General features: G+C 68.9%; 51 protein-coding genes, 1 tRNA gene and 3 pseudogenes (1 of these 55 only partly in view). 25 read left to right on the top strand and 30 right to left on the bottom strand.

Features of this window, described 5'->3' with window-relative positions:
- From ACYVKZ_RS01430 to ACYVKZ_RS01410, 5 genes and pseudogenes are all read right to left on the bottom strand, one after another.
- Positions 1-279, bottom strand: the 5' portion of a protein-coding gene (locus ACYVKZ_RS01430; RefSeq protein ID WP_460990249.1) for a TadE/TadG family type IV pilus assembly protein. 114 nt of this gene lie to the left of the window's left edge; only the first 279 of its 393 coding nucleotides appear in the window; it begins with the start codon at positions 277-279; its stop codon lies beyond the left edge, outside the window.
- 2 nt (positions 280-281) lie between these two features.
- Positions 282-512, bottom strand: a complete 231-nt coding sequence (locus ACYVKZ_RS01425) for a hypothetical protein (RefSeq protein WP_460990596.1) — start codon at positions 510-512, stop codon at positions 282-284.
- Positions 513-564: 52 nt separating this feature from the next.
- On the bottom strand, positions 565-894 hold the full coding sequence (locus ACYVKZ_RS01420) for a type II secretion system F family protein (RefSeq protein WP_460990572.1): 330 nt from the start codon (positions 892-894) through the stop codon (positions 565-567).
- A gap of 609 nt (positions 895-1,503) precedes the next feature.
- A complete protein-coding gene (locus tag ACYVKZ_RS01415) occupies positions 1,504-2,358 on the bottom strand; it encodes a type II secretion system F family protein (RefSeq protein ID WP_460990248.1) in 855 nt (284 codons plus the stop codon).
- Positions 2,358-2,759: pseudogene (locus tag ACYVKZ_RS01410) on the bottom strand (CpaF family protein); the annotation flags it as partial. The gene ACYVKZ_RS01415 and the pseudogene ACYVKZ_RS01410, both read right to left, overlap by 1 nt.
- Between ACYVKZ_RS01410 and ACYVKZ_RS01405 the strand changes: the two are divergent.
- Positions 2,759-4,384 (top strand): recombinase family protein, encoded by a 1,626-nt coding sequence (locus ACYVKZ_RS01405; RefSeq protein WP_460990247.1) that lies wholly within the window; start codon positions 2,759-2,761, stop codon positions 4,382-4,384. The pseudogene ACYVKZ_RS01410 and the gene ACYVKZ_RS01405 sit on opposite strands and share 1 nt — an antisense overlap.
- Before the next feature lie 373 nt (positions 4,385-4,757).
- Here ACYVKZ_RS01405 and lipA read toward each other — a convergent pair whose 3' ends face one another.
- From lipA to glpD, 5 genes are read right to left on the bottom strand one after another with little or no spacing between them, the layout of a single operon-like run.
- A complete protein-coding gene (gene lipA, locus ACYVKZ_RS01400) occupies positions 4,758-5,768 on the bottom strand; it encodes a lipoyl synthase (protein ID WP_460990246.1) in 1,011 nt (336 codons plus the stop codon).
- Positions 5,765-7,525: a glycerol-3-phosphate dehydrogenase/oxidase gene (locus tag ACYVKZ_RS01395; protein ID WP_460990245.1), complete on the bottom strand. Its 1,761-nt coding sequence runs from the start codon at positions 7,523-7,525 to the stop codon at positions 5,765-5,767. Before ACYVKZ_RS01395 ends, lipA begins: the two co-directional genes overlap by 4 nt.
- A gap of 40 nt (positions 7,526-7,565) precedes the next feature.
- A complete protein-coding gene (locus ACYVKZ_RS01390; RefSeq protein WP_460990244.1) occupies positions 7,566-8,324 on the bottom strand; it encodes a lipoyl protein ligase domain-containing protein in 759 nt (252 codons plus the stop codon).
- Positions 8,321-9,832 carry an FGGY family carbohydrate kinase gene (locus ACYVKZ_RS01385; RefSeq protein WP_460990243.1) on the bottom strand — a complete coding sequence of 504 codons (1,512 nt, stop codon included), beginning with the start codon at positions 9,830-9,832 and terminating at the stop codon, positions 8,321-8,323. The genes ACYVKZ_RS01390 and ACYVKZ_RS01385 overlap by 4 nt, the downstream gene beginning before the upstream one ends.
- Complete coding sequence (gene glpD / locus ACYVKZ_RS01380; RefSeq protein WP_460990242.1) at positions 9,829-11,469, bottom strand: glycerol-3-phosphate dehydrogenase; 1,641 nt, start codon at positions 11,467-11,469, stop codon at positions 9,829-9,831. Before glpD ends, ACYVKZ_RS01385 begins: the two co-directional genes overlap by 4 nt.
- A 162-nt stretch (positions 11,470-11,631) precedes the next feature.
- On the opposite strand from glpD, the gene ACYVKZ_RS01375 reads away from it, so the two are divergent.
- The 8 genes from ACYVKZ_RS01375 (at position 11,632) to pepD (ending at position 21,607) form a co-directional block, all read left to right on the top strand.
- Positions 11,632-12,636, top strand: a complete 1,005-nt coding sequence (locus ACYVKZ_RS01375; protein ID WP_460990241.1) for a sugar-binding transcriptional regulator — start codon at positions 11,632-11,634, stop codon at positions 12,634-12,636.
- A gap of 142 nt (positions 12,637-12,778) precedes the next feature.
- Positions 12,779-13,726: a beta-keto acid cleavage family enzyme gene (locus tag ACYVKZ_RS01370; protein WP_460990240.1), complete on the top strand. Its 948-nt coding sequence runs from the start codon at positions 12,779-12,781 to the stop codon at positions 13,724-13,726.
- Positions 13,727-13,795: 69 nt separating this feature from the next.
- A complete protein-coding gene (locus ACYVKZ_RS01365; RefSeq protein ID WP_307008459.1) occupies positions 13,796-15,040 on the top strand; it encodes an epoxide hydrolase family protein in 1,245 nt (414 codons plus the stop codon).
- A 212-nt stretch (positions 15,041-15,252) separates the two neighbouring features.
- Positions 15,253-16,380, top strand: a complete 1,128-nt coding sequence (locus ACYVKZ_RS01360) for a sugar ABC transporter substrate-binding protein (protein ID WP_307008457.1) — start codon at positions 15,253-15,255, stop codon at positions 16,378-16,380.
- Between the two features lie 75 nt (positions 16,381-16,455).
- Positions 16,456-17,487: an ABC transporter permease gene (locus tag ACYVKZ_RS01355; RefSeq protein ID WP_307008455.1), complete on the top strand. Its 1,032-nt coding sequence runs from the start codon at positions 16,456-16,458 to the stop codon at positions 17,485-17,487.
- Positions 17,484-19,037, top strand: a complete 1,554-nt coding sequence (locus tag ACYVKZ_RS01350; RefSeq protein WP_460990239.1) for a sugar ABC transporter ATP-binding protein — start codon at positions 17,484-17,486, stop codon at positions 19,035-19,037. The genes ACYVKZ_RS01355 and ACYVKZ_RS01350 overlap by 4 nt, the downstream gene beginning before the upstream one ends.
- Positions 19,038-19,041: 4 nt before the next feature.
- Complete coding sequence (locus tag ACYVKZ_RS01345) at positions 19,042-20,058, top strand: ABC transporter permease (RefSeq protein WP_307008451.1); 1,017 nt, start codon at positions 19,042-19,044, stop codon at positions 20,056-20,058.
- An 85-nt stretch (positions 20,059-20,143) separates the two neighbouring features.
- Positions 20,144-21,607 (top strand): beta-Ala-His dipeptidase, encoded by a 1,464-nt coding sequence (gene pepD, locus ACYVKZ_RS01340; protein ID WP_307008449.1) that lies wholly within the window; start codon positions 20,144-20,146, stop codon positions 21,605-21,607.
- Positions 21,608-22,159: 552 nt separating this feature from the next.
- Here the strand turns inward: pepD and ACYVKZ_RS01335 are convergent.
- From ACYVKZ_RS01335 to ACYVKZ_RS01285, 11 genes are all read right to left on the bottom strand, one after another.
- The gene (locus ACYVKZ_RS01335; protein WP_460990238.1) at positions 22,160-22,828 is read right to left on the bottom strand and encodes a 2-oxo acid dehydrogenase subunit E2; all 669 of its coding nucleotides are present in this window, start codon (positions 22,826-22,828) and stop codon (positions 22,160-22,162) included.
- Entirely contained in the window at positions 22,825-23,691 is an 867-nt protein-coding gene (locus ACYVKZ_RS01330; protein WP_460990237.1) for a class II fructose-bisphosphate aldolase, read from the bottom strand. The genes ACYVKZ_RS01335 and ACYVKZ_RS01330 overlap by 4 nt, the downstream gene beginning before the upstream one ends.
- Positions 23,692-23,720: 29 nt before the next feature.
- Positions 23,721-23,963 (bottom strand): lipoyl domain-containing protein, encoded by a 243-nt coding sequence (locus ACYVKZ_RS01325; RefSeq protein WP_460990236.1) that lies wholly within the window; start codon positions 23,961-23,963, stop codon positions 23,721-23,723.
- Positions 23,964-23,999: 36 nt separating this feature from the next.
- Positions 24,000-25,046, bottom strand: coding sequence for an alpha-ketoacid dehydrogenase subunit beta (locus ACYVKZ_RS01320; RefSeq protein ID WP_307008443.1), 1,047 nt, complete (start codon positions 25,044-25,046; stop codon positions 24,000-24,002).
- Positions 25,043-26,029, bottom strand: a complete 987-nt coding sequence (locus ACYVKZ_RS01315; RefSeq protein ID WP_460990235.1) for a thiamine pyrophosphate-dependent dehydrogenase E1 component subunit alpha — start codon at positions 26,027-26,029, stop codon at positions 25,043-25,045. The genes ACYVKZ_RS01320 and ACYVKZ_RS01315 overlap by 4 nt, the downstream gene beginning before the upstream one ends.
- A gap of 91 nt (positions 26,030-26,120) precedes the next feature.
- The gene (locus ACYVKZ_RS01310) at positions 26,121-26,972 is read right to left on the bottom strand and encodes an HAD-IIA family hydrolase (protein WP_460990234.1); all 852 of its coding nucleotides are present in this window, start codon (positions 26,970-26,972) and stop codon (positions 26,121-26,123) included.
- A complete protein-coding gene (locus ACYVKZ_RS01305) occupies positions 26,969-28,483 on the bottom strand; it encodes a xylulokinase (RefSeq protein ID WP_460990233.1) in 1,515 nt (504 codons plus the stop codon). The genes ACYVKZ_RS01310 and ACYVKZ_RS01305 overlap by 4 nt, the downstream gene beginning before the upstream one ends.
- Positions 28,484-28,487: 4 nt before the next feature.
- Positions 28,488-29,966 carry an iron-containing alcohol dehydrogenase gene (locus ACYVKZ_RS01300; RefSeq protein WP_460990232.1) on the bottom strand — a complete coding sequence of 493 codons (1,479 nt, stop codon included), beginning with the start codon at positions 29,964-29,966 and terminating at the stop codon, positions 28,488-28,490.
- Positions 29,967-29,996: 30 nt separating this feature from the next.
- Entirely contained in the window at positions 29,997-31,064 is a 1,068-nt protein-coding gene (locus ACYVKZ_RS01295) for an ABC transporter permease (protein WP_460990231.1), read from the bottom strand.
- A gap of 11 nt (positions 31,065-31,075) precedes the next feature.
- The gene (locus ACYVKZ_RS01290) at positions 31,076-32,584 is read right to left on the bottom strand and encodes a sugar ABC transporter ATP-binding protein (protein WP_460990230.1); all 1,509 of its coding nucleotides are present in this window, start codon (positions 32,582-32,584) and stop codon (positions 31,076-31,078) included.
- A 30-nt stretch (positions 32,585-32,614) separates the two neighbouring features.
- Positions 32,615-33,493, bottom strand: a complete 879-nt coding sequence (locus ACYVKZ_RS01285) for a substrate-binding domain-containing protein (RefSeq protein ID WP_460990229.1) — start codon at positions 33,491-33,493, stop codon at positions 32,615-32,617.
- 1,119 nt (positions 33,494-34,612) lie between these two features.
- Here ACYVKZ_RS01285 and ACYVKZ_RS01280 point away from each other — a divergent pair.
- Positions 34,613-34,756, top strand: coding sequence for a hypothetical protein (locus ACYVKZ_RS01280; RefSeq protein ID WP_460990228.1), 144 nt, complete (start codon positions 34,613-34,615; stop codon positions 34,754-34,756).
- Positions 34,757-34,800: 44 nt separating this feature from the next.
- Here the strand turns inward: ACYVKZ_RS01280 and ACYVKZ_RS01275 are convergent, their stop codons facing one another.
- From ACYVKZ_RS01275 to ACYVKZ_RS01265, 3 genes are all read right to left on the bottom strand, one after another.
- On the bottom strand, positions 34,801-35,544 hold the full coding sequence (locus ACYVKZ_RS01275) for a hypothetical protein (RefSeq protein ID WP_460990227.1): 744 nt from the start codon (positions 35,542-35,544) through the stop codon (positions 34,801-34,803).
- Between the two features lie 239 nt (positions 35,545-35,783).
- Positions 35,784-35,945 carry a helix-turn-helix domain-containing protein gene (locus ACYVKZ_RS01270; protein WP_460990226.1) on the bottom strand — a complete coding sequence of 54 codons (162 nt, stop codon included), beginning with the start codon at positions 35,943-35,945 and terminating at the stop codon, positions 35,784-35,786.
- A 366-nt stretch (positions 35,946-36,311) separates the two neighbouring features.
- Positions 36,312-36,377 (bottom strand) — tRNA-OTHER (locus ACYVKZ_RS01265).
- 333 nt (positions 36,378-36,710) lie between these two features.
- Here ACYVKZ_RS01265 and ACYVKZ_RS01260 point away from each other — a divergent pair.
- The 4 genes from ACYVKZ_RS01260 to ACYVKZ_RS01245 all read left to right on the top strand — a co-directional run bounded on the left by ACYVKZ_RS01260 (position 36,711) and on the right by ACYVKZ_RS01245 (position 38,902).
- Positions 36,711-36,917 (top strand): hypothetical protein, encoded by a 207-nt coding sequence (locus ACYVKZ_RS01260; RefSeq protein WP_460990225.1) that lies wholly within the window; start codon positions 36,711-36,713, stop codon positions 36,915-36,917.
- A gap of 202 nt (positions 36,918-37,119) precedes the next feature.
- Positions 37,120-37,416: a hypothetical protein gene (locus tag ACYVKZ_RS01255; RefSeq protein WP_460990224.1), complete on the top strand. Its 297-nt coding sequence runs from the start codon at positions 37,120-37,122 to the stop codon at positions 37,414-37,416.
- Entirely contained in the window at positions 37,413-37,610 is a 198-nt protein-coding gene (locus ACYVKZ_RS01250; RefSeq protein WP_460990223.1) for a hypothetical protein, read from the top strand. The genes ACYVKZ_RS01255 and ACYVKZ_RS01250 overlap by 4 nt, the downstream gene beginning before the upstream one ends.
- A gap of 587 nt (positions 37,611-38,197) precedes the next feature.
- A complete protein-coding gene (locus tag ACYVKZ_RS01245; protein WP_460990222.1) occupies positions 38,198-38,902 on the top strand; it encodes an 8-oxoguanine DNA glycosylase OGG fold protein in 705 nt (234 codons plus the stop codon).
- A gap of 241 nt (positions 38,903-39,143) precedes the next feature.
- Here ACYVKZ_RS01245 and ACYVKZ_RS01240 read toward each other — a convergent pair whose 3' ends face one another.
- Complete coding sequence (locus tag ACYVKZ_RS01240; protein ID WP_460990221.1) at positions 39,144-40,280, bottom strand: hypothetical protein; 1,137 nt, start codon at positions 40,278-40,280, stop codon at positions 39,144-39,146.
- A gap of 659 nt (positions 40,281-40,939) precedes the next feature.
- Positions 40,940-41,581, bottom strand: a complete 642-nt coding sequence (locus ACYVKZ_RS01235; RefSeq protein ID WP_460990220.1) for a hypothetical protein — start codon at positions 41,579-41,581, stop codon at positions 40,940-40,942.
- Positions 41,582-42,309: 728 nt separating this feature from the next.
- On the opposite strand from ACYVKZ_RS01235, the gene ACYVKZ_RS01230 reads away from it, so the two are divergent.
- The 8 genes from ACYVKZ_RS01230 to ACYVKZ_RS01195 all read left to right on the top strand — a co-directional run bounded on the left by ACYVKZ_RS01230 (position 42,310) and on the right by ACYVKZ_RS01195 (position 50,623).
- The gene (locus ACYVKZ_RS01230) at positions 42,310-42,780 is read left to right on the top strand and encodes a hypothetical protein (protein WP_460990219.1); all 471 of its coding nucleotides are present in this window, start codon (positions 42,310-42,312) and stop codon (positions 42,778-42,780) included.
- 355 nt (positions 42,781-43,135) lie between these two features.
- Positions 43,136-44,596, top strand: coding sequence for a hypothetical protein (locus ACYVKZ_RS01225; protein WP_460990218.1), 1,461 nt, complete (start codon positions 43,136-43,138; stop codon positions 44,594-44,596).
- A gap of 345 nt (positions 44,597-44,941) precedes the next feature.
- Positions 44,942-45,487 carry a class F sortase gene (locus tag ACYVKZ_RS01220; protein WP_460990217.1) on the top strand — a complete coding sequence of 182 codons (546 nt, stop codon included), beginning with the start codon at positions 44,942-44,944 and terminating at the stop codon, positions 45,485-45,487.
- 88 nt (positions 45,488-45,575) lie between these two features.
- Positions 45,576-46,328, top strand: a complete 753-nt coding sequence (locus tag ACYVKZ_RS01215; RefSeq protein WP_460990216.1) for an alpha/beta fold hydrolase — start codon at positions 45,576-45,578, stop codon at positions 46,326-46,328.
- 27 nt (positions 46,329-46,355) lie between these two features.
- Entirely contained in the window at positions 46,356-46,817 is a 462-nt protein-coding gene (locus ACYVKZ_RS01210; RefSeq protein ID WP_460990215.1) for a hypothetical protein, read from the top strand.
- Between the two features lie 108 nt (positions 46,818-46,925).
- A complete protein-coding gene (locus ACYVKZ_RS01205) occupies positions 46,926-47,252 on the top strand; it encodes a hypothetical protein (protein WP_460990214.1) in 327 nt (108 codons plus the stop codon).
- Between the two features lie 1,302 nt (positions 47,253-48,554).
- Positions 48,555-50,189 carry a hypothetical protein gene (locus tag ACYVKZ_RS01200; RefSeq protein WP_460990213.1) on the top strand — a complete coding sequence of 545 codons (1,635 nt, stop codon included), beginning with the start codon at positions 48,555-48,557 and terminating at the stop codon, positions 50,187-50,189.
- Entirely contained in the window at positions 50,087-50,623 is a 537-nt protein-coding gene (locus ACYVKZ_RS01195; RefSeq protein ID WP_460990212.1) for a hypothetical protein, read from the top strand. Before ACYVKZ_RS01200 ends, ACYVKZ_RS01195 begins: the two co-directional genes overlap by 103 nt.
- 102 nt (positions 50,624-50,725) lie before the next feature.
- Here the strand turns inward: ACYVKZ_RS01195 and ACYVKZ_RS01190 are convergent, their stop codons facing one another.
- The 3 genes and pseudogenes from ACYVKZ_RS01190 to ACYVKZ_RS01180 all read right to left on the bottom strand — a co-directional run.
- Positions 50,726-51,415 carry a hypothetical protein gene (locus tag ACYVKZ_RS01190; RefSeq protein ID WP_460990211.1) on the bottom strand — a complete coding sequence of 230 codons (690 nt, stop codon included), beginning with the start codon at positions 51,413-51,415 and terminating at the stop codon, positions 50,726-50,728.
- Positions 51,412-51,951: pseudogene (locus ACYVKZ_RS01185) on the bottom strand (SOS response-associated peptidase). Before ACYVKZ_RS01185 ends, ACYVKZ_RS01190 begins: the two are co-directional and overlap by 4 nt.
- 110 nt (positions 51,952-52,061) lie before the next feature.
- A pseudogene (locus ACYVKZ_RS01180) lies at positions 52,062-52,145 on the bottom strand (hypothetical protein); the annotation flags it as partial.
- A 340-nt stretch (positions 52,146-52,485) separates the two neighbouring features.
- Between ACYVKZ_RS01180 and ACYVKZ_RS01175 the strand changes: the two are divergent.
- Together ACYVKZ_RS01175 and ACYVKZ_RS01170 are read left to right on the top strand one after the other, a co-directional pair.
- The gene (locus tag ACYVKZ_RS01175; RefSeq protein ID WP_460990210.1) at positions 52,486-53,391 is read left to right on the top strand and encodes a TlpA family protein disulfide reductase; all 906 of its coding nucleotides are present in this window, start codon (positions 52,486-52,488) and stop codon (positions 53,389-53,391) included.
- A 69-nt stretch (positions 53,392-53,460) separates the two neighbouring features.
- Positions 53,461-54,165, top strand: coding sequence for a metal-dependent hydrolase (locus ACYVKZ_RS01170; RefSeq protein ID WP_460990209.1), 705 nt, complete (start codon positions 53,461-53,463; stop codon positions 54,163-54,165).
- An 18-nt stretch (positions 54,166-54,183) separates the two neighbouring features.
- Here ACYVKZ_RS01170 and ACYVKZ_RS01165 read toward each other — a convergent pair whose 3' ends face one another.
- On the bottom strand, positions 54,184-54,333 hold the full coding sequence (locus tag ACYVKZ_RS01165) for a hypothetical protein (RefSeq protein WP_460990208.1): 150 nt from the start codon (positions 54,331-54,333) through the stop codon (positions 54,184-54,186).
- A gap of 344 nt (positions 54,334-54,677) precedes the next feature.
- Here ACYVKZ_RS01165 and ACYVKZ_RS01160 point away from each other — a divergent pair, with 344 nt between their 5' ends.
- Complete coding sequence (locus tag ACYVKZ_RS01160) at positions 54,678-55,433, top strand: hypothetical protein (RefSeq protein WP_460990207.1); 756 nt, start codon at positions 54,678-54,680, stop codon at positions 55,431-55,433.
- The last annotated feature ends 521 nt before the right edge of the window (positions 55,434-55,954 follow it).

Raw genomic sequence — 55,954 nt, 5'->3', positions numbered from 1 at the left:
GGACTGTCCGACCGTGATGCGCGCCGCGTACTGGGCCCCGACCGCCCCGGTGATGAGGTCGGCGGTGCGCTGCCGGGCGTCCGCGGGCGTCCGGTCGGCGAGCGTCCCGTACCGGGCGCCGGAGGCTGCGGCGTCGATGAGCACATTCCGCACGTGGAGGACGAGGGCAAGCTGGACGACGGCGAGCGCCAGCGCCGTCAGCAGTCCTCCGACCATGACGAAGTCCGCCACGGCGGAACCGCGCTCGTCCCTCGCGCCGTCGTGCAGACGCGGGCCCATCGCTACTTGCTGACCCGGCTGATGGCTTGGTTGAACAGGCCCTCGAGGGCAGGTCCTGCCACGGCGAGGAGCCCCATGACGAGGACGGCCGACATGAGCGTGATCATGACCCAGCCGGGCACGTCGCCCCGCTCTCTGGGGCCCTGGGTCAGACGCTGCGTCAGCGTGGCGGCGAGCATCGAGAGCGCGATGCCGGCGCGCGTCAGGGTGGTCCTGCGGATGGTCGGTTTCATGTCGGTTCCCTCTCCCCCGATCGGGTGCTGCGTGAGTGTGATGAGTCGATGGTCAGAAGCCCAGGGTGATGGCGGCGACGCCGGGATAGACCGCGAAGACGACGGTCAGGGGAAGGACGCCGAAGACAAGGGGAACCATCATGCCGATCTCCTTCTTTCCGGCGGCTTCCATGAGCTCTCGTTTGGCCACATCGCGGACGTCCTGTGCCTGGGCCCGGAGGACGTCGGCGAGCGGCGTGCCACGTTCGATGGCGATCGCCAGGCCGTCGACGAAGCGCGAGATCGGCGCGAGGCCGAGGCGATCGCCCATGGCCTGCAGTGCCTCCACGAGCGGAGTCCCGGAGCGGGTGTCCGCCAGGACTGCCCTGAACTCGCGGGCCAGCTCCCCACGGGAGACCCGCGCTGTGCGGTCCAGTGCCCCGGCCGCCGTCTCCCCCCGCGCCGACGGCCAGGGCCATCATGTCGGCGACCGAGGGGAACTCCGCGAGGATGCGCTGCTTTCGTCTGCTGATGGCCAGGCCGAGCACGTAATCGCGCGCCATGAATCCGGCTCCCGTGGCCACAAGGACCATCAGGACCGCGAAGAGTGCATTGAGTCTCCCGGAGAACGCCGCCGCGACCGAACCGAGCGTTGCGAGCGCGAAGGCGGCTCCCGCCCAGAGGAGCTGCTCGGCCCTGAAGTCCACCGCATTCTTCCCTGAACCGGCCTGCGCGAGGCGTCGGGCCAGCGCGGCGTTCCCGAGGTTCAGCCGGCCGAGCGATCCCGCGGCATCGCGCAGGAGCGGGCGGAGGATCTGTTCGAGCGGTCCGAACGGAGTGATGTTCGCTTCGGCATCCTGCAGAAGGCGCGAACGCCGGTCTGCGGACCGCAGCTGGGGAGCGACCCGCTCAGTGAAGGTGGTCCGCCGCATCACGGGCAGCCGCACGAACGCCAGCCAGAGTCCTACCCCGCCGGTGGCGCCGGCGAGCACGGCCAGCGCCATAGTGCCGCTCATCGGAGCACCCGCTCTTCTTCGGGGAGCGCCGCGATGCGGAGCATGAGCCGGTAGCAGAACGCGGAGACCCCGAGTCCGACCAGGAGCACTGCGAGGCCGGTGGGCCGGGCGTAGGCGGCCATGGCCTCCGGCCTCGTGGACATCAGCAGGAGCACGATCCACGGCGCGGCCACGGCGAGGCGGGCGGCATTGACGGTCCAGGACTGGCGTGCCTCGAGCTCGCTGCGGGTCCGCGCGCTCTCCCTGAGGAACTCGGACAGGGTGCCCAGCAGCCGGCCCAGGTCAGAGCCGCCGACCTCGCGCGTGAGGCGAAGGGCCTCGACGATCCGGTCGGCGACCGGGTCCCCGAGCCGGTCCTTGAGCCGGTCGAGCGCGAGCCCGAAGCTTCCGCCGGAGCGGTAGTCCGCGGCGAAGTCGAGGAAGACGCCGCGCAGCGGTTCGGGACCCTTGTAGCCGAGCTGCATGAGCGATTCGGGGAGCGAGAGGCCAGCCCGGATTGCGGAGCGGAGGTGGTCCACGACGTCGGGCCAGAGCTCGCGCAGGACTGCGGAGCGGCGCTTCGCCTGCCAGCGGACGAGGGCCGCTGGCAGCCCCGCCGCGAAGAGCCCGAAGCACAGCGCAACGGGGGCGGCAGCGGTCACCACGAAGAACGCCAGTGCCACGAAACAGCCGAGTCCCGCGCTCGAGAAGACGAGTCCGGCGGGCGAGACCCGCTGGAGCCCCGCCTGCGCGATGAGCCGCCGGAGCCTGCCGGGCACCCGAGCCCCGGACGGCCGCACCGGCAGCGGCCAGAAGGACCACCAGACGAGGAAAAGGCCGATGCCGCCCGCGAGCCCCACCGCCGCCGCCATCAGGCGGCCTCCAGGAGCTGGAGCACGTCGATGCCCGCGCGCTCGAATTTCTCGGTGGGCGGCATTCCCGTGGGCCGGGGCCGCAGCGCGCCCTCCGCGTCGAGTGCGAAGACCGAGGAAGTCTCGATGATGCCGTCCTCGACGCGTTGCCCGACCGCGAGGATCTCGGTGACCTGGCGCCGCCCACTGGCGTGGCGGCTGCAGTGCACCACGAGGTCGATGCAGGCAGCGACGGTCGGCACGACGAACGACGAGGAGATGTTCGCCCCGGCAAGGAGCGGCAGGGTGCACAGCTTCGTGACCGCGGCGCTCGCCGAATTCGCGTGGACGGTGCACATCCCCGGCAGGCCCGAGTTGAGCTGTGCACCCTGCAGCCGTGCGGCCACAGGACGCATAGGACGTGCGTGAACGAACCAGTGACCCCTCCGCCAGCCAACCTCGCTGCGATCCGCGAACACGCAGCGCGTATCGCCGCTCAGGCACCTTCGCTGCAGCCTGCCACTGCCGCTCAGCTGGCCGACATCCTTGCACGGCACCTGACCTTAGAGGACGCAGCGTGAGACGACGAGGTTCCCAATCGGACGAACGGTCAGGATCAAGAACCGCTGCGATCTACGTCCGCATCTCCGACGACAAGGCAGGAGAATCGCTCGGAATCCAACGGCAAGAAGAAGACTGCCAGAAGCTGGCAGCTCAACTCGGCTATACAGAGATTCGCGTGTTCTCTGACAACGACGTCAGCGCCTTCAGCGGCAGGCGTCGTCCTGCCTACGAAGACATGCTCAGCCAGCTGGCGGATGGCCAGATCTGCGCGGTCATCTCATGGCACGGGGACCGACTGCATCGTTCTCCCCTGGAACTCGAAGCGTATATCGACGTGGTCGAGCGAAACAACATCGAAACGCACCTCGTAACTGGAGGACGTGTAGATCTGAGCACGCCAACTGGCCGGATGATCGCTCGCACAGTGGGCAACATGGCGCGCTACGAGTCCGAACACAAGGCGGAGCGGATTGAGCGAGCACACCGACAAGCTGCGGAGCAAGGCAGATGGCGAGGCGGCACCCGGCCCTTCGGCTACGCGGCAGACGCCATAACTTTGGACCCCGTCGAATGCGAACTCGTGCGGGACGCCTACCGCGCAGTGCTCGACGGGACTTCCCTTGGTGAAATCTGCCGACTCTGGAACGGCGCGGGCATCCGAACAACGACCGGACGGGCGTGGGGAATCCAGTCCCTCAAGCAGCTCCTTCTCCGCGAAAGGAACATTGGCCAGTCGCTCTACCGAGGAATCGCTGTCGCAACCGGGGTCTGGGACAGGCTCGTCGACGAAGCGACGTTCCGGCAAGTCCGCCTCATCCTTACCGACCCTTCCAGACGGCGGAGCCAAGACAACCGCAGCCGTTGGCTGCTCGCCGGGGTCGCGCAGTGCGGAGTGTGCGAGCTCGACGGTTTGGCGGTGACCGTCCGATCTGCCACGGCAACTAGCAGGGGTCGATCCTGGACCATCTACAGGTGTCGTGGCGGCCAGCACCTTGGCCGTCGGGCCGACGCAGTAGACGCTTTGGTCGAGGAGGCAGTCCTCGCGTACCTGGAACGTCCCGACACGGCCCGTACGCTTCTCGGTCACCTGCCTTCGGGCAGCTCAGAGCGAGGGGACAGTAGCCGTGAAGAGGACCTTCTGCGCCGCCTGGCCGACGCAAAGTCTCTGTGGATCGAAGGACTTATCGGGGCGGATGACCTCCGTGCCGTCAAAGCTGAGGTAGAGCGGAAACGCCAAGAACTGTCGGCTGCACTCGTCCCGCCCCGCGCACGCCCAGTTGTCGCGAAACTGAAAGAATCCCTCGACATTCGTGCGGCTTGGGGGGCACTCACAGTGGGCGAACGAAAGCAGCTCGTAGGCCTACTCATGGCGGTCACGATTCTGCCGGTGCCGACGAGCCGGCAGCGCCGATTCCATGAGGACCTCATCCGGATAGATTGGAGGGACCGTGGTGGCTCGTTCCCTGAAATCCAGGGATCGTAGATGCGTGCAGGTTTCGAACCAGCGACCCTCTGTTTACAGAAGGGAGGTCCCGCCGATCCCCGGACCGTCCCGAAACTGCCGCTTCACCTGCGGAAACGCTCCAATAGGTGGTGCCGACGCTACCCGCGAGTTCCCGCCGTGTCACGTCAAAGTGGGTGGTTTATGGGTGACCGACCTCGACCCTGATGGGCAGCGGGCCGCCGGTGTGCGACCCGAGATCGCGGGTTCTTCCAATACTCATGGGGATCCTGCACGGAGGGCTGGACACTCCCGGTCGCGCCGTCAGCCTGGCCGAGCACGCGGACGCGGTGCCGGAGAGCAGAGCTGGATGGTGCCGGCCGGCTGCAGCGCGGGCTGCCGCGTGCTTCGGCGATCAGCCCTGGCGGGCTGCGAGGAGGGTCGCCGCCTCCTGCCGGGTGGTGCCGGAGGACTCGATGTGGGCCAGGGCGGGTGGGATCTCGCGGCCCTTCTTGCGCATGGCGGTGGCCCAGAGGCGGCCGGCGCGGTAGGAGGACCGGACGAGGGGTCCGCTCATGACGCCGAGGAAGCCGATCTCCTCGGCCTCCTGGGACAGCTCGACGAACTCCTCGGGCTTGACCCAGCGCTCCACGGGGTGGTGGCGCTCGGAGGGGCGCAGGTACTGGGTGATGGTGATCAGGTCGCAGCCGGCCTGGTGCAGGTCGGCCAGGGCCTGGGAGATCTCCTCGCGGGTCTCGCCCATGCCCAGGATCAGGTTGGACTTGGTCACCATGCCATGGTCGCGGCCCTGGGTGAGCACGTCCAGGGAGCGCTCGTAGCGGAACGCGGGCCGGATGGCCTTGAACAGGCGCGGGACGGTCTCGACGTTGTGCGCGAACACCTCCGGGGCGGCCTCGCAGATCGCGCTGATGTGCTCGGGCTTGCCGGAGAAGTCGGGGGTGAGGATCTCCACGCCGGTGCCGGGGTTGAGCTCGTGGATCTTGCGGATGGTCTCGGCGTAGAGCCAGGTGCCCTCGTCCTCGAGGTCGTCGCGGGCCACGCCGGTCACGGTGGCGTAGCGCAGGCCCATGGACTGGACCGAGCGGGCGACCTTGGTCGGCTCGAAGCGGTCCAGCGGGGAGGGCCTGCCGGTGTCGATCTGGCAGAAGTCGCAGCGGCGGGTGCATTCGGAGCCGCCGATGAGGAAGGTTGCCTCCTTGTCCTCCCAGCACTCGAAGATGTTCGGGCAGCCGGCCTCCTCGCAGACGGTGTGGAGGCCCTCCTTCTTCACCTGGTTCTTCAGCTGGACGAACTCCGGGCCCATCTGGACCTTGGCCTTGATCCAGTCCGGCTTGCGCTCGACCGGCACGGCCGCGTTGCGCTGCTCGATCCGCAGCATCCGCCGGCCCTCGGGGGCGATCGTCATGCCAGGGCTCCTGACGTTGAGGGGTCCACGCGGTGGCGGTCGGCCAGCGTGGCGACAGCCTGCTCGACCTCCCGCCGGGTGTGCTGCGCATCCCAGCCGAGGAAGACGGCGCAGTGGCCGGCCACCTCGTCGATGAGCTCGGCCGTCACCAGTCCCCGGAAGGCCAGGGAGGTGCGGCGGATGAGGATGTCGATGGCGTGCCCCACCTGCTCGTGCAGCGCCATCCACTCCAGCTCGCGGACGCTCAACTCCTTGGTGCTCTGGAGCAGACTGTCCTCCCCCGCGCGGAGGAATTCAATGACTTCCGAAGCACGCGTTCCATAACGGGCGAGGAGGACCTCGGCGCGGGCCGCGTCGATCTCCCCGCCTGTGTGGGCCTTGAGCCAGCGCTCGGTCGCCTCCGGCGTGGACGGGAAGTCGTGTCCGCCGCCGATCGGCAGCTCGCCGGTGCTGACCTTGCGGGGGCTCCCGAGGAGGCCGAGGACCTCGTCCGCGAGGTGCTCGGAGAGCGCCCGGAAGGTGGTCCACTTGCCGCCCACGAGGCTGAGCATGGTCTGGCCCGAGCCGCCCGGCAGGGCGGCCCGCTCGATCCGGTAGTCGCGCGAGACGAAGCCGGGGGCGGTGTCGTCGTGCCGCGGGAGCGGGCGGACTCCGGAGAACGTGTAGACGATGCTGTCCTTGCCCACCTCGATGGTGGGGAAGACGTGGTGGATGAGGTCGAAGAAGTAGGCGATCTCCTCGTCCGTGCACGTGGGCGTGAGGTCGTCGCCCGCATCGATGTCCGTGGTGCCCACGAGGACGCGGTCGCCCATCGGGTAGATGAGGACGATGCGCCCGTCGCTGTGCTCGAAGAAGATCTCGCGGCCCGCGCAGGCCCTGAGCAGCTCGGGGTGGTCGAGGACGATGTGCGAGCCCTTCGTCCCGCCCATGAACCGGGTGGGTGCGCCGAAGGAACCGTTGGTCTCGTCGACCCAGGCGCCGGTGGTGTTGACCACGACGTCGGCGCTGAAGTCGAACTCCTCCCCGGTGAGCTTGTCGCGGAGCCGCACCGCCGCACCGTCCTGCGCTGCGTTGCCCGCGGAGACGCCCACGGCGGAGACGTAGTTGGTGGCGCGCGCCTGCGGACCGGCGGCAAGCCCGTCACGCAGCACGTCGAGGGTCAGCCGCTCGGGGTTGTGGACGGAGGCGTCGAAGTAGGTGGCGGTGTACTTCAGGTCGGGGCGCAGCAGCGGGAGCTCGGCGAGGGCCTTGCGGCGTCCCAGGAAGCGGTGGCGCGGGACCGTGCCGCCGTTGCGGGAGAAGGCGTCGTAGAGGCTCAGCCCGAGCTTGATCAGGACGGCGCCGCGCTCCTGCGGCTTCCCGGAGCGGTGGGTGAGGAACCGCAGCGGGGCGTTGAGGATGCCGGAGAAGGTGGAGAAGATCGGAATCGTGGTCTGCAGCGGCTTGACGTAGTGCGGGGCGATCCGCAGGAGACGGTTGCGCTCCACCACAGACTCGTTGACGAGCCGGAACTCGCCGTTCTCCAGGTAGCGGATCCCGCCGTGGATCATGTGCGACGAGGCGCCGGAGGCCCCGTCGCAGTAGTCGCCGCGCTCGACCAGGGCCACGTCGACGCCCTGGAGGGCGAGATCGCGGAAGGTGCCGACGCCGTTGATCCCGCCGCCGACGATCAGGACCTTCGCGTGGGGCCTCGCCTTGAGCGACGCGACCCCCGTGCGGGGGGCGGAAGTCGGGTCGTCGTGCGGCAGATCGGCCACAGTATCCTCCTAATGCTTGGTTCTGCCGAAGGCAGCAATATCAGCTGCACAGCCGTGCAGGGGTGGATGTGAAGGCCACTGAGGCGAGCGTGGCGGTGGCCGGGAGGAGCAGTGCGCGCAGCTCTGAGGCAATGACCCGACGCACGTCCGCTGCGCTTACCCCTGGAACCGAGTCGGCAACTGACCCGACGGTTTCCGGTCGGAAATCGAGGCTGAGTGAGCGGTAGGCGTCGGCGAGAGCTTCGCGGACCGGTTCGGCGGGTTCGACCATGACGACGGCGCTGAGGAGGTATCCGTCCTTGGTCAGCCGCTGGCCTGTCCCGACCAGCTTGGCCCTGCCGGAGTCATTGACGCTGTATTCGCCGCTGCAGTACTCGCCGGGAACGGGGCCGATGCGGGCATCGACCCCCAAGGTCCTGAAGGCGCGGGACAGTGCATCGCCAAAGAGCAGGAAGCGTTCTCGTATATGGAGTCGAGATGAAGGGTGGCGTCCCCACAGGTGGATGACGAGGTCACCTATTCCGTAGATGGCCAGATGGCCCCCGACCGGTCGGATGATCGGTTCGAAGCCGCGCTGCGCCAGACGTTCCCGAGCCTCTGGGTATCCTGGCCGCCGTGAATCGAGACGGCTGAACGCTGCAGTGGCGTAGGGAACGGAGATGTTGATCTCCGCTCGGCCACCGTGGCCGAGGGAAGCAAGGCGGCGTGCGACCAGCTCCATGTCGTCGCGTCCAGAACGCCTTCCCTGCTCTTGAACCAGGAACAGGGGACCCGGGCCGAAGGGAGCAGGTGCGCTCATGCTGACCCCTCTGCCATGCTCTGCCGGGTGACGGTGCGGACGGCGTCCTGCCATCCCGCATACAGGGCCTCGCGGCGGTCCTCGGACATCTGTGGCTCGAACACCCGGTCCAGCCGCCATCCGGTCGCGAGGTCGTCCTGCCCCCAGAGGCCGACCCCCATGCCGGCCAGGTGGGCGATGCCGAGGGCCGTCCTCTCGAGCTCCGCCGGCCGGCGCACCGGGATGCCGAGGATGTCTGACTGGAACTGGCAGAGCAGGTCGCTGCGGGCCGCGCCGCCGTCGACCTTGAGCTCGGGAACGGCCAGGCCCGAGGCGCACAGGACGTCGACGTTGTCGCGGGTCTGGTACGCCATGGCCTCCACCCCGGCGCGGACCACGTGCTCGGCACCGCTCTCGAGAGTCAGCCCGACGATGCTGGCCCGGCTGTCCCGCGACCAGTGGGGCGCGCACAGCCCGGCGAAGGCGGGCACCACGTAGACGCCGCCCGTGTCCGGCACGCGCGAGGCGACCTCCTCGATCTGCTCCTCGGGCTTGAGCACCCCGAGGCGCTCGCGCATCCACTGGAGCGTCTGGCCGCAGTGGAACACGACGCCCTCGAGCTCGTACGCCGTGGTGCCGGCTACTGTCCAGCCGACGCTGGCCGTCAGCCCGTCCACGACGACCGGCGTGGAGCCGGTGTTGGCCGTGAGCACGCCCGCCGTGCCGTAGGTGTTCTTGACCGAGCCGGACTCGAAGCAGGCTTGCCCGAACATCCCCGCCTGCTGGTCGGCCATGATGGCCATGATGGGGACCGAGGCGGTCCCCGGCAGCCCCACGTCCTGCGGCCGCATCTCGCCGAAGTGCGAGTCTGAGGCGAGGGCCGGGGGCAGCAGGCGCAGCGGGATGCCGCACGCTTCGGCGAGCTTCTCGTCCCAGTCGAGCGCATCGAGCGAGAAGAGTGCCGTCCTGGACGCCTCGCTGTGGTCCGTGAAGTGCGATCTGCCGCCGGTGAGCTGCCAGAGGAGCCACGTGTCCACGGTGCCGGCCGCGAGCTCCCCCCGCTCCGCGCGGACGCAGGCACCCGGGACGTTATCCAGGATCCAGGCGAGCTTCGCCGCGCTGAAGAAGGAGTCGTTGAAGAGGCCCGTCCTGCTCCTGAACTCGGCGTCCAGGCCATCCAGGCGCCAGCCGTCGATGATGGCGTCGGTCTGCTTCGACATCCACATCAGCGCCGGGTGGACGGGTTCGCCGGTGCGCCTGTCCCAGACCAGGCACGTCTCGCGGTGGGTGGTGATACCCACCGCCGCGAGATCGTCCGTGGTCGCGCCGACCTTGGCCATCGCCGCCTGCATGCTCCGGCGCTGGGTCTCCCAGAGGGCCATCGGATCGAGCTCCACCCACCGGGGCCGCGGGAACGTCGGGACCACGGGATTGCGTGCCTCGGCGACGATCTCGCCCTCGAGGCTGACCAGGACTGCTCTGGCGCTCGTAGAGCCCTCGTCCAGCGCGAGGACGTACCGCGCAGTCACCGGACCGGTCCCCCCAGGGCGCTGTCCGCCTGCGCGTCGGCGCGGCCGGGAACGGCGAGGCGGGACAGCCAGTCGAAGTACGCGGCGACCTCGCTGGCCTTCCTTTCCTCATCCCAGCCGAGGTGCGAGCCCAGGATGGCCGCGGCCTCCTGGACAGCCGGGACCCCGTGGTCGGGTTCGAAGGCGAGGAGCATGCGCCGGGCCAGCACGTCGGTGAGCGTCTTGGCGAACTCGTGCCGCACGGCGAAGACCAGCTCGGCGGCGATGGCTCCCGTTCCCGGGTCCAGCACGGCGAGGAGGCTGCTGTCGCCCTCGGCCTCGCGGACGACGTCGAGTGCTCGGCTTCCATAGAGGGCCACGAGCCGGTCTGCGGTCACCGCTGGCAGGCCACCGGCCAGAAGGTGCCCTCGGGCCTCCTCCAGGTTCCCCGCGGCCCCGGGCAGCGGGAGGTTTGCCGTGACGCAGGCAGGGCTCTTGCGGCCCAACCGCTTGAACACGTCGTCGACTGCGTCCTGAGCGAGCTGGCGATACGTTGTCAGCTTCCCTCCGACCACGGTCACCAGGCCGGGGAGGTCGGGGGCGTGGTCGTGGAGGATGTGGCTGCGCGGCACCCGCCACTCGGGCACCCCGGGGGCGTACGGCAGCGGCCGGACCCCGGAGTACGTGAACAGCACGTCGTCCGGCGTCAGGTGCGCCTCGGGGATCAGCTCGTTCACCTCGCCGAGCAGGTACCCCATCTCGTCGGCGTCGCACCTGGCCTCGCCCGGATCGGCGTCGAAGCGGAGGTCGGTGGTGCCGATCAGGTAGCGGCCCATCCAGGGGATCACGAGGACCAGGCGACCGTCGGTCTTGGACTCGTAGTAGACCACGTCGGAGGGCGCCCCGGGGAATGGGTCCACCACGAGGTGGCTCCCCTTCGTCCCGCCGTTGAGCCGCGGCTGCTCGGGCGCCCCGCGCCGGAAGATACGGTCGATCCACGGACCGGCGACGTTGAAGACGACCGGCGCGAGTGCCTCGTGCATCTCTCCCGTGAGCATGTCGCGGAACCGGACGCCCGCCACCTGCCCTGCCTTCATGACGGGCTCCTCCACCCGTGCCTTGGTCCGGATCACGGCCCCGGCGCCGGCCGCGGCGACGGCCACCTCGGCGCACAGCCGCTCGGCGTACTCGACCTGCCCGTCGGTGAACACGACCGCGCCCCGGAGGCCGTCGTCGGCGATGCCGGGGAACCGCCTGCGTGTCGCCTCGGCACTGAGAACCTCATGGCCCTCGGTCTTCTTGTCGAACGAGAGCGCGTCGTAGAGGTACATCCCCACGCGGATCAGCGACGCCGGACGCCTGCTGTGGGAGTACATTGGCATGAGGAGGCGCAGCGGCTTCACGAGGTGCGGGGCAAGGCGGAAGAGACGTTCGCGTTCGCGCAGCGACTCCCGCACGAGGGGGAAGTCGCGATGCTCGAGGTAGCGGAGGCCACCGTGGACGAGGCGGCCCGACCAGGCGGATACCCCGCTGCACAGGTCGTCCTGCTCCAGCAGGATCACCCGCAGGCCGCGCACCGCGGCGTCGCGGGCGATTCCGAGCCCGTTGATGCCCCCGCCTACGACGATGAGGTCGAACGGGGCAGCCAGCTCCTCCATTGCAGTTTCCTTCCTGCCGGAACATCGCTAGAATAAATATTTAGCAGTCGCATGGACATTTACGAGTGTCTGCTGCGGCGATCCCGGTGTCAAGGGTCGGGGGTTCCCGTGACGGCGCCCGCCGCGCGATACTCCTCCCTGACAGGCAAGAAACGGAGCACCATGGCTGACAATGACACCCAGCGTCTGATGATCAAAGTGGCGCGGCTCTACCACACGCACGGCGTGCGCCAGACGGAGATCGCCAAGCGTCTCCAGATCTCCCAGTCGCGCGTCTCCCGGCTGCTCGCCCAGGCCGAAGAGGCCTCGATCGTCCGGACCGTCGTCGCAGTGCCCCAGCACATCCATGCCGAGCTCGAGGAGCAGATCGAGGCGCGGTACGGGCTCAGCGAGGTCCACGTGGTCGACACGGTCAGCCACGACGAGTCCGAGGTCAACAAGGATCTCGCCCACACCATGGCATCGCTCCTCTACGAGCTGGCGTTCGAGGTGAAGACGATCGCCTTCACCTCGTGGAGCAAGACGCTGCGGCTCATGGTCGATGCCCTCCTGCCCCTGCGGACGCGCGGCGAGTACGTGGTGGAGACCCTCGGTGACCTCGGCCCGCCCGAGCTGCAGCACGATGCGGCCCGCTCCACCCAGCAGTTCGCCACGCTGACCGGCGCCCAGCCGGTCTTCCTCCGGACCCCGGGAGTCGTGCCCAGCCGCGAGATCAAGGAGCTCCTCATCGCGCGGGACCCGTATGTGCGCATGGCCATGGAGATGCTGGACTCCATCGACATCGCGCTCGTCGGCATCGGCACCTGCGAGCGGGACCCCGAGCTGCGCTCCGGAGACAACTTCTTCACGGACGAGCAGTTCGAGCATGTCCGGGAGCGGGGCGCGGTCGGCGAGGTGTGCCTGCACTTCATCGACGCGGAGGGGAATCCCATCGACTCCGAGCTCGAAGACCTCGTGGTCGGGGTGACGCTGGACCAGCTCCGGAACGCCCGCCACCGGTGGGCCGTGGCCGGTGGGGAACGCAAGCACCAGGCGGTCCGCGCCGCGGTGGCCGGAGGTTGGGTGGACACCCTCGTCACCGATGCGGGAACCGCGGCCTTCCTCTTGGGTGAACCGGCCGGCGCACCCGCCGACGCCGCAGAGGCAGTGGCCCGCACCGCCCCCTGACGGCCCCGAGGGCATCGATTCCCCATGGACCGTTGACAGCAGTGTGATCCGCATCGCACCATGAGTGCATATTGAGTGCATCTACGAATATCAATTCACTGCTGTCATCGGACCGCTCGGTCCGTCGCTCTTGGAGGTAGCCGTGCCTACTGCACTGGACAAGTACGCGGACATGAAACCGCAGTGGGACTATCCGGTGGTCATCGAGTCCCACATCAACGGGGTCCGCACCAAGGAGATGAACCCTAACACCCCGATCACCTACGAGGAGATCGCCGAGGACGCCATCCGGTGCTGGGAGGCCGGCGCGGGCGCCATCCACGCCCACAACACGAGCTTCGACCTGCTCGGCGAGAACGCCTACAAGGACTACATGCGCACGTGGGAGAGCGTTCTTGCCAAGTACCCGGACATCACCTGGTACCCCACGACCTGCAACAACCTCCGGCTGCAGCCGGAGGAGAACGGCCTAGAGCATGTGCCGTTCCTCTACGAAGGCGCGAACGTGCGTATCGGCTGCGTCGATACCGGTCTGACGCTCTTCGCAGTGGACACCGATCAGGAGGGGTACCTCTCGGGGCCAGAGTTCGGATTCAACTTCCAGCGCGTCGCCAGCCAGGTCAAGATGTTCCGAGAACGCGATCTTGCCATGGTCTTCGGCATCTACGAGCCTGGACATCTGCGACACGCGATGCACTACGTGAACCGCGGGCTCTCGACCCCCGGTTCGATGTGGGACTTCTACCTCATCGGCGACTACGGCCTCACCGCCACCGAGCCCATCGGCACCAACGGCATGAAGCCGAGCCTCGAAAGCCTCTACTACTACCTCGGGATGATCGAGGAGGCCGAGGTCAAGCATCCGTGGTACGTCTCGGTCTGGGGCCAGGGTGCGCTGGACGACACCGGGATCCTGCGCAGGGCCATCGAGCTGGGCGGCCACGTCAAGACCGGTCTTGAGCTCTTCTACGACCCGGCACGCAACCCGACCAACCTCGAGCTCCTCCAGCAGGTGCAGGAGATCGCCCGCGAAGTGGGCCGCCCCATCGCCACCCAGCAGGAAGCACGGGCCCTCTACAACATCGCTTGAACGGCGCCCGGCGCCCCTTGGCGCCCACGAACTTCATCCTCCTACCCCCCCATCTCACGAGGAGGCGCAATGGCTGCGCACCACGAAGGCGAGATCCGTCCCTTCACGATCTCCATCCCCGAAGAAGACCTCAAGGACATGTACGAGCGGCTCCGCAAGACCCGCTATCCGCAGGACTTCGCCAACGACGACTGGCGGTACGGCTACAACACGGCGTACCACAAGCAGCTCGTCGACTACTGGATCGACGAATACGACTGGCGGGACGTGGAGCGGCGGATGAATGAGCTGCCCCACTTCAAGACGGACCTGATGGGCGTGCCACTCCACTTCATCCATGCCAAGGGGAAGGGGCCCAACCCGATGCCCCTCCTCATCCACCATGGGTGGCCCTGGACGTTCTGGGACCTGCGCAAGGTAATCGGCCCCCTGACCGACCCCGCGAGCTACGGCGGCGACCCTGCGGACTCCTTCGACGTCGTCCTCATCTCCCTCCCCGGCTACGGGTTCTCCTCTCCGCTCACGGAGCCGGGATGGAACTGGTGGCGGACTGCCGACCTCGAGAACACGCTCATGAAGAAGGTGCTCGGCTACGAGAAGTACGCCACCGCGGGAGGGGACTGGGGCGCCCTCGTGGCCCAGCAGCACGGCCACAAGTACGAGAAGGATGTCTTCGGTGTCTACACGCACTTCCCGGCCCAGATGAGCCACTACCTCGCCGAGCACCCCGACGCCCCTCCGGGGGTGAAGTTCGACCCCGTCCTGGGCCTTCCGGCCGCGGAGGAGTACGACGACTCGACCGAGAAGGGATGGTTCGAACGCGGCAAGCTTTTCGTGCAGAACGAGAGTGGCTACGGGGAGATCCAGCTGACCAAACCGCAGACGCTCGCGGCCCTCGTCGCCGACTCGCCCGCCGGCCAGCTGGCGTGGATCACCGAGAAGCGCTACTTCTGGGGACTCGAGGAGCGAGGTGTCGGAACCGAGCCCTTCGAGCGGGTGTGGCCCAAGGAGGACCTTGTCACGACCGCGGCCGTCTACTTCCTCACCAACACCGGCGGGACCTCCTCGCGCTACTACTGGGAATGCCGCGGGAACCCGTGGCGACCCAGCCACGACCGGCTGCCCGTGGTGGGGGCCCCCACGGCCGTGTCCATCTACCCGGGGGAGATCTACAAGCCGCCGCGCACGTGGACCGAGAAGTACTTCAACCTCCAGCAGTACCGGGTCCACGACGAGGGCGGCCACTTCGCCCCCCTCGAGGTGCCAGACACGTATGTCGACGACGTGAGGACCTTCTTCCGCACCTTCCGCTGACGCCTCGCCCCCAACCCAGAGAGGGAGGATCCTGCCGCGCAGGATCCTCCCTCTCTTCGTCCCGCCGGCTTCCTTCCGACAGCGCGGGGATTTGATCCCTTGACACGTAGAAGTGACGTGCCGCACACTCGAAGAATCCAAATGCAGACCCTGAATTCTTATTCAGAAGGCCTGCAGGCAATCTCGGGCCATCTCTTACGAAGGAGTCACTGATGCCCCTCAGGAATACGATTCGTCGGCGGCTGGCGGCCGGTGCGGCCGCAGTCGGCCTGCTGGCGGCGATGACGGCGTGCACCTCGACGTCGGCTGCGTCGTCCAAGCCGATCGACAAGAAGGACATCGTCCTCGTCGCCTCGGTCATCAACACCACCAACCCCTACATGGCATCGATGATCCAGGGGGCCCAGGCCCTGTCGAAGAAGCTCGGCGTCCCACTGGAGATCGTCGACTCCCAGGGGAGCTCGCAGACGGAGATCTCGAAGATCCAGGCCATCCTCGCCCAAGGCAAGAAGGTCGCACTCATGGTCAACACGGTCGCGAGCTCTGATGCGCCGCCGATCGTCAATGCGGTCAAGGCCGCCGGCGGCTACGTGAGCGTGTGGTGGAACAAGCCTGACAACTACGAGCCCTGGAACGTCGGCGACAACTTCGTCGCATTCCAGAAGTACTCCGGGGTCCAGAGCGGGGAGTGCACGGCGGACGCCCTCGCGAAGAGCATCGGCGAGAAGGGGAACATCGTCGCCCTCGCCGGCGTGCAGGACAGCACCACGAGCCAAACCCGCGTGGCCGGGCTGAAGGAGGCTCTGAAGGCCTACCCGAACGTGCACCTGCTCGACACGCAGCCGGCCAACTGGGACCCCCAGCAGGCGGTGGGCGTGACCCAGAACCTCATGGCGAAGTACGGCAACCAGATCAACGGCATCTGGTCGGCCGACGACGGTATGACCATCGGTGCGATCCAGGCCGTGCAGAACGCCGGGCGCATCAACGACGTCAAGTTCGCCACGGACGGCCTCTACCCGCAGGAGGTCGCCGACATGCAGAAGCACATGGGCAACGACGCGATCGTGGGCGAGACCTTCCACCGCGGCTTCATGGCAGCAGCGATCGGCCTGTACACCGCCTATCAGGCGGCGACCGGTGCGATCAAGCCCTCGGAGCTGCCCCACGAGAAGCGAGACAGCCTCTTCAAGCTCAGCTGCGTGACCCCGCAGAACCTCTCCGACTTCACCAAGTACGACAGCAACATCGACGGCTGGATGGACGACCTGGTGAAGGACGGCCCGTGGGATACCCCTCCCACCCCCCTGGTCGGCGGCGGTCCGGAGAAGCTGCCCTGACGGCCCCGCGCGGCGGCTCCGTCAGGAGTCCGGGCGGAGCCGCCGCGCACCGCGACAACAGCAGGTGAGAGAGCAATGACAGCAAACGACAGCGGCACGGGCCTCCTAGACCCAGTACCCGCCCAGAAGAGCCCCACCCCGAGCCGGCGCCGCTTCGACGTCAAGAACCTCGGCGAGGCCGCCGCCCTGATCGCCCTGATCGTGGTGTTCGCGGCGCTCAACCCCACATCCTTCCTCAGCCCGGACAACGCCCGGACGATCCTGGACCACGCCGCACTTCCCCTGGTCATCGGAGTCGGGTCGACCCTCGTCATCCTGACCGGCTCCATCGACCTTTCCGTGGAGGGCATCATGGGGGCCGCAGGCATGGCCTTCGTCCTCCTCTCGGCCAACAGCCGCGGCACTGCCGACCTAGGCTTCTGGGCCATTCCGGCCGCCCTGGCAGTCGGTGCCGGACTTGGACTGGTCAACGGCCTCGTGCACACCCGCCTCAAGGTGCCGTCCTTCATCGTGACCCTCGGCGTCTGGTTCGTCGGGCTCGGCATCGCCACGCTGCTGTTCGGCCAGGCGTCCATCCCGTTCCTCTCCGACCAGGGACTCAAGTCTTGGCCGACGAGCCTCACCCTCGGCATTCCGAACTCGTTCCTCCTTGCCGCCATGGTGGCCCTGCTCGGCATCGGCGTCACCCGGTTCACCCGCCTCGGCCGCTTCGCCTACGCGATCGGCGACAGCGAGGAGATCGCCCGGGCCAACGGCGTGCCCGTCGGCAGGTACAAGGTCTACGTCTTCGTGGCTGCAGGGGCCTGCAGCGCGGGCGCGGGAATCCTTGCCAGCCTGCAGCTCGGCGCGGGCTCGGCCACGGTCGGAACGGGCAACCTCTTCCTCACCATCGCCGCCGTCGTTATCGGCGGGACCTCCCTCGCAGGAGGGAAGGGCGGGATCCTCCGCACCGCAGTCGGGGTGCTGATGCTCACCGTCCTGAACAACGGGCTCATCCTCAGCGGCGTCAGCCCGAACCTCCAGTCCGCGGTGTCCGGAGCAGTCCTCATCGCGGCTGTCCTCGCCGCAGCCTGGCCCCATCGCAGCAGATTGAGGATCGTCAAATGACCCACGCCTCCGTGGCTCCCGCCACAGCACTCAACAGCCCCGCCCTGAAGCTCACCCGGGTCTCGAAGTCCTTCGGCCCCGTCCAGGCCGTGAAGGACATCTCCCTGGAGATCCCCCGGCACGAAGTCGTCGGCCTGATCGGTGAGAACGGTGCCGGCAAGTCCACGCTCCTGAAGATCCTCACGGGCCTCCACCAGCCCGACTCGGGCGTGATCGAGGCCGACGGCCGCGAGGTGAAGTTCCGCCGGCCGCAGGACGCGGTGGCAGCCGGGATCGGCGTCGTCCACCAGGAGCAGTCGCTCCTGACGAACCTCTCCGTGGCCGAGAACATCGCGATGAACGCCCTCTCCTCGAAGGATGCGGCCACCCGGTACGGCTTCTACCGCTGGAACCGCCTCAACCAGGAAGCCTCGAAGGTCCTCGAGCGTGTCGGCTCCACCATCGATCCCCGCACGACCGTGGGCGACCTGTCCTTCGTGGACCGCCAGATGGTGGAGATCGCCCGCGCGCTGCGCGTCGACGAGGCCGTCCATGCCGCGCCCCTGGTCATCCTCGACGAACCCACGGCCGTCCTGGAGCGAAACGAGACGGAGATCCTCGAGCGCGAGATCCGCGCCCTCAAGCGCATCGGCTCGGTGCTCTTCGTCTCGCACCGGCTCGACGAGATCCTCCGGATCTGCGACCGCGTGATTGTCATGCGTCACGGAGAAGTCGTGGCCGACCGGCGGCGGGAATCCGTAACCGAGGACGACCTCTTCCGGCTCATGATCGGCCACGAGGCCAAGGCCACCCCGAAGCAGCGGGCCGAGCGGAAGGCGCCCGAGCCCGCCGTGCTGGAGGTCAAGGACCTGAAGAAGAAGGGCCAGTTCAAGGACATCTCCTTCTCCCTCGCCCCGGGCCGGTGCACAGCCATCGTCGGCGCCCTCGGCTCAGGACGCGAATCCCTCAGCCGAGCGATCTTCGGCGCCGAGACGTTCGACTCGGGCACGATCGCCGTCGCCGGCGGTGCCGTCCGATCGTGGTCCATCCGCAGGGCCGTGCGCTCGGGCCTGGCCTACATCCCCGCGGAGCGGAAGGTGGAAGGCATGGTCGGCGGCTTCAGCGCCGCCGAGAACCTCACCCTCGCCCACCCCGGGAAGGCCGCGTGGGGTCCCTTCCTGAAGCGACGCACGCAGGCGAAGGCGACGGCCGACTGGTTCGAGCGGCTCGACATCCGGCCGCGCAACCCGCGCCTCCGGCTCGCGAGTTTCTCCGGCGGCAACCAGCAGAAGGTGGTCCTCGCCAAATGGCTCGCATCTGACGAGCTGAAGATCCTCCTCCTCGACCACCCCCTCAGAGGCCTCGACCCCGGAGCCGCCCAGACGGTGAACGAACAGATCCGTGCCGCTCAGACTGCCGGAGCCGCCGTCGTCCTCCTCCCCGACACGCTCGAGGAGGCGCTCGAGATGGGCGACGACGTCCTCGTGATGCGCGACGGGGAGATCACCGGCAGCTTCGACCTCTCCGTCGAGTCGCCCACAGCCCTAGACCTCCTGGAAAAGATGGTGTGATCCCATGACACACAACGCCGTTCTCCGACCGGAGCCGCTCTCCGCCCCCTCCTCGGGCAAGCAGAAGCGGGCGAACCTTCGTCCCGCCGGCCTATGGCAGACGGTGGGCCCAATCGCCGTCTTCATCGCCCTGTTCGCCCTGGTGGCCGTCCTGACTCCGACCTTCGTCACGGGCGGCGGTCTCGGCATCCTGACGGTGCAGGCAGCGCCCATCCTGCTCGTGGCCCTTGGCCAGGCGATGGTGCTCAACCTCGGCTCCATCGACCTCTCCAACGCCGCCACCGTGGTTCTCTCTGCGATGATCCTCGCGCAGGCGCTGGAGCCCCTCGGGCCCGCGGCTCCCCTGCTCACGCTCGTCGTGGTGACCCTGATCGGCGCCGTGAACGGGTTCCTGATCGCCTTCGGCCAGATCCCGTCGTTCGCCCTCACGCTCGGCACGCTCGGCATCGTGCAGGCTGCATCACTCGAGGTCAGCCACGCGACAACCGTCTACGCCACCGCCAACACGGACCTGCTCGCCCCGCTGTTCGGCACCGCGATCGCGGGCCTGCCCATGGCCTTCTGGGTCGGCGTCGTGTGCGCCGTCGTTCTCTGGGCCGTGCTCCGGTTCACCCGGGCCGGGCAGGGGATGACCGCCGTTGGCCTCAACGAGAGCGGCGCCCTCTTCTCCGGCCTCAGGACGCGCTGGCTGAAGGTGGCAGCGTTCGCCCTCTCGGGCCTGCTGTCCGGGCTGGCCGGTGTGCTCGTCATCGCCCAGGCGGGCGCCGCCTCCTCCTTCGGGCTCGGTAGCGATCTGCTGCTCCCGGGCATCACCGCCGCGATCGTGGGCGGCACGGCCATCACCGGCGGTGTCACGAATCCGATCAACATCGTCTTCGGCTCCCTCACCGTGGGCCTCGTGCCCATCGGCGCGACGGCGGTGGGCATCAGCCCCCAGGCCCAGAGCCTCGTCTACGGGCTCGTCATCATCGTCGCCGTAGCCCTGACCATGGGCAGGAAGCGCCAGGGCGTGGTGAAGTAGCCCCGGACCGCTCACCCAGCCTCCACGACCACCATCCGGGCCGCCCTTAGCGGGCGGCCCGGGCAGCCAGAGAAGGAACAGCCCGATGCCCACCCTCACATCGATCCAGCCCCAAGAGGTGTTCTCGTTCTTCGAGAGCCTGTCCAACATCCCCCGCGGCTCCGGCAATGAGAAGGAGGTCGCCGACTGGGTCGTCGACTTCGCCCGCGAGCGTGGCCTCGAGGCGACGCAGGATGATCTGCACTGTGTCCTCGTGAAGAAGCCCGGTCAGCATGGCTTGGAGGGCGCACCGCCGCTGATCCTCCACGGGCATCTGGACATGGTGTGCGAGAAGGAGGACGGCGTCACCCACGACTTCGAACAGGATCCGATCGAGCTCCTCCTCGACGGTGACTTCGTCACGGCGAACGGGACCTCCCTCGGGGCCGACAACGGCATCGGCGTCTCCTACATCCTTGCGCTCCTGGACTCGAAGGACATCCCGCATCCGCCGCTCGAGGCGGTCCTGACCGCCATGGAGGAGAAGGGGAAGGTGGGAGCCGCCCAGTTCGACACGTCGAAGCTGTCCGGGAAGCGGATGATCGACTTCAACTGGATCACCGACAAGGAGATCCTCGCCGGCTGCAGTGGCGACGTAACCTTCACCGTCGACGTGCCCGCAGAGTGGGCGCCGGTGCCGGACACGCACACCGAGACGCGCCTGCTCAAGGTCCGCGGCCTGGCTGGCGGCCACTGCGAATTCGACATCCATCTGGAGCGTGCGAACGCCGTCCTCATTCTGGCGCGGGCTCTGACGACCCTGATGGACCGGTTCGACGTCAGGATCAGCGACCCCTACGGTGGAGCGCAGAACAACGCCATTCCGGCGGATGCCCAGGTCGTGCTGTCGCTGCGGCCGGAGAACGTTTCCGGCGTGGCCGACGCCGTCTCCGAACTTGAGCGCACGCTGCTCAACGAGTACCGCAAGGCCGATCCGGGCATCCGGCTCGAGCTCGATTCGGCGGAGCGCCCGGGGCACGCCTTCTCGGCGGCTGCGGGGGCACGCTTCGCGCGGCTCACCGCGCTGATCCCGAACGGCGTCCTGAGCTGGAGCCTGACGGTGCCGGGCATCGTGGAGAGCTCGAACAACCTCGGGACGGTCCGCACCACGGCGGACGGTGCGCGGCTCATGTCGACCATCACGGCGGCCGTCACCTCGCGCAAGCACGAGATCCTCGACAGGGTGCGCTCGCTGGTCGCCCTCGCGGGCGGCGGCGCGTCGGTCGAGCAGTACGGGCTCGACGCGCCGGAGTTCCCCTACCGGCCGGACTCGAAGCTCCTCGACGTCGCCCGGAAGGCCTACTCGGAGGTCATGGGCACCGATCCCGAGGTCCACGTCTCCCAGTGCAGCCTCGAGCTGGGCATGTTCAGCCAGAAGCTGCCAGGCCTCGACATCATCTCGATCGGCACCGAGCTCCATGACCTCCACTCCCCCAAGGAGTCGGTGAACTTCACCTCGGTGGCGCGCGTGTGGCCCCTCATCCGCGAGGTGGTGAGCCGCCTCCACTGACGGCGACGACGCGAACGGCTCCCCCGGGGCCGGGCTTGAGGGCCCGGAACCGGGGGAGCCATTTGTCTTTCCGGGTTTCGGGGCCGGGTGGTCGCTCGCCGGCCACCCGGCCCCACGGAGCGCAAGAGGACGGGTCGCCGTCGATGCTGGTGGGGCCTGCTGCCCTGGACCTTCCGGCCCGAGCACCTCGGCGGCGCGACCTGATGCTGGTGCAGGGCGCCCTCCTGCTTGTGGTGACGTGCAGGCCATCCGGCAGGGGTCATCGACCAGTTAGTGGAAGGCACGTCGTCAGCCGATAGGGGCCTCATGGTCGCGGTTTCCCCTGGTCCTGCTCGAGGAGGCCCCAGCCGCCGCGGTCGAGGGATCCCGGCAGGGAGCGAGAATGTGTGCGGGCCCTCGCTGTGTTAAGCCGGGAAGACAGGCCACAGTCCGCTCGCAGGGTGTTCCGTCGTAGATCAGCGTCGCTGCCCACTTCCTGCCTGGGCACGGCAAGAGGGCGCCCCCGGCCTTCCCGGCCGGGGGCGCCTTATACTGCAGTGGCCTCAGCCCGCGCTATGCGGTCTCCAGGCGGTCCTTCACCGCGGTGAGGAATCGGGCGCCGGTCGCGCCGTCCACGGCCCGGTGGTCGCACGTCAGGGTGATCCGGGCCCGAGGGCGCCAGCTGATAGTGCCGTCGCCATCCCTGACCTGCTCCTCGCGCGTGGTGCCGATGGCGAGAATCGCCACCTGGGGCACGTTAAGGATGGCATCGAAGTAGTCGATGCCCAGCATGCCCAGGTTGGAGACGGTGAAGGTCCCGTCCGAGACGTCCGCCATCGTCAGGCTTCCCTGGCGGGCACGCTGGGCGAGGTCGCGCCTCGCCTCCGCGATGCCCGTCAGGTCGAGCCGGGCCGCATCCTTGACGACCGGGACCATGAGTCCCGCCGGGGTGTCGACGGCGAGGCCGAGGTTGACCTGGCCGAAGGCCGTCACGGCCTCATCGGCGTAATGGGCGTTGATCGCGGGATGCTCCACGAGCGCCGCCGCGCAGGCGGCGAGGATGGCGTCCGTGACCGTGGCCCCCGGGGCGCGCTCCTTCACGGAGAGCGCCGCTCCCATGTCAGCGCTCGTCGAGAGGTGGAATGCCGGCGCGCCCCAGGCGGCCGCCATCCGCCGCGCGGCCGTGCGCCGGATGCCCTTGAGGGGGGTGGTGACGCTGTCCTCGCGCTGCTCGGTGGTCACTGCTGGACCAGCTGTCGGCGGTGCTGGGCCTTGCCGGCACAGCCGTAGAGCTTCATTTTCTGGACGGTTGCCTCGATCATGCGCTCGCGGCCTTCTGCCATGGCCTCCTCGAGCTGGCGGTCGCCGCGGGCCCAGACATCCTCGATGCCCGAGCGGAAGGCGAGGCGGAGGTCCGTGTCGGCGTTGAACTTGTGCACGCCGGCGGCCATCGCGGCGAGGATCTCGTTGTCGGGCACGCCGGAGGCGCCGTGCAGGACCAGGGGGATGCCGACCGCGGCCTCGATCTGCTTGACGCGCTGGATGTCGAGCGGCTGCGGCTTGGCGAGGGGCACGCCGTGGACGATGCCCACGGAGATCGCGAGGAAGTCGACCCCGGTCTCGGCCACGAACCGCTCGGCCTGGGCCACATCGGTGTAGTACGAGGACCAGTCGACCTGTTCGTCGGCGTTGGGGATCTTGCCCAGCTCGGCCTCAACGGGGATGCCAAATGCGTGAGCCACCTCGACCACCCGGCGGGTGGTGCGGATGTTCTCCTCGAACGGAAGGTGCGCGCCGTCGTACATGATGGACGTGAAGCCGAGCTTGATCGCCTCGAAGACCTCGTCCCACGGGCCGTGGTCCAGGTGGATGACGTAGTCCGCGTCCGATTCCTCGGCGATCCGCCGGGTCATCTCGTAGGCCTTCTTGAGGCCCATGTGCGGGACGATCGCCCGTCCGACCTGGAGGAAGACCGGAGACTGGGCCCTCTCCGCGGCCCTGACGAGGGCCTCGGTAGTCTCCTCGTTGTGCATGTTGAACGCTCCGACGGCGTAGCCGCCGCTGGTGGCCTCGTCGACAATCTGGCGGGGGTCAACCTGTGACATGGTCCTGTCCCTTCCTGCTCTCGGCCCGGTCAGGCCGTCTCGATGTAGGCCAGCACGGCGCGGACCTCGACGGTCTCGCCCTCGGGGACGACGATCTCCGTCAGGACGCCGGAGGCGGGAGACTCGAGGGTCTCCTCGACCTTCTCCGCCTCGACCTCGGCGAGCGGTTCGTCTTCGGCGACGCTGTCGCCGACGTTCTTGAGCCACGTGGCAACGGTGCCCTCGCTCATGCCCATACCCCACTGCGGCAGCAGGACCTCGACTCTAGCCATGTCTTTCTCTCCTTCAATCGGTGTTCTGTAGGACCGTCACATCCGCGGCGCGGGCGACGTCAGTTCTGGGTTGGAGGTGCTCGCCATCAGGCCGGTGACCCGCCGGATGGCGTCCTCGATCTTGGCCCGGTTTGGGTACAGCTGCTTCTCCAGCGCCGGGCTGAACGGGATCTGCGTGTCCGGCGTCGTGACCCGCATGATCGGCGCCCTGAGCGACTCGAAGGCCTCCTCCGCGACGATCGCCGAGATCTCCGCCGCTGCGGAGCACGTGCGGTGCGCGGGATCGGCGATCACGAGCCGGCCGGTGCGCTGCACGGACCGGATCACCGCCTCAGTGTCGAACGGCACGAGGGTGCGCGGGTCGATCACCTCGACCGAGAGGCCGTCCTCTGCCAGGGCCTCTGCCGCCGCGAGGGCCTCGGGCACGGCGCTGGAGATCGCCACCACCGTGACATCGCTCCCCTGGCGTGCCACCCGGGCCTGGCCGAACGGGATCCAGAACTCCTCCTCGGGCACCTCGCCCTTGCTCCCCCAGAGCATGCAGGCCTCGAAGGTCAGCACCGGGTCGTCGGTGTCGACCGCAGTGCGCAGGAGCCCCTTGGCGTCGTACGGGGTGGCGGGAACGATGATCTTCAGCCCGGGGACGTTCATGAACATCGGGTACGGGCGGTCCGAGTGGTGCGCTCCGGTGTTGAGCCCATAGAACATCGCCGAGCGGAAGACCACGGGGATGGAGGCCTGGCCGCCGAACATGTACCGGTTCTTGGCCGCCTGATTCACGAACTGGTCCATGGCCATGTACAGGAAGCTCGAGTACGAGAGGTCCACGATGGGGCGCAGGCCCGTCATCGCGGCGCCGATAGCCGAACCTACGATGACCTCCTCGGAGATCGGGGTGTTGCGGATCCGGTTGGACCCGAACATCTCCAGGAAGTCGCCCTTGTCCTTGCGGGACTTGCCGGCGCCCGTGGTGCCGTAGACGTTGGCCTCGACGTCCTCGCCGATGATGACGACCCGCTCGTCGGCCTCCATGGCCTCGCGCTGGGCGGCACCGATGGCGCCGAGGTAGCTCATGACAGTCATGCGATCGCTCCGATCGGTTCGGTGTAGAGGTCTTTGAAGGCGACGCTGGGGTCCGGGTAGGGGCTCTCGTCGGTGAAGCGCACCGCCTCGTCGACCTCGGCCACGACCTCGGCCTCGAGGGCGTCCAGCTCCTCGGCGGAGGCCACCCCTTCACGTTCGAGATGCTGGCGGAACAGGACGATCGGGTCGCGCTCGACCCAGGCCGCCTTCTCGCTCGCGTCGCGGTAGTCGGTGCCGAGGCGCAGGCCCTCGGAATGCTCGTTGAAGCGGTAGGTCACCACCTCCACGAGGGAGGGGCCCTCTCCGCGGCGGGCGCGCTCGACCGCCTCGGCCACGGCCTCGTGGACCGCGAGGACGTCCTGGCCGTCCTCGACGCGCACGCCGGGCATGCCGAATCCGGCGGCACGCTCGGCGATGACGCCGGAGGTGACCGTGTGGGCCGGGGTCGAGAGCGCGTACTGGTTGTTCTCGCAGAGGAAGACGACGGGCAGCTTCCAGACGCCGGCGAGGTTCATCGCCTCGTACAGGCAGCCCTGGTTGGCGGCGCCGTCCCCGAAGAACGCCAGAGAGACCTTGCCGTTGCCGAGCACCTTGCTCGACAGCGCCGCACCCGTGGCGATCGGGATCGAGGAGCCGACGATGCCCGACTCCCCCAGGCTGCCGACGGCGAAGTCCGCAAGGTGCAGGGAGCCGCCCTTGCCCTGACACACTCCGGTGGCCTTGCCCACGAGCTCGGCCATCAGCGGGCCCAGCGGCGAGCCCTTCCCGATCGGGTGCCCGTGGCTGCGGTGGTTCCCGGACATGTAGTCGCCGTCGCCGAGCGCCATGCAGGCGCCTACGACCTGGGCCTCCTGGCCGATGCTCGTGTGCACGGTTCCCGGGATCTGCCCGCGCTTGACCATGCGCGAGGCCCGCTCATCGAAGCGGCGGATCCGCAGCATGCGCCGCTGCATCTCCAGCTGGGTGGTTGGGGAGAGATCCATCATTCCTCGCTTTGAGTAAATATTCTTAATCTGAATTGAAATTCTACCGATGGGTGCGGCCATGGAGCAAGGGCTTCTTCAACCTGGTTTCCTAGGCCCTGGCGAACGGGGCCAGGAGCGCGTCGATCCGCGGCAGGATGTAGGTGGGCTGCCGGTCCCGCGGAAGCCGGCGCGCCATCTCCTCGGTGCTCTCACCCGTCAGGACGAGTGCGGAGTCGATGCTGGCCGAGGCAGCCATGGCGATGTCGGTGTGCAGCCGGTCGCCCACCATGAGGCACTGCGCCCCGGGCAGGCCCAGCACCTCAAGCGCCGTCGTGAGCATGACGGCCGCGGGTTTGCCCACATTCGCCTCGCACTTCGCCCCGGTGCTCGCCTCGATGGCGGCGATCACCGCCGCGGCGTCCGGTTCGCCCCGGCCCTGCGGCATGGGGCAGTAGGCGTCGGGATTCGTCGCGACCAGCCGCGCCCGCCGGTACTGCCACAGCGCGTCGAACGCGATCTGCAGCTTGCGGTAGTCGAAGCCGCGGTCGTAGCTGGCCACGACCACATCGACCTCCCGCGGGTCCTCGGTCAGGCGGAAGCCCGCCGCTCTGATGGCCCGCACGAGGGGGTCCTCGCCGATGACGAAGACCGCCGCGCCCGGCGCCTCCCGCCGCAGCCACGCAACGATCGTGACCAAGGGGTTCACGATCCGCTCCGGCGAGGTGGCAAGGCCGAGCCTGGTCAGCTTGTCGGCGTACATCTGGGGGTCCTTGGTGGGATTGTTCGACAAGAAGAGGGTCTCCCGGCCGGAGCTGCGCAGCCCCCTGATGAGGTCCTCGGCGCCGGGCAGGAGCTCGTCTCCGAGGTAGATCGTGCCGTCGAGGTCGAAGAGGTAGCCCTCGTAGGCCTTCACGGCCGTGGCATCGGGCACCCCCGGCGCCCCGGGAGCCGGCGCCCTCATGGCCGCGCCGCCTCTGCCAGACGGGCGAACAGGGCCCGGTTGGACGGGTAGATGTCCCGGTAGACGTCGTAGAGGCGGTCGTAGACCGTGGACTGCTGCGGCCGCGGCTCATAGGAGACGCCGAGCCCGCTCATGGCCTTGGCCGCCGCCGCGACGGAGTCGTGGAGGCCCACGGCCGAGGCCGCCAGCATCCCCGCGCCCAGGCAGGTGCTCTCCGGCTCCCGGACCACCGAGACGCTGCGCTGCATGACGTCGGCGATGATCTGGCACCATACCGGGCTCCGCGAGCCGCCGCCCAGGGCGATGATCTCGGCGACCGGCTCCGCGAGGGCCTGCTCGGCCCCGGTGGTCAGGAGGCGCTGCTCGAAGGCCAGCCCCTCGAGGAGGGCGCGGTAGACGTGGGCCTTGCCGTGGATGCCGGTCAGCCCGACCAGGACTCCCCGGGCGTGGTGGTCCCAGTAGGGCGTGAGCGCGCCGGTCCAGTACGGGAGCGCCAGTAGGCCCTCGGCGCCCGGGGGCAGCTTCGCCGCTGCGGTCTCGAGGATCTGCTCGGGAGTGAGGTCGAGGCCGAGCGCGCCCTGCGTGATCCCGGAGAACTTCTCGACGAACCAGGTCAGGTTGATGGTGCCGCCGCCGATGAAGGTCTCGAGCGTGTACGCGCCTGGCTGGGCCGCCGAGAGTGTCCGGTATTCCTGGGCGTAGGAGTAGTGCTCGGAGAACGTGCCGGAGACGATGCCGCTGCCGAGGTTGAGGTATGCCCGCCCGCCCACCGTGGCCCCGGACCCGAGCTGGGCGCACTGGCCGTCCCCCGCGCCGGCCACGACGACAACGTCGCGGGGAAGACCGAGCTGCCACGCGGCGTCGTCCGTCAGATGTCCCAGCACGCTCCCGGGGGCGCGCAGCTCGCTGAGCTGGCCGCGCTCGAGGCCCACGGCGTCCAGGAGGGACTGGTCGTAGTCGAAGGTCGTCATGTCGACGAGGCCGAGCGGGTCGGCGGAGGCCCAGGAGGTGAGCCATTGCCCGGTGAAGCGGTGGACGAGGAAGCCGTGGACGTCGACCACCTTCCCGATCCGGGAGACGGTGTCGGGCTCGTTGGCGGCCAGCCAGTGCAGCTTGTACCAGGCCGGCGTCGGATTCGCGGGCTTTCCGGTGAGCCGGTGGATCTCCTCCGTCCCGTACGCGGAGACCTCCTTGGTGGCCCGGGTGTCCAGCCAGAGCATCGCGGGCCTGAGGGGGAGGCCCGCGGCGTCCAGGCAGACGAAGCTCTCGCGCTGGTGGGTGATGCACACGGCGCCGATGCGCGAGACGTCGACGGCCTGGGAGGCCCGCCGGATCGCCTCGACAGAGGCCGCCCACCAGTCTTCCGCATTCTGCTCGCCCCATCCCGGATGGGGCTGGCTCAGGCCGAAGGCGCAGCGCGCCTGGGCGAGGGAGTCTCCGCGGGAGTTCCACACGACCGCCTTGGCGGCGGTGGTCGAACAGTCGACGCCGATCACGTAGTCCCGCTGCATGGTGTCACTTCCCCCCTGCTTCCGCCTTCGCGCCGGCGCGCGCGGCCCGCTCCAGCACCTCGTCCACATCCTGCGGCTCCCACCATCCGAGGAGTGTGAGCAGGTCCACGACCGTGAAACGGTTGCGCATGAGCGCGCAGTTCTCGACGGCCCAGCGGCCCAGCTCGGGCTCCACCCCCGGTTCGAGGTCGGAGAGGGCGGCAGGTGCACCCGCTTCGGTGAGGGCCGAGGCGATGGCGTCCGCGGGGCGGACGAGGCCGCGGAGCTCATCCCGGGCCTCGGCCCAGTCGCCCAGCAGAGCCGTGATGCGAGGGAGGTTCCGCTCCACGGCGTCGAGCTTGGCCGAGAAGTCCTTCCAGCATTCCTCGGCGACCTGCAGGCTCGGATCGACCCGTTCGAAGGCGGACAGCATGCGCTCCCGGCCGCGGCCCCGGTCCAGCGCCTTCGTGGCGATCCTCGGCCGGTCCGAGGCACGCTCCAGGCGCTCGAAGAGCATCTCCCAGGCGGTCGCGGCGATGACGGCACCGGCGCCGACCTGGGCGCCGTGGAGGCCGATCGGCAGGCCGTGGCCGCCGCGGTACTGGTCGAGCATGTGGCTGATGAGGTGTTCGACGCCGGAGAGCACGGCCGTGGTCCCTGCCACCCCGGTGACGATCCCGCGCAGGGCGAGTGCGCGCGCCAGGGAGGCCACCGCATCGGAGCGAGCCTCCCGCACTCCGGCGCTCCAGCTCTCGAGGTCCTTGCCGACGGAGGCGAGCAGCGTCACCGCGCTGGGCTTGAAGGTCGGGTCGGTCCCCACGAGGGAGGCGAGGCGCCAGTCCGCGGGCGCCACGAGCATCGAGGTCATCTCGCCGAAGCCGGCGCGGTTCATGGCCTCCGGTGCGCCGGCGATGGTGCGCGTGTCCGAGACCACCGCGTCCGGCCAGGCCGAGGGCACCGTGCGCTTGACGCCGTTGCGGAGGACCACGGAGACGTCGTCCGTGAAGCCGTCCACGGAGGCGGCAGTCTGCACCGTGAGCAGGACCGGCCGCTCTCCGGCCTCGCCTGCCCGCTGGACGGCGACCTTGGCGATGTCGCTGATGGTGCCCCCGCCGATGGCCACCACCGCTGCCTTGCCCGCGGCCGCCTCGGCCGCCTCGTCGAGGATCGGGTCCACCACGTGGAGTTCCGGGTGCCCGTCGTCGAGCACCGTGCGGGTGACGTCGAACTGGTCGGCGAGCTGCGCCTCGACGGCGTCCTTGACGTTCTGCTCGCCGCGCAGGATAGGGGTCCTGTCGACGAGGAGCGCCACGCGCGCCCGGGCAGCCCCGTTCCGCGGCGCGGCCGTGGAGGCCAGGAGCTCGCCCAGGGTGGCCGGGACGGCGCTCATCGCGTCAAGGCCGATGATGAGCTGGCCGATGCCGCAGGGGGCGAGCGTCCGCTCTGGATCGGCCTCGCCGAGCATCTCGGCGATCGGTTCGACGATGTACGTCTCAGTGGACATGGAGAATCCTCTTCTGCGCGGGGCCCGGCGTCATGAGCCCTGACGGCTTCGGCTGGCGCGGTCGGTCAGGACGGCGACGATGATGGCGACCCCGATGACCACGGGCTGGAGGTTCGGGGAGACATTGAGCAGCGACATCCCGTTGTTGAGGACCCCGATGATGAGCAGGCCGATGAACGTGTTCAGCATTCCGCCCGATCCGCCGGAGAGGCTCGCTCCGCCGATCACGACCACGGCGATGACGTTGAGGAGGTCGGCCGTGCCCGCCGTCGGCTGCGCGGAGTCGAGGCGGGATCCGACGATCACGCCCGCCACCGCGGCCAGGAGGCCGGCGATCATGTACACGCCGATCTTGATCCTGGTCACGTTCAGGCCGGACAGGCGCGCCACCTCGGCGTTGCCTCCGATGGCGTACAGCGCCCGCCCGGTGGGGCGGAAGCGGAGCCAGAAGGCGGCGAGGACGAAGATCGCGACCATGATGAGCCCCTCGAGCGGGATGCCGAGGACGGGCGTGCTGGTGAGGGCGAGGTACCAGTCCGGGAAGTCGTTGATGGGGTTGCCGTTGGTGACGTAGAGCGCCAGGCCCGCGCAGGCGGACATGGTGGCGAGCGTCGCGACGAAGGGCTGGATGCGCCCGTAGGTGGAGAGGATCCCGTTGACCAACCCGACGGCCGCGCCGGTCACGAGCCCGATCACGACGCACAGGCCGAACGGCAGGCCCGCCGAGCGGAACAGCCACGCGCTGACCATCAGGGACAGCGCGAGGTTGGAGCCCACGGAGAGGTCGATCCCGCCGATGAGGATGACCAGCGCGGCCCCTACCGCCATGATGCCGAGGTCGGCGTTCTGGCTGACGATGTTGGACAGGTTGCGCCACGTGAGGAAGTAGGGCGAGAGGATCGAGAATACGATCATGACGGCGATGAGTCCGAGCAGCGGGCCCGGGAGGGCACGGAGGGCGCGGGCGGCCCCTGAGCGGAGGCCGGCGGGAGAACTCTTGGCCGTGAGCGTCGCGGGCGACGCCGTGTTCTGGACCGGCTGGTCCCCGCGGGACGCCGAGGGCTCTCCGAAGGATGCCCGGTGAGTGGTGGTTCCCATGACTGCTCTCTCTATCGCTGAGGTGTAGCGGCCGAATGAAAGGCCAGGTCGATGACTCGTTGGGGGGTGGCCTCGGCGCGCGAGAGGATGCCCCGCTGGCGGCCGCCGGCCATGACGAGGACCCGGTGGGAGAGTCCCAGGACCTCTTCGAGCTCGGAGGAGACCACGATGACCCCTATCCCCTCGGCTGCGAGGGACCTGATGATCTCGTAGATCGCCATCTTCGCCCCCACGTCGACCCCCCGCGTCGGCTCGTCGACGATGAGGACCTTGGGATCCTTCACCAGCCACTTGCCGATCAGGATCTTCTGCTGGTTCCCTCCCGACATGGACTTCACGGGAAGGGTCATGTTGCCACGCACATCCAGCCGGCGGCCCTGTGAGGTGGCCACCTCGCGGATGGCCTTCTTCGTGACCAGTCCCCAGCGGGTGATGCGGCGCTCCCACGGAAGCGTCAGGTTCTCCTCAGCGGTCCGGTCGAGGTTGAGCCCCTGGCCCTTGCGGTCCTCGGGCACCATGACGATGCCGGCCCGGATCGCGGACCCGGGGCTCGTGCAGGGCAGCCTGCGCCCCTCGAGGATGACCTCGCCCTCATCGGGACGGTCCACTCCGGCGATGGCGCGGACCACCTCGGTGCGGCCGGCGCCGACCAGGCCCGCGATGCCCAGGACCTCGCCCTGCCTGAGCTCGAAGTCGATTCCCTCGAAGGCCCCGCGTCGGCCCAGCCCGCGGACCTTGAGGACGGTGTGGTCGCGGCTCGGCTGAGGCGGGATGTGCTCGTACGTGAATTCGCGCCCCACCATCGCGTTGATGATGGCTTCCTTGGCGACGTCTCCGGAGGACCAGGACATGACGCGGGAGCCGTCGCGGAGGCAGACGATCTCATCCGCCACGTCCCGGACTTCGTCGAGCCGGTGCGAGATGTACACGACTCCGGCTCCCCCGGCGCGGAGGGTGCGGATCCTCTCGAGCACGTGCTCGGTCTCCGACTCGCCGAGGGACGCCGAGGGCTCGTCGAACACCACGTACCGCGGCTTTCGGCTGAGGGCCTTGGCGATCTCGATCTCCTGCTGGAGTGCCATCGACAGGCCGCGCACGAGGCGGCGGACATCCACATCGACTCCCAGGGAGTCCATGACCGACTTGGCCTCCTGCCGCATCCGGCCCCAGTCGACGCGTCCGGCACGCTGCGGGACCCTGCCGAGGAAGATGTTCTCGGCCACGGACAGGTCTTGGATCAGCCTCGTCTCCTGATGGATGAGCGCCACGCCCTGCCGCAGCGCCTCCGCTGGGCTCGATGGCGAGTAGTCCGCACCGTCGAGCGTCATGCGCCCTCCGTCCGGCTTGACGACCCCGGTGATCACCGAGCTCAGCGTGGACTTGCCCGCCCCGTTCTCACCGACCAGTCCGACCACCGTCCCCGGAGCGACCCGGAAGTCGACCGACTTCAGGACTGTCACTCCGCTGTATGCCTTGACCAGGCCTTCGGCCATCAGGCCGTCAGCGCCTTCTGCGCCCATGATCCCTCCCACCCGTGCGGACCCGTCGGGTCACTTGAAGGACTTGGCGTCTGGACCGTAGAAGTCCTCGACCTTGTTCTGGCCCACCGTGGCCTTATCGATCAGCACCGTGTCCTGGTACTGCTCCTGAGGGATGTCGCCGCCCTTGCCGTTCATGAGGGCAATCGCGTTGTCCACGGCGAGCTTGCCCATCTTGTAGGGCTGCTGGGCCTCCGTGCCCTGGGTGAGGCCGCTGGCCACGGCGTCGAACATCGTGGGGAAGCCGTCGATCCCCACCGAGAAGATCTGCTTCCCGGCCGCCTTGGAGGCCTTCGCCGCGCCGAGGGCCATCGCATCGCTCTCACCGAAGACGGCCTTGACGTTGGGGTGGGCGGTGAGGATATTCTGCGTGGCCTTGTAGGCCTCCGTCTCGTCCCAGTTGGCAGTCTCCTCGGCGACCAGCTTGATCCCGGGGTTCTCCTTGAGCGCGTTCTGGCAGCCCTGAGTGCGCTGGGTCTCCGCGGTGGAGCCCAACACGCCGTGCAGGATGGCGAGTTCGCCGCTGCCGCCGATCTGCTTGAACATCCAGGTGCACATATCGTGGGCGGCCTTGACGCTGTCCGTGGCGATGTAGGTCGCCAGCTTGCCCTGCCCCGACTCTGGCCGCTGGTCCACGGCGACGACGGGCACCTGGGCCTGGTTTGCCGCCCGCACGCCGGCAGCCGCCGCCGTCGAGTCCTGGGATGTGAAGATCAGGGCGCCGATCTGCTTCGTCAGCAGGTCGTTGACCTGCTTGATCTGCGCAGAAGAGTCGTTGTTGGCCGAGGTGACGTTGACGTCGTAGCCCTGCTTCTTGGCCTCGTCCTTGATTCCGGCGACCTCGGCGACATAGAAGAGCGACTTCTGGTCGGCCACGGAGACGCCGATCACCTTCTTGCCCCCGCCAGATCCCGCCGAAGCGTCTTGCCCACACGCAGCCAAGGGAAACACTGCGAGGGCCGCAGCAGCCATAGCGCTGCCGAGCCGGATCGCCTTCCGTGAGGTCATTCTGGTCTCCTTTGTCTCAGATGCACGTGTGATTCTGGGTTTTTATGCAGTATATAAATTGCTATGCGACGATGTTGCGACGTGGATCACAGCATTGTCAAGAGGGGCCGTCCCCACGCCCCCCAGGACGGTCGCCGAAACGGATGGCAGAGCAGGTCATCGACTTCGCTCAGGCCGCGCTCAAGGTCGTCTTGGTCCTCGCCGTCACCGTCCACGCCGCCCGCCTGACCACCGGCGCCTGGCTCGCCGCCCCCGTCGAGGACGACCCGTCCCCGCTCGGCCTCGGCGACGGGCTCCCCCTTCGAGCGACCGTCTGCACAGACGCCCCGCCGCCGCTCAGGCAGGCCCGGGCCATGATGCGGTTCCCTGCGGCAGCGTCGTCGGGACGAATGACTCGTGCTTGGAGGCCCGAGAGATGGATGATCCGCTCCGCCGGAATCTCGGCACAGGGGGACCTGGGGCCGACGCCTCGTCTGGGCACTCCGCGGTGGCGGCACGGCCGTAGACGCGGCCGCCGGCGACGCACAGGTCAATCCCGCCGCTGCAGTCGGATTCTCGGCCGCCTGCCGCCCATTGTCCTGCCGGATGCGTATGGCAACCAGCAGGGCGTTCTCCGCTTTGCCCTCGGCAGACCCGAACCTGCTGTCCGTGCGAGTCAGCCCGTCGTCGTCCCTGGAGGCGGCTGCTGGCAAGCCAACTGCCCCCGGTCTCGTTCTTCTTCGCATTGATCATGCCCCACGCGCCCCGGGGCCCGCTCGCCCGCGCCATCACGCGACCTCAGTCGTGGAGGCGATCCACGCCACGACGGAGGCGCGCACGTAACGGACGTGGCCCTAGATCTCGAGGGCGCGAGGGCACAGCCCGGACGAACGCCGGTTCCTGTGGGAGGCAGCCCTGCGGGATGCCGACCCGCTCCCTGCGACCCTGTACCGGCCGGAGCCGCACGGGACGTCCACCCTAGACGTCGTCGGCCCGGTCCCTGAGTGGGACGCCGAGGCGGACATGCGCCGCAAGCCGCGCCCGGCGCCGTCGTCCCGGCAGGCGCGCCGGCCCCAGGGCGGCGGCGTCGGCGGGGCTGCGTTCCTCGGGGTCGTGCTCGTGATCACCGCGGTCGCATTCCTGCTGCTGCCCCGCATGCTCGGCTAGGAGTCGTGCCATACTTGGCCTCGTTCCCCGGCTCGGGGTGGGCGTCAGCATCCCCCAGCGGCATCGAGACTCGGGGCGTCCTGCCCTGACAAGAGCACGTTGTTCACGTTCGATGCGTCGTACTTGATGTGGCCGGTCGAGTTGCCCGGGACGAAGGTCTGGAACTCGATGAGCGCATTGCCGCTGCCGCCGAGCGCTGTCGCCAGCGTGGGACTATGCACCTCCTCCTCGTAGCACTCGTCGGGTTCGCTGCTCGTCTGCTTTCCCTGCCAGAGGACGGCGGCGTCCTTCGGGAACTCCTTCATGACCAGGGCCTGGGCGGTCGCCTGGGATAGATGGGGTGGCAGGCACATCGAGTAGAAGCTGGTGCCCTGCATCGCGTAGTACTCATCCCCGTTGGTGCTGCACCCGGCGGTGGTGAACCTGGGGTTGTAGGCACTCCCGGGCACCCTACTGGTGTCGGCCGTGTGGGTGCTGTCCCACTTCTCCTGGGTCGCTCCAAAGCCAGTCAGGTCATTCACAGGACCAGGTGCGGGTGCAGCGGTAGCCGGAGGGGCGGATGTCGTAGCGGTCGCTGCCGGGGTGCTCTCCGAGGTGCTCTCTGCGGCTTTGCTGACTGTGGAGCTGCTGGAGTCCGCCGCCGGCCCAGGGCTATCAACACCCGCACAGGCAGCAACTGTCGCTGCCAGAAAGACGGCTGCAAGTAGCAGCGAGGTGCCCCGGGCGGCCAGCCTCTTCCTGCTGGGCCTCTTCCTGCTGGGCCTCTTCTCCTTGTCGGCTCCGTTCATGATGCTGCTCCCCCGTGGCCGTGGACCAACCGATTCTGTTGCACCTTCACTAGCTACTTTCGACCGGTGTGATCGCGGGCTCAAGCCCTCATCATGAACCGCCGGGCGGCGCCCGGTGCGGGTGTCGCCAAAGGGGGTGGGGCCGGGGCGGAATGCACCGGGGGCCCTCGCCCTGGCCGGCGTCCTCGCAGCGGGCGAGGGCCAGGCCACCTCGGTCAGGATCGCGACGGTGCGACGCCTCATGCTGCCGCCGCCTCGGACTCGGCGGCCAGGGCCTTGAGGACCCGCTGGACCTTCGGCCGGGACACTCCGAGGGCGGCTGTGATCTTGGCCTGGGACAGGCCCTGGTCGGTGAGCTCGGCGATCCGGGCGCGCAGATCGCCCTCGTCCAGCTCGGCCACGGGTGGGGCTACACCCGCCAGTACGGCGTGCTGGCCCGGCTCGAGCCTTGGCCGGGCCCAGGGGGAGGGGATCACGATCGTCTGAAGGTCACCCCACTCGTACCTGACGCTTCCGCACGGGAACCTCCGGTAACTCAGGAGGAGCTCGGGGAGGTCTTCGCGCCGGATCTGTCGAACGTTCGTGTTTTCGATCATGAACGCCATGTGTGCGGTGAGCCGAGGAGCTCTCACCGCCTCGGTGGGTGAGCCCGGCAGACCTCGGAGGGATCCGCCGTCGAAAGTGGGAGAGTAATGGGAGACTTACGTCGCCGAGGCATGGGAAACCCCTCTCAAAATCTGCGTTCCCGCAGGTGAGAGAGGGGTTCGTGGAGCCCCCTGCCGGATTCGAACCGGCGACCCTCTGTTTGTAGACCGAGGTTGTGCACCGCTACCTGCGGATACCTCAATCCGGCCTCTGACCTGCGAAAACGGCTTGATCTGCTGCTTGAAGAGTTACCGTCCGATACCTTGGGATACCTCCAATGTGGGGAGTAAATCGGAGACCAAGTTTCGAACGACAGTGACCCACATAGGCTACGACAGTCGACCACCAGACCAAGGCCAGGGTCTTCCTCGGACTAGCTCGGGGCGCTTCCGACACCCTCGCGCCCCGCGTCCTGGGAGTCCGAGCTCAGGAACAGTTACCCGCTGCGAGCAGCCCTGCCTGAGAGGTCAGGGCACCCGGTCTCCATCGACGCCCGGCCCGGACCCTGCACCGACGAGCAGGTGGCCCGCGCCGAGGCCGCTGCCCGCACCGAGCAGCACCTCAGCCTTCACGTGCTCGTCGTCGTCGCCGAGCACTTCCCGCACGGGGTTCCGGGCACCGTCGCCGTCGCGCTCGAGGCGCAGGCCGTGGACTCGGGCCACGGCCTGCACCTGGGGTTTGAGTTCGTCGACGAGGCGGCGCCGTGCCCGCTCGACGGCGTGGCCTGACCCGGGGGCTGGGTGCGCGGAAGGCGCCCGACCGGCCAATGGCCTCCCTATGGACCGGGCGCCGGCCGGACGCCTCCCGCACGTCCACGCACACGATCGGCCTCAGCAGGGATCGGGAACCGTCGGGCGCTGCCCCCTTGTCTATCAGAGCGACCCGCACCGGCGACAGGGCCTGCCGGGCACGTCGGGCAGCCGCCCGGGCGTGTCCGCACACATGGTGTCCATGCACCGCGAAGAGAAGCCCGCCCCGAAGCTCACCCCGATTAGGCTCGACGCCCTCTGCGCCGTCGCCGCCGGCCAGGTGACTAAGCACTACGAGCTCCGCGGCCCCGGCCTGTTCTGGGCGGTAGACCGCCGCCGCGCACCGAAGGCCGCGTACGAGTGGCTGCACGGGAACGGGCTGATCCGCCAGACCAGTGCCGTGTCCCTCACCGGCGGCGGATTCGAGCCGGCCCGCCCCGGCCACCACGTGCTCGAGGCCGCCGGGGCCGACGCATGATCCGCCGTCGCGTCTGGTTCTGGGCTCCGCAGCGGCACTGGTTCGGGTGGCGGACCCTGCTGCCGTTCTACCGCGGCGAGGACGAGCACGGGCGGGTGACCGTGGTGCTCGGCTGGACGATCACCGGCCGCGCCGTGGTCGCGCTCTGGCGCTGCACGAACGCGCTCTGCATCGCGTTCCGAGAAGCCGCCTGACCCACCCCGCCCCCTCGGCGCTGGGTCCCCTGTGCGGCGCCGGTGTACGCGTCTAACGGTGCCGTACGATCGGCTCGTCACCGCACCGACGCCCGAGGGGGAACCATGTCCAACCCGTACCAGGACCCGCAGCAGCCCGACCCGCACTCCGCCGAGCGCCCCAGCCCGTACTCGACCGAACAGCAACCGTACCCGCCGGCGCCCTAGCAGCAGGCGCCGCAGTACGGTGCACCCCAGTACCCGACCCCGGCCCCGTCCAACTACCAGGCCGCCCCGCCCCTGTGGGCGCCCTACTACGGCATCTCCGTAGTCGATCCAGACCGTTGAGCCTCTGAGGATCCCCTGGATCTCGCCAAGGAGGAGATCCTTGTGTTCGAGCTTGCCGTCGCGGTACAGCCGGGAACGAACCATCCGGCCATCCTAACCACGCCTGCGGTTGTTGAGTCGCTGACCCTCCAGCCATTCAAGACCGGCACCCGAGGCGACCATGGCACGAGGAGCCCGGATAAGTATCCTCCACGTGACGCAAGTGGACAGCGTGGTGTACCGAGCGAGTCACAACTGAAATGTCATGGGCCTAGGCCATCATGGGCTCTATGACTACGACTGTGCCTGAAGCGCTGGCCCATGCGCTTTCGGCTCCATATCGGCCTCAACATTCGTTCCCTTGGTCTCGCAAACCTTGGATGGAGCGGATGCATGACCTGCCCGACGTTCTGAACATGCTCGATGCTCTCCCCGACCGTATTGATCGGCGGCTCGTGGCAGAAGCGGTTTCGGCTGAACTCGCGGCTGGACGGGTGCTGCCCGGGTTTATCGCTGCCATGGTGTGGGGATGGGGTGACAAAGGCGGACGCGGCGCCGTCCGAACTCGATGGATCCTGACGGGCGTAAAGGGCTCCGGCGATGACGTGGCGTCCATTCCTGTGGATCCCTCCGTCGCAGACAGACTCCAGATAGGGGCGAAGGCAGTTCGCGGCCTTGGTGCTCTTGGGGGCTTCCGTGAGATGAACACCGACGCTCGCATCAAGCATCTTGGTTCTTCTTACTACACAAAGTGGCTCTACTTCGCCTCAGCTGCACCGGAGGCTGAAGGCGCGAGCGCGGCGCCGATCCTCGACGACCAGATCATCAAGTGGTTGGGCCACGAAGCCCACATCTGGTTCAGGCCAGGCTCCACGAAAGCCTACTCGGCCTACCTCGAGCTGCTGAGGAGCTGGGGCGAGCAGTATGACCGCACGCCTGTTCAAGTCGAGACCGAAATGTTCAGGCTGGCCACCGGCCGCGGCTGAACCACGCGCATCGTACGTTTGCACACCGAAGACTCCCCGCGAGGAGCTCGATAGCGTGCGACGAGGCATCCTTCAACGTACGGGTGGTCAGCCCTGCAGCTGTTGGACGTTTCGCTCTTGCGCGGATCTCGTCGGCCCAAAGCCTCTTGGCTCAGTCTGATGGTCGGGCACCAAGCACAAAATTGAGTGTTGCCGCTCTTGGCCGCGACCATCTCAGGCACGCCATCGATTCGTCGCGACTCTAATGGACGTTCGGCTGAGGCTTTCGGTTACTGCTGAAGTCGAAACTGCCAGCTGTGGGTCCTGGCCTTTCAGGTTCTTTGACCGACGCGAAATGGGTCGGCTCCATCAACATCGGGGTGTTCGCGCCCGGAAGAAGTATGCGCGCTCGCCCGACCATGTGCTCCCATTCTCCGGGAGTAGCCCAGTCGGGCCCTTCGAGGTCCATCCACAGCTCGTGGGAATCCTCGCCTCTGCGGCGCATTGAGGCCGTCGCGAGCGGTGGGATAGCTTTCGCGTCCGCGATGATGCCGTGCCCGATGTGTTCGATTCCGGCGCTGGTCACGGCCCAGTCGCCAGGGCCTTTCTCAATGAGGTGGCCGGCGAGCTTGCCGTCGGCCCGTCTCGATTCGAAGGCGAGGGCAAGGGCATCAGTGAGCCTGTCGATGGTACCTGGCCAGTCCACCTTCGATGTGACGTCCTTCAGACCACCGTTCTGGAGCTGCTTCATGAGGTAAGCCCCGAACTCTTCGGGGGGTGCCCCCGGCTGCCACACGTACTCCATCGGAGCCCAGAAGCCGCTCGGGGGCGGGTCTTCGAGGATGACCGGAGCGACACGGAGGAAGTCTCTGCCTTTAGTCCGCACAGGAGTGACGTAATGGAATCCGATGACGACCTTTGGGATGCCCTCGGATGCGGGGACCGTCACCCCGTGCAAGAGGTCAATCGCGTGCGCCTTGTTCGCCGCGACGAGGGCGTCGGCGAGGGTGTAGAAGTCAGGACGGGAGGCCGCCGCAGCCACCGTTTCGTCCTCGGCCGTCATGTAGCTTTCGAAAAGGGCCTTCGCGCTTTCCACGCGCTGTTCGAGTTCCTCGACGCGAGCCTCGAACCTCTCCTCGACCGCCTCGGCAGCGGTCTCGAACTTCCGCGTCGCAGCCTCAACGAAAGCTCTGCGCAGGCGCGGCTCGATGAGGCCCAGGACGCCAAGGAGCAGCACGGAAGACGCCACATTGATCCAAAACGACTGCCACAGGCCGCCCCGGGCTGAATCTTTCGCAGTCACGACAATGAACCAAAGCGTCGTGCCGCCGACCACTAGGGTCGCAACGAGCCAAGGGAGATTCGGGCGGGTCCGTTCCGGCCGCTCGGGCGGGCTCACGATGAACTGCCTTGGGCGGTCAAGATCCTCAGGATCACTGGCATGAGTCCAATCTTGCAGGAACCCAGCAGACATGGCCGACATGCTCGCCGTTGACTGGAAATGTGCGGCGTCCGCGAGCCGATCCTCACTGCGCCGGGACACACGGGGGGGTCAGGCATCGCCGCCGCGATCCGAGCCGACTTCCCGGATGCCGTCGTCAAAGTCCGCAAGCTCCAACGCTGAGAGGCGACACCACGCCGACCACCACCCGCCCAGCACCAGCGATCCCGGGTAAGCACTCCACGAGGCGCTCCAGGCAAACGCCCGCGAGATCGGCGTCCTCGCCCTCGACGCCGCCGGTTATGCGAGGCCGCCCGTCGAGCAGACCTACGACCAAGACCCCGCCCCGTTCGGACGAAGATCGACGACATCTCCGAGCGGAACGGTATGGTCCCGCTCGTGTTGGTGGCCTCCAGCTACACCCCGACACCGGCTCCGCCTGCCCGGCAGGGAGCGTGAAGTGGGTCGACCCCTACACCGAGACGACGTTCCTGGACGGCCTGCACGAGCTCGGCATCGCCGAGCCGTACGCCCAGCAGGACTATGTTCTGGCCCGGAGAATAGAGAGCGCCCCGACCAAGCAACACGGTCGGGTTCTCTTGTGTTGGGGCGGGCTGCTAATACTCGCAGGAGTATCCAGCGCTGATGCAGTCGGCTCCAAGCACATCGAGCTCCGGCTTCGCCTTGTAGGCCAGGTGCGCCAGTTCGGACGCCTGCTCGGTGGTGATGGGGGAAGGGGTGCCGGACGACACCCCCGCGGCACTCAAGGTTCCCTTGCCGAAGCAGATCTGATAGCTGCCGTTTCCCGAGGCGCCCATCGGGTCCGTCGGGTCGTTGCTCACGAACTTCGAGCAGTCCGACAGGTAGCTGTCCGACTGGTAGTTGATGGCGACCTGGGGGTATTGGACTTGGCCGTTCTGCACCCAGCAGAGGATCTGCACCCCCACGGCATTGTTGTGCCCGGTGATCGCACGCATTGACGTTTTCAGCACGGCGCTGGGGCCGAAGACCTGCTTGAGCTGCCCGGCGAATGACAGGCTGGAGCAGTCCTTCTTGCCGGATGCTGAACCGGTAGTGGCCGGCGGGGAAGCCGTAGTCGCGGTGGCAGCCGGAACGGCGGCAGGCGCCATGGGCGCGGCACTCGCTGGGCCCGACGCCAGAGTCGACGCGGGCGTGGACTGCCCGTTGGATGCCGAGCACCCCGTTGCCAGGAACGCCAGGATCAGACTTAGCGCGGCGATGGTCCGTTTGAACCGCATGTTTCCCCCCATCCAGTCCTTCGCGCGGCCGGCTCGCCGCTCGTCGGAATCATTGCACGCCAAGAGCGTTCCGCGCCCCCGGAGGCGCCGCCACGCCGGTGTGTGACGCCCACCAGGGGATCTTCGGTGCCCGCGTCTTGGCTGGAGTGCGGTGAGGTCGCCCTCAGGCACGAAGTGGCTGGCGGCATCGGGGGGCCTAGGCGGTGCTGAGGTTCCTGGGGGCCGAGAGAACCAGTAGCTGGCCACCTGCGCCGTGGGGTAGGACAGCGCCATGTTGAGCACGATCCAAGCGAGCGTCGGGGAGCCCCGGACCGTGGCCACGATGCCGTCCGGCGGCGTGGGGGGGACCTGCGGAGGCTATCGTCCCCGGCCGGTATCGGGCAAGACTGCCCCGAGTCCGCCCGGGCGGCTGCAACGCGTGCGTCACCGGAGAGTACAAGCGCCCTGCTCGCCGGCGTGAACGCCATCAGGGCCGGGACGAAGCAAGCCGCGCCCGCACCGAGCCCGACAGTCTCTGAGGCCTGGGAGGAAAGTAGGGGGTCTCCCGCGCCGCGGAGGGCCCCCGTTCGCTGGGCCCCTCCGTCCGGCGTCGCGGGTTACCAGCCCGCCGAGCCCCGTGAATGGGAGAGGAACTCGACCGCTCCCTTGCCCGCTGCCTGCTGGACCCAAACCGTCCGGCCCCGCGCGCGTCCCCACCCCGGCCCGGGCCCGCACATAGGATCAGGGCCGTGAGCACGACCCCGCCGTCCCAGTCCCTGCACGACCTCGGCCTAGACGGCGCCTGGCTCGCCTCCCGCATCGAAGAGTCCCCGATCCTCCTCGACGTCACCGACGGCATGCCCAAGTTCGAACGCACCGTCCCCCGCAGCGCCGAGCAGTTCGCCTTCCTCCTGTTCGATCCGGCCGACGGGACCCGCTTCATCATCGAAGCCCAGACCGGGCCCGCCGACACCGACCAGCTCGCCCGCGCCCTCGAACTGTGGGAGACCGAGCGCACCCGACTGCCCGTGAACCACCGGGTCGTCGTCGCCGCCGAGCACATCCCCGCCGAGGTCGCCCACGCCGCGGCCCTTGCCCAGGCCACCGTCCCTGTCGAACTCCTCGAGCTCCACGCCGAGCGGACCGGCAAGATCGTCACCGTCCACGGCGAGCCTGTCCCCCTCCCGGGTTCGGACGACCCCATCGCCCCCACCCCCTGACCAAGCGTGTGCGAGCCGCCTGTCGTACTGCGCGGGCAGATTGCGCGCGGACCACGCTGCCCTCCCGCGTGCAACCTTCCGCCCGCCGCAATACGGAAGCATTCAAATCCATTCACTTGACAATTTCGGTCGCGCCTCCGGTAATGGGACATTTCCAGTCAGGGCTTCCCGAGAGCTCGCACAGCAGCGACGGCGGGGCCGGTACGTCAACTTTCTTGTGACACGAAGCAGTCAAGCGTCTTTGTAGGCTCGGGAGGAGGCTTCAACGCCTCTTGCCGCACTTCAGTCGCCGGGGCTAGCGTGACGCGCGATCGGGCAGTTCGCCCGGGCAACTGAAGACCATTGGGGGGATTGCATGGGTCACAGGATTCTGCCCATCAGGAGATGGGCCTCGGCCGCGATCGGCGCGGCACTGCTCACAACGAGCCTCGTCACCGGGGCGAGCGCTGCGAACGCCGGCCTGAGCTTCGACGGGTATGTCAACGTGACGCCGGGGACGGTCCCGGGGTCAGGAACAGTTTCGATCACCAGCGGAGACGGTGCCTCGGGAGCCTATTCGGTCGTCACCTTCAGCGACCAGCGGTGCACAGGACAGGGTGGAAGCTACCTCCATCCGAACACGACAGCGTCCATCACCATAGGGTCGAGCACCTACACGGCCCCGGACGTGACGCAGTGGACCCGTGCACAGTCGAACGGCTACCACTTCGACAACGTGACATGCAAGGACGCCGCCGGGAACACACTGTCCGGCGTGGCGGTGTCGGTGACCGAATACAGCCTCACCTGGACAGCCGACTACTCGTGCCGGCCCGCTGGAACAGCCGTGAGTGCAAGCATCGCCTTTTCCGGAACCCCGTCCAACTGGGTGTATGGCTCTCCGACCACCATCCCGGCCAACGGGCAGCTTCCGGCGAGCTGCTTCGGGTCCCCCGCGATCCTCGTCTCGCCCGGGTCAGGTGCAGCCGGTTCGCTTTTCGGTGTGAGCGGCTCCAACTACCCCAAGGGCGCCGTGAGCGTCCAGTTCGACAGCACGGATGTGGCTGACCTGACCGTCGGCGTCGACGGGAAGTTCTACACCCCGGTCACGGTCCCTGCGGGTGCATCGGCAGGTGCCCACACCGTCACGGTCTCCTCGCCGAACACCAGCAAGAAGACTGCCACGTTCACCGTCACCGCCCCTGCCCCGGCACCGAAGCCGACCCTGGGGCTCTCGGCCCGGTCGGGCAAGACGGGGACCGCCTTCACTGCGACGGGCAGCCACTACACCCCGGGGGAGGCCGTCACCCTCGAGTTCGACTCAGCCGTGCTCGGCACCGTCAAGGCCGGCGCTGATGGGACGTTCTCCTTCAATGCCACGGTACCGGCCGACGCGACCGCGGGTGGCCACAGCGTGATGGCCGCCGTTGAGGGCACCGGCACCCAGAGCGCGCAGTTCACTGTCGTTGCCGACCAAGGCCCGTCCCCTTCGCCTTCGCCCTCGTCTTCGTCGAATTCGGGTGAGGGCTCGGGCACCGGTACGGCGGCCGGCAATGCGGAGACCGGAGCAGGCTCCGGAGGTGCGGCCATCAGCCTCCAGCAGTCGGGAACGCCGGGGACCGCCGCGTCGGGCAGCAACTCCCTGACAGCCGGCACATCGGCCGCTGCAGCGCCCGGCACAAGCCGGGGCCTCGCGGTGCAGACCGCCGTGGCAGCGGGTTCGGCGAGCACCGACAGGACGGCCCTGGCGGGCTGGAGTGTTCTCACCGGCCTGCTGGGGCTTGGCTTCGGTGCCATCGCCGTACGGCAGCTCCGCCGACCGCGTCGCCGCGCCTAGGCGCTCAGGCTCCCCGCAGCGCTTGAGCACTACGCCCGGGCGCAAGGCGCGGCAGCCTGTCGCCGGACACCACGAGAACATAAACGTGGTGTCCGGCGGCGGTTCCCCACAGAAGTCAGCAAAATCCACCCTTGGACCGGAGCCCACGGCTATGACCCACAGCAGGCCTTCCACTGATGGTGCCCGCGGCAGATGACAGATCGTCCCGGTCCTCGCCACCTTGGCCGCGCCCCCAGGACCCCAGTTCTCGTGGGCAGCGCCGCGGTGGTGGCCCTGGCGGCAGCCCTAGCAACAGGGACGGCGACACTTGCGCCGTCTATTCACCGTGATGCAGACGCTCCGCGCATGATGGCGGCCGCTGCGGCCGTACCGTCCCTGGCGACGTCCGCAGCATCGGCCAATGGCCCGTCGCCAGCGGACCACCCGTCCGCGGCCGTGCCCCACCGCCCCGCAGCCGCAGCACCGCAGCGGCTCGACTACCCGGCCGCCGGGGCCTCGGTCGCCGTGCACGCGCTGACGCCGACGGCGTCGGACCTTGCCTCCCACGCCATCGAGCCGCCCGACACGAAGGACGCCTACTGGCTCACCAACTACGGCAGGCCCGGCACCAGATCGACCGACACTACCTACATCGTCGCCCACCGCTGGGTCGGTGCCGACGCCCCCTTCAACCACATCGGCGAACAGGCCAGGCTCGGCGACAAGTTCACCCTCACCACCGCGGCCGGTGCACTCCCGTACCGGGTCGTCGCCGTCCAGGAGATCGGCAAGTCCGAACTCGCCGCCTCGCCGATCTGGGACCGCGTTCCCGGCAGGGTCGTCCTGATCACCTGCGACTTCAGCGACCCGTGGGGGAAGAACACCGTCATCACCGCCGACCCCACGCCCTGAGCGCGGGCCGTCCCCCTCGCCCGGCGACCGATCATGTCGGCTCCTGACGTCCCTTGCAGCCGCCGCGGCGCGGGCCTACCTTCGGCGCATGGATGCAGCCCCGCCTCTCGTCCCGCGCAGCGTTGTGCTGGTCCACGGCATGTGGGGCGTCCCCGATGACTGGCGCTGGGTCCAGCGCATCCTGACCAGCCGCGGCCTCCACGTCGCGACCCCAGACCTCCCCTCCCACCGCGACCCGGCGGCCGGCCTGCTCGACGACGTCGCCGAAGTCAACTCCGCCATCCGCGCCTGCACCGGCCCCGTCGTGGTCGCCGGCTGGTCCTACGGATGCGACGTCGTCGGGGTCGCCGCCGAGGGCCAGGGAAACGTGGCCCGGCTCGTGTACGTGTCCTCGGTCCCCCAGCCCGTGCAGCCCGGCACCCGCGACGGCACCGCCTTCGATGGCGCACCCGGCATGGTCTGGGACGCGCACGGCCGCTTCGTCCCGGCCAGCGGGTGGTGGAACGACGAGGGCATGGAGTTCACAGCGGAAGGCCGAGCCCACCTGGCCGCGCACTCGCGCCGCCCCGTCACCAGACGGACCCTCACCGATCCCATCCCGTCCTCGGCATGGACCCACCTGCCCACGACAGTCCTGATCGGAGAACGCGACGCCTTCAACGGGCCCGAGCCGTGGACCCGCGCGCGAGAGCGGGTGCAGGACGTCCGGGTCGTGGACTGCGACCACTTCCTCCCGTTCACCCTGCCCAGCCTCGTCGCCGACGTGATCCTCGAGCCCCTCCCTCCCTTGAAGCCGACGGGGCCGTGCCGCCCGGCCCCTGACCCGTGTGACAAGCTGTAGTCCATCCGGCGCACATATGATGCCCGCATGAACACCGGAACCCCCGAGCAGCCACCCATCGACGAATCATTCGCGCTGGCTGGGGCCTGGCTGGCCGACCGCATCGAGGAGAATCCCTCCCTCCTCGGGCTCGGCGACGGGACCCCCTCGTTCGAGCACACCGTCACCCATCCCCGCCCCGACCAGTTCGCGGTCGTCCTCTTCCACCAGGCCGACGGCGTCCGGCACGTCATCGAGGTCCAGCTCGGCGCCGCCGACACCGACCAGGTCGACCGCGCCATCGGCCACCTCGAGGAAGAGCGCGCCAACCTGCCGCTCATCCCACACCGCGCCGCGGTCGCGGCCGAGCGCATCCCCGAGGACGTCCTCGCCTACGCCCGGGCTGCCGACCAGAACCTCGACGTGATCGAACTGCGGGTCGAACCGTCCGGGGAGCTCGCCACCGTCCACGGCCACCTCGTCCGCTCCCACCCAGACCCCGCGCACTGACCCAAAGGGCCGGATGGCTTTGAAGGATCTCTTCACGGGGACTGCCCGATAAGCGCTTCTCCGAATACCCTGAGCTCGTGGGTTCTGGCTGCTGCAGGGAGGGGAGCCGTGGAACGGCTGACGTGGGCGCAGAAGTACAGCAAGAGGACAACGGGCATCTACGTCCGCATGACGAAGACGGTGGTGCTGGGCCACGGCTTCCTCATCCTCGCGCTTCTTACGGGGCTGGCCATACCACGGTTCACGGGAGCGTACGTCTGGGCCTGGGTGGTGATGGCCCTCATCTTTGCCGGCGCGTTGGTCTGCATGGTGGTCGTGTGCGCCATGCTCGTTCCGTTCTACGCTTCGGCCCGCGTCGACCGTCAGCGGAGGCGGGCTGGTCTGCCACTCGACCGGGCTGACGCTCAGCCGGGTCCTGCTCCGGCCGGGCGGTAGCCCCACCACGCACGCGACCATCCCCGCGCCGACCGACCAGGGCGGCGTGGGCGGGCGATAGCCCCAGACCAGAACCGCTGCCGGGCCTGCCGGGAGGGGCGGGGCTGCCATGTTAGGAGGGGCTCGGTCGCTTCGCGACCTCGCCCGCAGGGCGAGGCGGTCCCCGTCGTGCACCCCGTCATGCCCCTCGAAGTGTTCCCCCTCGTTGTGAGGGTCTTCTTGTTCCGCGTGGGCGGGGCCGCTGCGCGGCCCGCCCGCCGTGGCGGGTGGGCGGCGTGGTGCCCGGTCCGTGGCGCGGGCCGGGCGGCTGCGCCGCCGGGCCGGGCCCGTCAGGGGTCCGGCCCTCGTCCGCGGGGTGGGCTTTGCCCTGGGGGTGGGCCTGGCCTTCCCCTCGGGGTGGGCTTGTCTCGGGGTTGGGCCTTCGGCCCTGGTCGGCCTGCGGCCTCCCGGCGGGGCCGGGGTTCTTCGTGTGCCCCGGCTCGTCCGGCGTGGTGGGGTGCTGGCGGCTGCGCCGCCGGGGCCGTCGCTGGTCCGGGTCGGTGCCTCGTGGACAGGCCGGTGGGTGGTGGGGCCGTCTCGGTCCCCGGCTCGTCCACCTGCGCGCACGGCGTGGTGTCCCCCGGTGGGCGGCTGCGCCGCCCCCGCTGCACGCACCCCGGCCTCCCCTCGGGACAAGGCCTTCTGCTCGCGGGCACAGGCCCATCCCCGCACACGGCCACCCCCAACCGGCGGGCCAACACCACCCAGGCCACCTGCCTGCTCCCCGCCCCGCGCAGCGGCACGCCCACCACAACGCACCCCGATGAGTCTCCCCGCACCCACCAGCCCGCCGCAGGCGCACACCCACCCGCACACGAGCCACCCACGGCTCCCCGGCACCCGCCTGGGGGCGCAGCCCCCGATGAAGTCTCCCTAGACCCAGCCACCACCCCAGGCGACACGCCCGGGCACACCCGGCCACGCGCGCGACACCGCCGAGCCGCACACACCAAGGACGACAGGGCGAACCACGGCGAGGACACCTCCCCGCCCCACAGTGAGCCCCACCGTGCACGGCACGGCCAACCCGAAGGTGAAGGCCAAGGCCCGGTCCCCGGGCAAGCCCCGAGGGCCGCTGCGCGGCAGGCGAACCCTCCACGGAGGACCCATGGTCTGAGAGGCCTGTAGGGGCCTCGGGCCGGGCAGGGCCAGGAACGTGGGTTTCAGGCGATTCTCAGCGGGCCCTGCCCGGATGGGATCGGCGTGAATCCACGGTATGGGGTTTCTGGGGCGTGGGGCCTGTTTCTACGCATGTCAGAAGGCATGGACCTGCACCTGATCCGCCTCGTCCGCACCGGGACCCTGGACACCAACCCCACCACGTTCGGCCAGCGCGCCGGGACGTTCGCCAGCGCCGTCGCCCAGCACGGGGCCGCGACCCTGCTCGCCCGCCGCGACACGGCCGGCCTGCACGGGGCGGTCCTCCTGGACGGGAAGGCGATGGCCGCGCGCGGGCACATCCTGCTCGCCCAGACCGTCGGGGCCCGCGCCGAGCAGGACCACCTGCCCGAGGGGCTCGGGGACACCCCGGCCATCGGCCGGCTGGTGCACCAGGACTCCACGGTGCTGCGCGAGACGCAGGCCGGGATCGACCCGGGCGAGCTCCCCCGCCTGCTGGCCTCGGCGATGCCGGAGGACTCATGGGTGGCCGTGACGATGCGCGCCCCGTCCAACCGGGAGCGGAAGCACTGGTCGGCGTGGCTCGCCCACCGGCTCGGCACCGCCGTCCCCACGCACCACTCCATGTCGCAGAACGCCATGGCCGTCACCGTCACTGCCGGCGCCGCCACCGAGGACCAGGTCAGGGCCCTGCTCGTGCAGCTGGCTGCCGGGATGCCCGGGTTCGACCTCGGCGCCACGGTCGAGTTCCCCCGCACCCGCCACCGTGCCTGGCTGGGCCTGCCCGCCGCCGCAGCCCTCGCGGCCCTGGCCGTGTTCGCCCCGTCCCTCGCCGCCGCCCTCCACGGGGTGGCCGGCGCCGGCGAATGGCTCCCCACGGCGCAGTCCCTGCTCGGGTCGGTGCGGCCCTTCCTGTTCGTCGCGGCCGCTGCCGCGTTCATCGCCGGGGCGGCCGCCTGGACCGGGCGGATCCCCTCCCCGGACACGGCCCTGCGCCGCGCCCTGGCCGCCGGGGCGTTCCCGGCACCGTCCACCCGCCGCGGCCGGCCAGCCCTGCCGCGGCGCGAGTCCACCGTCCGCAAGTACCGCGGCGACGGGAGCACGTGGGAGAAGCGCGTGCCCGCCAGCGACGGGGACTACCCGCTCGCCCCCGAGGTGTTCATGCTCGGCCCGACCGTGTTCACCGCGATCGTCTCCCCGCACGCCGGGGCGCTCTCCGGCGCGGCCGTAGCCCGCACCCGGGCGACCCCGCCGGCACTGCTCTCCCCCGTCGGGCCCGTGCTCGGCACCACCACGGACGGGCCCGCGCACCTGCCCGCCGCGTCCCTGCCGTTCGGGTGCGCGATCGTCGGCGCCCCCGGCTCGGGCAAGTCCCTGATCGTGCGCGCCCTCTTCGGCTGGCACTGCCTCGAGCGGGTCCGCCCCTCCGGCCGGCCCGGCCACCCTGGCCGGGCGAACACGCTCATCGCGTTCGAGTCCAAGGGCGACGGCGTCGCCCGCTACCAGGGGTGGGCGCACGGCCTCGGCGACACCACCCTCGTCGTCGACGTCGCCGACCCGACCACCCCGGCCCTGGACCTCTTCGCCGTCCGACGCCCCCGAGGTGCTCGGGGCCCTGTTCCCGCGGGCGGTGGAGGTGCTGCCCGTACGGGCCGGAGGAGACCGGCTGGTGGAAGGTGGACCCCCTCATCGAGTTCGCCGCCGCTCATCCGGAGCTCGAGCGGGTCGCGTGGATCGACCACCGGCTGGTGGGCGGGGAGGACCCGGGGCTGGGGCTGACGTTCCAGACGATCGCCGAGGAGGCCCCGGCGGCCGCCGGGGTGGACGCGCTGCTGCTGGTCCCCGTCCCGGACACCGGGGCGACCGTCCGCGACGTCGACCGCATCGGGGCGTTCCTCGCCGGGTTCCCCGACCCCGGCCCGGTCCCCGTGGACGAGGACTTGGACTGGGAGGACCCTGCCCCCGCGGCCGCGGCCGTGGCCGCCGAGCCGGTGGACCCGTTCGAGGACGACGCCCCGGCCTGGGCAGCACCCGATTTGGTCCCCGCTGCCGCGGCCGCGGACCCGTTCGCGGATGATGAGGATGACTTCGTGGCCACACCCAAGGCCGCCGTCGCCCCGCCGGCCCCGGACGACGACGAGGACGACTTCGTCGCCGTGGCCAAGAAGACCGTCCCGGTGCCCTCCTACTCGGAGGACGACCCGTTCTTCTGACCGGCACCCGGGCCGGCAGTCCGAGAGCCTAGCGCACCGGCCGACACCGAACGTCTGGACCGCGCACCGCGACACCGTCCGGGCTCGGCTCCGTGGCGGGTCCTAGTCGAGGAACTCCACCCGTTCGATCGCCTCCGGAGGCATTGGGTGGTCCGCGCGAACGTCAGCGGAGACACCCTCGAGTCCGCGGTATGCGCCGAGCAGGATCCGGCCACCGCAGGGCCGGAAAACCATCTTGCGGGCGAGGTCGGCACACAGGAGCAGATGGATGGCCGCCGGACGGGACCGCTGTTGCAGGGGCGCCAGATGCTCTTTCGTGGCGGTCGAGAAGTGGATTCCCTCGCCTCCCCAGTTGCGGAGAAACGGCTCTACCCCACTACACCGATCCTCGAGAGTCCGTCCGATGGTCATCCAGACGAAGCGACGCTGTCCTCGGAGGATTCCGGTCGGATCGACCGCGGGGAGGGAAACTCCCTTGGGGGCGTCACCTGCTGCTGCCGGGATGAGCCCGCGGCGTGCGGCCTCGTCGACGCGGTGGTCGGAGAGCTCACGCGAGTACATCCTGAGGCCTTCGGCTCGGATGGCTTCGGCTTCGTAGTCGAGGAGCCGGGTGAAGTGCCGGGCAGCGATGTGGTGTCCGGACATGGCGTCCCATAGGGTGTCATCAGCCTCGTAGGGAACCTCGAGGTCGGCGAGGTACTCCTCCTCCGGAGGAACGAACCGGTGAAGCAGCTCTACGATCCTGGCAAGCTCCGGTGGCCAGGTGCCGGTTCGGGCGACGGCGATCCTCACTCGGCCGGCTGCTCTTCCTGCTCCGCGGGCTCGATGAGCTCGGCGCCATTGTTGCGGACCTGCCCGACCTCGGGGCCGACCACGCGCGGGATCAGATCCGGTTCGGGGACCGCGTCGATGAACCGGGCAATCTGGGACTTGTCCGTGAGCTCGGGGTCGAGCCATTCGGCCCACATCTCCTCGGGAAGTACCAGAGGCGAGCGGTCATGTATCGCCCCCAGAGCATCTGAGGCGGGTCGGCTCAGAATCGTGGAGGTCATCAGCTAGGCGCCCGGGGCGTCGTCGTCCTCGACGGACTTGTCCCGCCAGAACTCGAACAGGCCAGCGAAGGCCAGCGGCCGGCCCTCCTGCTCCGGGTGGAGGTACGTGGGGGTCTTCCGCGACCCGTCCTTCTGCCACTCGTAGTAGCCATCGCCGGGCACGATTGCCCTTCGCTTGACCGCGCCTGAGCGGAACGTGGGCTTCTCGAGGACAGTCTCGCTGCGCGCTTTGATCGCGCGACTGCCGACACTCGGGTCCTTGGCCCACGCCGGCACCAGGCCCCACCGGGCCGTCTCAATCCGGCGGCGATCTCCCCCGTGTTCCTCTCCAGCCGCTCCGTCAAGATCGGCACCCGCTGCGTCGGGGCCACATTCCACGACGGGCGGGTGTCCTCACCGACGAGCTCGGGCGCCTCGAAGTCAGCCACCAGAGCAGAGGCCCGCTTGGCAGTCACATAGCGTCCGCACATGCGCCCAGTCTGGCAGCTCGGCCCGTCAGGCGGGCCGGGGCGCTCCGGCAACGCCGAGATAACGAAGGATGCGAATACCTGACTACGCCCCATTCATTGAGAGGAGGAAGAACATGAGCAACGATGCTCGATCGGCAGCAACATACAAGGCAGTCTCCGATGTGCTGGATGCCCTGAAGGTCCTTTCCGAGGGGCCTCCAAAGGGAGAGCCACCGGAACCGTTCGCAAAGATACAGTGCACGGGTGCTGGGAGCTGGACCTGGTGCGAGACCGATTCGGGTTACTACTGCATCTGGTACGGCAACCAGCTCGTTAGCTGCGCATACAGATAGCCTTGGACATGGCATCGGGGACGATCTTACTGATCGTCGCTGCCACACTGGTCTGTGCCGGAGTTCTCAAGATTCCGGCACGGACGTCCCTCGTCGATGCGGTCAAGTCGTCGGGGCTGCCCCGGAACCTAGCAGGTTTGGCGCAGTTCGTCCCGCTCGCTGAGATTGCCGTTGGTACATCGATGCTTCTGCCGCCGACTAGGGCTCTCGGGACGTCTTTGGCCTCGCTCATGATGTCTGGGTTCCTTGCGTGGCAGGCCGCTGTGCGCCGCCAGGGCCTTGATGTTAGGTGCAGCTGCTTCGGCGGGGCTGGGCGCACCATTGATACTTGGACCCTGGCGAGGTCAGGCTCGCTTCTCTTGGCTGCATGGATTGCCCTCCTTGGGCAGATCGCCGCGCCTGTCATTGCTCTAGCTGAGCTCGGCCTCTGTCTCGTGACCGGATCCATAGTCACGGTACTGACCAAAGGACCCCGATCAGCTCCCCCTCCGTCAACTGCTATGCGCTTGCTCGACATCACGGTGCGGTCGCCCTATGGCACGACCAGAGAGCTTAGAGAACTCCAGTCGGACGGCCGCCTCACTCTAGTTGTCTTCTTGTCGCCCAATTGCGATCCGTGTCGAGAACTCGTGAAGGACCACCTATACAGCTGGCTTCTTGAGGCCGCTGGAAAAATGAACATTGTGACCTTGGTTGTCGTGCCAAATCTCGACGGAGACGTTCCCGTCGCCGACGGCGTCCTACTGGTCGGCGGAGATCATCTGGGTGATTTCGGTGTTCGCGGCACACCAAGCAGTTTTCTCGTTGAGGGCGGGACGGTCATCGCCGGTCCCCACACTGGCACTTGCGAGATCGACTCCGCGCTGCGAAAGGCTCTACAGTCGGGCTCTGCGGCTAAGGCATCCGACCTATGAGGCAAAGGCCTAGAAGTAGAGGTCGGCCAACGACGACCGCCGCCCCCGTCTCCTCAAGTCACAGCACTCGTGAGTGCATTCGTCCGCACACATGCAGGTCAGAGACACGACGCGGACCACCACAACGCGACCATCGCGCGCTCCCTCCCGCACCTGTCCAACGCCATGTGCGCCGGCGTCGGCGCGGTATCCGGCGGCCACCGCCACGGCACCCACTCCATCCTCGGAGTCGCCGCGTTCGTAGCCGTCGCCTGGGCCGCCGGGCTCTGGACCATCCACACGGACTGGTTCGGGCAGGTAGGGATCGGCGCGGGCATCCTGTCCGTGCTCCTGGTGGCGTTCGCGGCGAAGGCGCTGAAGATCATCCCGGACTCGATGCGGAAGGCCCCGTGGGCGGTCGGCCTGACTCTGGGGGCTTTCATCGCCCTGTTTGCCCCGCAGGAGCAGGGCTGGTTCCCGCTCGCCATGGGCGTCGGCGTCGTCGTGCACATCCTCGGGGACATGCTCACCACCGGCGGCGTCAACCTGACCTGGCCGCTGACTGTGAAGCCGCCGCGGGCGATCGCGAAGCTGCCGGTGATCTCGTGGATGTGGAAGCCCAACGGCTACTTCGCCGTCCCGGTCCTGGGGAACGCGGGCTCGTGGCGGGAGTGGCTGCTGCTGGTGCCCATCGGGGCGTACGCCATCGTGGGTGTTGGGGCGACCCTGGCCGGCATGGGCAAGTCCGGGTTGACCGCGGTCGCCCTTGCTCTGGGCATGCCCGCTATCCCCTGACCCGCGAGGGGCCGGGGCCTACCGGCCCTGGTCCTTGAGGGCTGCGCGCAGCTGCCCGGACCGGGACCCGACCCGGTTGGTCCGGCCAGCGCCGTGACGGTGGCGGGCGTTCTGGTCGGCGTGGGTGCCGGCGGCGCCGGAGGCGGCGAACGCGACACGGCGGCTCACGAGCTCCTCGGGCAGGGCGAATCCGGTGTCCTTAGGCTGCTTGCGGGCCAGGATCGGGCGTTCCTTCCGTTCGGTTGCCGGGGCTGGTCGTGCCCCGCGCCCATGTGTGCGGCAGCCCACCCCGGGGCTCGAGCAGGACACAATCCGCCCCGTCCGTCGACTTCGGGATCCGGCAGCCCTTGGGGTGGTTGAATCAGCTGACGCATCCGCGCAGCACCCTGGGGGACGACATGCTGGTCTTCAATCCGCCGCCGGGCTGGCCCGCACCACCCGAGGGGTGGGCCCCGCCGCCCGGCTGGGTTCCTGACCCGTCGTGGCCTGAGCCGCCCCCTGGTTGGCGGCTCATGGTCGAGGACGAAGTGCGGATGTGCCCGGCCGACCTCACCGAGTCGCTGGACCTGCCCGAACCGCAGTTCGTGACCAAGGAGGCCGTCGCCTCCGCCTGCCAGTCTGTGGCGGACGCGATCGCGATGCGCGTCGCCGTGTACGCGGGCAGGACCGGCCAGCCGCTGAAAGCCGCGCTGCGGGAGTGCTCGGAAGCCGTCGACAGCGCCATCGAGCACGGCCGCTCCTACGTGTTCGACGAGCTCGTGGTCGGCATGCGAACCTGGACCGCTTCCTTGGATCCAGGCAGTGTCCGGCACGAGTTCGCGATGAAGCAGATGCGCGTCATCCTGGGCCAGCGCGATGAGTTTCCCCTGACCGCCCGGGCCCGGATCTCCAGGGTGCTCACCGCCGCAGCCGAACCGGCACCACCGGCCCAGAGCGCCACCGGCACTGGCAACACCCGGACAGAACCCGCCCCCGCTGCGGCCCCGGCGGCCGCCGAGGCCTATTACGCGTTCACGGCGCTGGTACCGCTGCGGAAGGCCGTCGGCCGCTGCGCGGCCTGGGCATGGGTCCACGGGATCATCTGCGCCCTCGGCACTCTGTTCACCGTCGCGACGATCGGTGCCGCCTCGTCCGCTGGGGGACGGTACGTCGTGTTTTGGGGCGCGATTGTCTTCGGCGCCATCGGCTGCATCCACAGTGCCATCCGCTATGCGAAGGGCAAAGAGGCCATAGCCGAGCTCGAGCGGCGGATCGGGGCGGCCAGCTGACCTAGGCCGGGCCGCACACATGCCCGGCATGAGCTCCCAGAACCGCCAGCCCAAGGGCCAGCCCAGCGGCGGCGAGTACGCCGCCAGGGTCAACGCCGAAGCGGACGTGCAGCTCAAGCCGGCCGGCACCCCCGGGCCCCGGCGTGGTCCGTGTCCGCCACGTCTCGGCCCCGGGGCCGAACAGCTGCCGCTGGTGCGGCCGCGAGCAGAGGACGCACGGGCTGTTCTACGCCCGCTCGGTCGGCAACCACTACTACACCGAGCCAACCCCGCAGCAGCGGCTGGCACCGATGCGCGCCCGCCGGGGCACCGAGGGTGTCTCCTCAGGCCCGCGGGCAGCTCATTCGGGCGACTGCGTCCAGTCCTCGGAGTCCTTCGAGAAGAGCACCTCGGCAACATAGCGGTCGAATCGCTCGTGCTCCTCGTCCGTGAAGTCGGCAATCCCGACGTACACCATGACCCTGCCTTCGGCCTGGCCCGCCTCGTCGAACCCTCGGCCTCACCCCCGAGCAGTTCCTCGC

The sequence above is a fragment of the Sinomonas soli genome (assembly GCF_054782415.1).
Note: the sequence above shows the minus strand (reverse complement) of the source record. Positions and strands in the feature narration are given on the sequence as shown.

Excerpts from the sequence above, each read along its gene's own strand:
- ACYVKZ_RS01290 (WP_460990230.1), bottom strand. The coding sequence starts at position 32,584 with ATGGGCGCAGAAGGCGCTGACGGCCTGATGGCCGAAGGCCTGGTCAAG.
- ACYVKZ_RS01305 (WP_460990233.1), bottom strand. The coding sequence starts at position 28,483 with ATGCAGCGGGACTACGTGATCGGCGTCGACTGTTCGACCACCGCCGCC.
- ACYVKZ_RS01200 (WP_460990213.1), top strand. The coding sequence starts at position 48,555 with ATGGACCTGCACCTGATCCGCCTCGTCCGCACCGGGACCCTGGACACC.
- ACYVKZ_RS01275 (WP_460990227.1), bottom strand. The coding sequence starts at position 35,544 with ATGAACGGAGCCGACAAGGAGAAGAGGCCCAGCAGGAAGAGGCCCAGC.
- ACYVKZ_RS01250 (WP_460990223.1), top strand. The coding sequence starts at position 37,413 with ATGATCCGCCGTCGCGTCTGGTTCTGGGCTCCGCAGCGGCACTGGTTC.
- ACYVKZ_RS01280 (WP_460990228.1), top strand. The coding sequence starts at position 34,613 with ATGCGCCGCAAGCCGCGCCCGGCGCCGTCGTCCCGGCAGGCGCGCCGG.
- ACYVKZ_RS01375 (WP_460990241.1), top strand. The coding sequence starts at position 11,632 with ATGGCTGACAATGACACCCAGCGTCTGATGATCAAAGTGGCGCGGCTC.
- pepD (WP_307008449.1), top strand. The coding sequence starts at position 20,144 with ATGCCCACCCTCACATCGATCCAGCCCCAAGAGGTGTTCTCGTTCTTC.
- ACYVKZ_RS01360 (WP_307008457.1), top strand. The coding sequence starts at position 15,253 with ATGCCCCTCAGGAATACGATTCGTCGGCGGCTGGCGGCCGGTGCGGCC.
- ACYVKZ_RS01325 (WP_460990236.1), bottom strand. The coding sequence starts at position 23,963 with ATGGCTAGAGTCGAGGTCCTGCTGCCGCAGTGGGGTATGGGCATGAGC.
- ACYVKZ_RS01315 (WP_460990235.1), bottom strand. The coding sequence starts at position 26,029 with ATGGATCTCTCCCCAACCACCCAGCTGGAGATGCAGCGGCGCATGCTG.
- ACYVKZ_RS01310 (WP_460990234.1), bottom strand. The coding sequence starts at position 26,972 with ATGAGGGCGCCGGCTCCCGGGGCGCCGGGGGTGCCCGATGCCACGGCC.
- ACYVKZ_RS01390 (WP_460990244.1), bottom strand. The coding sequence starts at position 8,324 with ATGAGCGCACCTGCTCCCTTCGGCCCGGGTCCCCTGTTCCTGGTTCAA.
- ACYVKZ_RS01415 (WP_460990248.1), bottom strand. The coding sequence starts at position 2,358 with ATGGCGGCGGCGGTGGGGCTCGCGGGCGGCATCGGCCTTTTCCTCGTC.
- ACYVKZ_RS01245 (WP_460990222.1), top strand. The coding sequence starts at position 38,198 with ATGGGCTCTATGACTACGACTGTGCCTGAAGCGCTGGCCCATGCGCTT.
- ACYVKZ_RS01220 (WP_460990217.1), top strand. The coding sequence starts at position 44,942 with ATGATGGCGGCCGCTGCGGCCGTACCGTCCCTGGCGACGTCCGCAGCA.
- ACYVKZ_RS01210 (WP_460990215.1), top strand. The coding sequence starts at position 46,356 with ATGAACACCGGAACCCCCGAGCAGCCACCCATCGACGAATCATTCGCG.
- ACYVKZ_RS01365 (WP_307008459.1), top strand. The coding sequence starts at position 13,796 with ATGGCTGCGCACCACGAAGGCGAGATCCGTCCCTTCACGATCTCCATC.
- ACYVKZ_RS01235 (WP_460990220.1), bottom strand. The coding sequence starts at position 41,581 with ATGCGGTTCAAACGGACCATCGCCGCGCTAAGTCTGATCCTGGCGTTC.
- ACYVKZ_RS01355 (WP_307008455.1), top strand. The coding sequence starts at position 16,456 with ATGACAGCAAACGACAGCGGCACGGGCCTCCTAGACCCAGTACCCGCC.
- ACYVKZ_RS01300 (WP_460990232.1), bottom strand. The coding sequence starts at position 29,966 with ATGTCCACTGAGACGTACATCGTCGAACCGATCGCCGAGATGCTCGGC.
- ACYVKZ_RS01160 (WP_460990207.1), top strand. The coding sequence starts at position 54,678 with ATGGTCGAGGACGAAGTGCGGATGTGCCCGGCCGACCTCACCGAGTCG.
- ACYVKZ_RS01350 (WP_460990239.1), top strand. The coding sequence starts at position 17,484 with ATGACCCACGCCTCCGTGGCTCCCGCCACAGCACTCAACAGCCCCGCC.
- ACYVKZ_RS01330 (WP_460990237.1), bottom strand. The coding sequence starts at position 23,691 with ATGTCACAGGTTGACCCCCGCCAGATTGTCGACGAGGCCACCAGCGGC.
- ACYVKZ_RS01175 (WP_460990210.1), top strand. The coding sequence starts at position 52,486 with ATGGCATCGGGGACGATCTTACTGATCGTCGCTGCCACACTGGTCTGT.
- lipA (WP_460990246.1), bottom strand. The coding sequence starts at position 5,768 with ATGACGATCGCCCCCGAGGGCCGGCGGATGCTGCGGATCGAGCAGCGC.
- ACYVKZ_RS01215 (WP_460990216.1), top strand. The coding sequence starts at position 45,576 with ATGGATGCAGCCCCGCCTCTCGTCCCGCGCAGCGTTGTGCTGGTCCAC.
- ACYVKZ_RS01345 (WP_307008451.1), top strand. The coding sequence starts at position 19,042 with ATGACACACAACGCCGTTCTCCGACCGGAGCCGCTCTCCGCCCCCTCC.
- ACYVKZ_RS01295 (WP_460990231.1), bottom strand. The coding sequence starts at position 31,064 with ATGGGAACCACCACTCACCGGGCATCCTTCGGAGAGCCCTCGGCGTCC.
- ACYVKZ_RS01225 (WP_460990218.1), top strand. The coding sequence starts at position 43,136 with ATGGGTCACAGGATTCTGCCCATCAGGAGATGGGCCTCGGCCGCGATC.
- glpD (WP_460990242.1), bottom strand. The coding sequence starts at position 11,469 with ATGGAGGAGCTGGCTGCCCCGTTCGACCTCATCGTCGTAGGCGGGGGC.
- ACYVKZ_RS01425 (WP_460990596.1), bottom strand. The coding sequence starts at position 512 with ATGAAACCGACCATCCGCAGGACCACCCTGACGCGCGCCGGCATCGCG.
- ACYVKZ_RS01320 (WP_307008443.1), bottom strand. The coding sequence starts at position 25,046 with ATGACTGTCATGAGCTACCTCGGCGCCATCGGTGCCGCCCAGCGCGAG.